The organism is Vibrio sp. 10N.286.49.B3 (assembly GCF_002873395.1).
GTDB lineage: Bacteria > Pseudomonadota > Gammaproteobacteria > Enterobacterales > Vibrionaceae > Vibrio.
Window position 1 is genome coordinate 156463 of sequence record NZ_MCUV01000035.1, and the last position, 57671, is coordinate 214133.

47 protein-coding genes (2 of these 47 only partly in view) are annotated in these 57671 nt (G+C 41.1%); 17 read left to right on the forward strand and 30 right to left on the reverse strand.

Annotated features, from left to right (window positions below; all coding sequences use genetic code 11):
• Nucleotides 1-493, forward strand: partial view of an aminoacyl-histidine dipeptidase gene (locus tag BCU68_RS12965; RefSeq protein ID WP_102565169.1) — the end only. Its footprint begins 977 nt before the window's first position; 493 of the gene's 1470 nt are visible here — the last part of the coding sequence; its start codon lies beyond the left edge, outside the window; its stop codon occupies nucleotides 491-493.
• A gap of 130 nt (nucleotides 494-623) precedes the next feature.
• On the opposite strand, the gene BCU68_RS12970 is transcribed toward BCU68_RS12965, so the two are convergent.
• The 5 genes from BCU68_RS12970 to BCU68_RS12990 all read right to left on the reverse strand — a co-directional run bounded on the left by BCU68_RS12970 (nucleotide 624) and on the right by BCU68_RS12990 (nucleotide 4788).
• Nucleotides 624-1163, reverse strand: a complete 540-nt coding sequence (locus BCU68_RS12970; protein WP_102565170.1) for a DUF3332 domain-containing protein — start codon at nucleotides 1161-1163, stop codon at nucleotides 624-626.
• 291 nt (nucleotides 1164-1454) lie between these two features.
• Nucleotides 1455-1760, reverse strand: a complete 306-nt coding sequence (locus BCU68_RS12975; protein WP_102565171.1) for a DUF3622 domain-containing protein — start codon at nucleotides 1758-1760, stop codon at nucleotides 1455-1457.
• Between the two features lie 200 nt (nucleotides 1761-1960).
• Nucleotides 1961-3349, reverse strand: a complete 1389-nt coding sequence (locus BCU68_RS12980; RefSeq protein WP_102565172.1) for a sodium-dependent transporter — start codon at nucleotides 3347-3349, stop codon at nucleotides 1961-1963.
• 146 nt (nucleotides 3350-3495) lie between these two features.
• Nucleotides 3496-4251, reverse strand: coding sequence for a YggN family protein (locus BCU68_RS12985; protein ID WP_102565173.1), 756 nt, complete (start codon nucleotides 4249-4251; stop codon nucleotides 3496-3498).
• Between the two features lie 54 nt (nucleotides 4252-4305).
• A complete protein-coding gene (locus BCU68_RS12990) occupies nucleotides 4306-4788 on the reverse strand; it encodes a GreA/GreB family elongation factor (RefSeq protein ID WP_102565174.1) in 483 nt (160 codons plus the stop codon).
• 110 nt (nucleotides 4789-4898) lie between these two features.
• Here BCU68_RS12990 and BCU68_RS12995 point away from each other — a divergent pair, with 110 nt between their 5' ends.
• On the forward strand, nucleotides 4899-6812 hold the full coding sequence (locus BCU68_RS12995) for a RecQ family ATP-dependent DNA helicase (RefSeq protein WP_102565175.1): 1914 nt from the start codon (nucleotides 4899-4901) through the stop codon (nucleotides 6810-6812).
• A gap of 59 nt (nucleotides 6813-6871) precedes the next feature.
• Here the strand turns inward: BCU68_RS12995 and dinB are convergent, their stop codons facing one another.
• The 10 genes from dinB to bolA form a co-directional block, all read right to left on the reverse strand.
• The gene (dinB, locus tag BCU68_RS13000) at nucleotides 6872-7930 is read right to left on the reverse strand and encodes a DNA polymerase IV (RefSeq protein WP_102565176.1); all 1059 of its coding nucleotides are present in this window, start codon (nucleotides 7928-7930) and stop codon (nucleotides 6872-6874) included.
• Between the two features lie 134 nt (nucleotides 7931-8064).
• Nucleotides 8065-8319, reverse strand: a complete 255-nt coding sequence (gene nqrM / locus BCU68_RS13005) for a (Na+)-NQR maturation NqrM (protein WP_102565177.1) — start codon at nucleotides 8317-8319, stop codon at nucleotides 8065-8067.
• 16 nt (nucleotides 8320-8335) lie between these two features.
• Complete coding sequence (locus BCU68_RS13010) at nucleotides 8336-9328, reverse strand: FAD:protein FMN transferase (RefSeq protein WP_241901376.1); 993 nt, start codon at nucleotides 9326-9328, stop codon at nucleotides 8336-8338.
• A 178-nt stretch (nucleotides 9329-9506) separates the two neighbouring features.
• Nucleotides 9507-10733, reverse strand: coding sequence for an NADH:ubiquinone reductase (Na(+)-transporting) subunit F (gene nqrF / locus BCU68_RS13015; RefSeq protein WP_102565179.1), 1227 nt, complete (start codon nucleotides 10731-10733; stop codon nucleotides 9507-9509).
• 29 nt (nucleotides 10734-10762) lie between these two features.
• Nucleotides 10763-11359, reverse strand: coding sequence for an NADH:ubiquinone reductase (Na(+)-transporting) subunit E (gene nqrE, locus BCU68_RS13020; protein WP_102565180.1), 597 nt, complete (start codon nucleotides 11357-11359; stop codon nucleotides 10763-10765).
• 7 nt (nucleotides 11360-11366) lie between these two features.
• A complete protein-coding gene (locus BCU68_RS13025) occupies nucleotides 11367-11996 on the reverse strand; it encodes an NADH:ubiquinone reductase (Na(+)-transporting) subunit D (protein ID WP_102565181.1) in 630 nt (209 codons plus the stop codon).
• Nucleotides 11996-12763, reverse strand: a complete 768-nt coding sequence (locus tag BCU68_RS13030) for a Na(+)-translocating NADH-quinone reductase subunit C (protein ID WP_102565182.1) — start codon at nucleotides 12761-12763, stop codon at nucleotides 11996-11998. The genes BCU68_RS13025 and BCU68_RS13030 overlap by 1 nt, the downstream gene beginning before the upstream one ends.
• Nucleotides 12753-13997: an NADH:ubiquinone reductase (Na(+)-transporting) subunit B gene (locus tag BCU68_RS17055; RefSeq protein ID WP_198591734.1), complete on the reverse strand. Its 1245-nt coding sequence runs from the start codon at nucleotides 13995-13997 to the stop codon at nucleotides 12753-12755. Before BCU68_RS17055 ends, BCU68_RS13030 begins: the two co-directional genes overlap by 11 nt.
• Before the next feature lie 3 nt (nucleotides 13998-14000).
• Nucleotides 14001-15341 carry a Na(+)-translocating NADH-quinone reductase subunit A gene (locus BCU68_RS17060; RefSeq protein ID WP_198591735.1) on the reverse strand — a complete coding sequence of 447 codons (1341 nt, stop codon included), beginning with the start codon at nucleotides 15339-15341 and terminating at the stop codon, nucleotides 14001-14003.
• A 403-nt stretch (nucleotides 15342-15744) separates the two neighbouring features.
• Nucleotides 15745-16053 carry a transcriptional regulator BolA gene (gene bolA, locus BCU68_RS13040; protein ID WP_102565183.1) on the reverse strand — a complete coding sequence of 103 codons (309 nt, stop codon included), beginning with the start codon at nucleotides 16051-16053 and terminating at the stop codon, nucleotides 15745-15747.
• Nucleotides 16054-16273: 220 nt separating this feature from the next.
• Here bolA and BCU68_RS13045 point away from each other — a divergent pair, with 220 nt between their 5' ends.
• From BCU68_RS13045 to BCU68_RS13060, 4 genes are all read left to right on the forward strand, one after another.
• A complete protein-coding gene (locus BCU68_RS13045; protein ID WP_102565184.1) occupies nucleotides 16274-17425 on the forward strand; it encodes a methyltransferase in 1152 nt (383 codons plus the stop codon).
• Nucleotides 17426-17492: 67 nt separating this feature from the next.
• The gene (locus BCU68_RS13050) at nucleotides 17493-18062 is read left to right on the forward strand and encodes a YajG family lipoprotein (protein WP_102565185.1); all 570 of its coding nucleotides are present in this window, start codon (nucleotides 17493-17495) and stop codon (nucleotides 18060-18062) included.
• Nucleotides 18062-18607, forward strand: coding sequence for a peptidylprolyl isomerase (locus BCU68_RS13055; protein ID WP_102565186.1), 546 nt, complete (start codon nucleotides 18062-18064; stop codon nucleotides 18605-18607). The genes BCU68_RS13050 and BCU68_RS13055 overlap by 1 nt, the downstream gene beginning before the upstream one ends.
• Before the next feature lie 64 nt (nucleotides 18608-18671).
• Nucleotides 18672-20036 (forward strand): MFS transporter, encoded by a 1365-nt coding sequence (locus BCU68_RS13060; protein WP_102565187.1) that lies wholly within the window; start codon nucleotides 18672-18674, stop codon nucleotides 20034-20036.
• A gap of 117 nt (nucleotides 20037-20153) precedes the next feature.
• Here the strand turns inward: BCU68_RS13060 and BCU68_RS13065 are convergent, their stop codons facing one another.
• Nucleotides 20154-20846, reverse strand: coding sequence for a ChrR family anti-sigma-E factor (locus BCU68_RS13065; RefSeq protein WP_102565188.1), 693 nt, complete (start codon nucleotides 20844-20846; stop codon nucleotides 20154-20156).
• Complete coding sequence (locus BCU68_RS13070; protein ID WP_102565189.1) at nucleotides 20843-21427, reverse strand: sigma-70 family RNA polymerase sigma factor; 585 nt, start codon at nucleotides 21425-21427, stop codon at nucleotides 20843-20845. The genes BCU68_RS13065 and BCU68_RS13070 overlap by 4 nt, the downstream gene beginning before the upstream one ends.
• 267 nt (nucleotides 21428-21694) lie before the next feature.
• Here BCU68_RS13070 and panE point away from each other — a divergent pair, with 267 nt between their 5' ends.
• On the forward strand, nucleotides 21695-22576 hold the full coding sequence (panE, locus tag BCU68_RS13075; protein ID WP_102565190.1) for a 2-dehydropantoate 2-reductase: 882 nt from the start codon (nucleotides 21695-21697) through the stop codon (nucleotides 22574-22576).
• A 1-nt stretch (nucleotide 22577) separates the two neighbouring features.
• Complete coding sequence (gene csdA / locus BCU68_RS13080) at nucleotides 22578-23798, forward strand: cysteine desulfurase CsdA (protein WP_102565191.1); 1221 nt, start codon at nucleotides 22578-22580, stop codon at nucleotides 23796-23798.
• Nucleotides 23799-23885: 87 nt separating this feature from the next.
• On the opposite strand, the gene csdE is transcribed toward csdA, so the two are convergent.
• The 4 genes from csdE to BCU68_RS13100 form a co-directional block, all read right to left on the reverse strand.
• Nucleotides 23886-24314, reverse strand: a complete 429-nt coding sequence (gene csdE, locus BCU68_RS13085) for a cysteine desulfurase sulfur acceptor subunit CsdE (protein WP_102565192.1) — start codon at nucleotides 24312-24314, stop codon at nucleotides 23886-23888.
• Nucleotides 24315-24333: 19 nt separating this feature from the next.
• Nucleotides 24334-25140: a tRNA cyclic N6-threonylcarbamoyladenosine(37) synthase TcdA gene (tcdA, locus tag BCU68_RS13090; RefSeq protein ID WP_102565324.1), complete on the reverse strand. Its 807-nt coding sequence runs from the start codon at nucleotides 25138-25140 to the stop codon at nucleotides 24334-24336.
• Between the two features lie 126 nt (nucleotides 25141-25266).
• Nucleotides 25267-26373 carry a murein transglycosylase A gene (mltA, locus tag BCU68_RS13095; RefSeq protein ID WP_157935199.1) on the reverse strand — a complete coding sequence of 369 codons (1107 nt, stop codon included), beginning with the start codon at nucleotides 26371-26373 and terminating at the stop codon, nucleotides 25267-25269.
• Between the two features lie 60 nt (nucleotides 26374-26433).
• A complete protein-coding gene (locus BCU68_RS13100; protein ID WP_102565194.1) occupies nucleotides 26434-26850 on the reverse strand; it encodes a DUF2850 domain-containing protein in 417 nt (138 codons plus the stop codon).
• Nucleotides 26851-26936: 86 nt separating this feature from the next.
• Between BCU68_RS13100 and argA the strand changes: the two genes are divergently transcribed.
• Nucleotides 26937-28289, forward strand: coding sequence for an amino-acid N-acetyltransferase (argA, locus tag BCU68_RS13105; protein WP_102565195.1), 1353 nt, complete (start codon nucleotides 26937-26939; stop codon nucleotides 28287-28289).
• Between the two features lie 73 nt (nucleotides 28290-28362).
• Here the strand turns inward: argA and recD are convergent, their stop codons facing one another.
• From recD to recC, 3 genes are all read right to left on the reverse strand, one after another.
• Nucleotides 28363-30495: an exodeoxyribonuclease V subunit alpha gene (recD, locus tag BCU68_RS13110; RefSeq protein ID WP_102565196.1), complete on the reverse strand. Its 2133-nt coding sequence runs from the start codon at nucleotides 30493-30495 to the stop codon at nucleotides 28363-28365.
• Nucleotides 30492-34121, reverse strand: a complete 3630-nt coding sequence (recB, locus tag BCU68_RS13115) for an exodeoxyribonuclease V subunit beta (RefSeq protein ID WP_241901375.1) — start codon at nucleotides 34119-34121, stop codon at nucleotides 30492-30494. Before recB ends, recD begins: the two co-directional genes overlap by 4 nt.
• 272 nt (nucleotides 34122-34393) lie before the next feature.
• Nucleotides 34394-37882 carry an exodeoxyribonuclease V subunit gamma gene (gene recC, locus BCU68_RS13120; protein ID WP_102565197.1) on the reverse strand — a complete coding sequence of 1163 codons (3489 nt, stop codon included), beginning with the start codon at nucleotides 37880-37882 and terminating at the stop codon, nucleotides 34394-34396.
• A 222-nt stretch (nucleotides 37883-38104) separates the two neighbouring features.
• Here recC and BCU68_RS13125 point away from each other — a divergent pair, with 222 nt between their 5' ends.
• Nucleotides 38105-38395, forward strand: a complete 291-nt coding sequence (locus BCU68_RS13125; RefSeq protein WP_102565198.1) for a YebG family protein — start codon at nucleotides 38105-38107, stop codon at nucleotides 38393-38395.
• Nucleotides 38396-38488: 93 nt separating this feature from the next.
• Here the strand turns inward: BCU68_RS13125 and BCU68_RS17215 are convergent, their stop codons facing one another.
• Nucleotides 38489-40690, reverse strand: a complete 2202-nt coding sequence (locus tag BCU68_RS17215) for an immunoglobulin-like domain-containing protein (RefSeq protein WP_102565199.1) — start codon at nucleotides 40688-40690, stop codon at nucleotides 38489-38491.
• 428 nt (nucleotides 40691-41118) lie between these two features.
• Here BCU68_RS17215 and dapD point away from each other — a divergent pair, with 428 nt between their 5' ends.
• A complete protein-coding gene (gene dapD, locus BCU68_RS13135; RefSeq protein ID WP_102565200.1) occupies nucleotides 41119-42150 on the forward strand; it encodes a 2,3,4,5-tetrahydropyridine-2,6-dicarboxylate N-succinyltransferase in 1032 nt (343 codons plus the stop codon).
• A gap of 114 nt (nucleotides 42151-42264) precedes the next feature.
• On the opposite strand, the gene BCU68_RS13140 is transcribed toward dapD, so the two are convergent.
• Nucleotides 42265-43449 (reverse strand): NnrS family protein, encoded by a 1185-nt coding sequence (locus BCU68_RS13140; RefSeq protein ID WP_102565201.1) that lies wholly within the window; start codon nucleotides 43447-43449, stop codon nucleotides 42265-42267.
• A gap of 475 nt (nucleotides 43450-43924) precedes the next feature.
• Here BCU68_RS13140 and BCU68_RS13145 point away from each other — a divergent pair, with 475 nt between their 5' ends.
• Both BCU68_RS13145 and BCU68_RS13150 read left to right on the forward strand, forming a co-directional pair.
• Nucleotides 43925-44929: a substrate-binding domain-containing protein gene (locus BCU68_RS13145; protein WP_102565202.1), complete on the forward strand. Its 1005-nt coding sequence runs from the start codon at nucleotides 43925-43927 to the stop codon at nucleotides 44927-44929.
• 121 nt (nucleotides 44930-45050) lie between these two features.
• A complete protein-coding gene (locus tag BCU68_RS13150) occupies nucleotides 45051-46397 on the forward strand; it encodes an MATE family efflux transporter (protein ID WP_102565203.1) in 1347 nt (448 codons plus the stop codon).
• Nucleotides 46398-46465: 68 nt separating this feature from the next.
• Here BCU68_RS13150 and BCU68_RS13155 read toward each other — a convergent pair whose 3' ends face one another.
• A complete protein-coding gene (locus BCU68_RS13155) occupies nucleotides 46466-47380 on the reverse strand; it encodes a LysR family transcriptional regulator (RefSeq protein ID WP_102565326.1) in 915 nt (304 codons plus the stop codon).
• A 152-nt stretch (nucleotides 47381-47532) separates the two neighbouring features.
• Here BCU68_RS13155 and chrA point away from each other — a divergent pair, with 152 nt between their 5' ends.
• The 3 genes from chrA (at nucleotide 47533) to BCU68_RS13170 (ending at nucleotide 50916) form a co-directional block, all read left to right on the forward strand.
• A complete protein-coding gene (gene chrA / locus BCU68_RS13160) occupies nucleotides 47533-48717 on the forward strand; it encodes a chromate efflux transporter (protein ID WP_102565204.1) in 1185 nt (394 codons plus the stop codon).
• A gap of 208 nt (nucleotides 48718-48925) precedes the next feature.
• Nucleotides 48926-50611, forward strand: a complete 1686-nt coding sequence (locus BCU68_RS13165; protein ID WP_102565205.1) for an AMP-binding protein — start codon at nucleotides 48926-48928, stop codon at nucleotides 50609-50611.
• 83 nt (nucleotides 50612-50694) lie between these two features.
• Nucleotides 50695-50916 carry a VF530 family protein gene (locus tag BCU68_RS13170; protein WP_102565206.1) on the forward strand — a complete coding sequence of 74 codons (222 nt, stop codon included), beginning with the start codon at nucleotides 50695-50697 and terminating at the stop codon, nucleotides 50914-50916.
• A gap of 68 nt (nucleotides 50917-50984) precedes the next feature.
• Here BCU68_RS13170 and fusA read toward each other — a convergent pair whose 3' ends face one another.
• Nucleotides 50985-53069: an elongation factor G gene (gene fusA / locus BCU68_RS13175; protein ID WP_102565207.1), complete on the reverse strand. Its 2085-nt coding sequence runs from the start codon at nucleotides 53067-53069 to the stop codon at nucleotides 50985-50987.
• Between the two features lie 264 nt (nucleotides 53070-53333).
• The gene (gene radA / locus BCU68_RS13180) at nucleotides 53334-54725 is read right to left on the reverse strand and encodes a DNA repair protein RadA (RefSeq protein ID WP_102565208.1); all 1392 of its coding nucleotides are present in this window, start codon (nucleotides 54723-54725) and stop codon (nucleotides 53334-53336) included.
• A 257-nt stretch (nucleotides 54726-54982) separates the two neighbouring features.
• On the opposite strand from radA, the gene BCU68_RS13185 reads away from it, so the two are divergent.
• Nucleotides 54983-57328 (forward strand): PilZ domain-containing protein, encoded by a 2346-nt coding sequence (locus tag BCU68_RS13185; RefSeq protein WP_102565209.1) that lies wholly within the window; start codon nucleotides 54983-54985, stop codon nucleotides 57326-57328.
• Between the two features lie 60 nt (nucleotides 57329-57388).
• On the opposite strand, the gene serB is transcribed toward BCU68_RS13185, so the two are convergent.
• Nucleotides 57389-57671, reverse strand: the 3' end of a protein-coding gene (gene serB, locus BCU68_RS13190; RefSeq protein WP_102565210.1) for a phosphoserine phosphatase. Its footprint extends 698 nt past the window's final position; only the last 283 of its 981 coding nucleotides appear in the window; the start codon falls outside the window, past its right edge — the gene reads right to left on this strand; the stop codon is at nucleotides 57389-57391.

Here is a 57671-nt window from a genome sequence, read left to right on the forward strand (position 1 = left end):
TGCTTTAAACGCATGTCCAAATGGCGTGATCCGCATGAGCGATGATATTGAAGGCGTGGTTGAAACCTCATTGAACGTTGGTGTCATCACAACAACAGAAGATACAGTAACGGTTCAATGCTTAATTCGTTCACTGATCGACTCAGGGCGCATTCAAGTGGAAGGGATGCTGAAATCTATCGCACAACTTTCAGGTGCAGAGATTAGCTTCTCTGGTGCTTACCCAGGTTGGAAGCCAGATGCTGACTCAGAAATCATGCATATTTTCCGCGATATGTACGAAGGTATTTATGGCAATAAACCAAACATTATGGTTATTCACGCAGGCTTAGAGTGTGGTTTATTTAAAGAACCTTACCCTAACATGGATATGCTTTCATTTGGTCCAACGATCAAGTTCCCGCACTCTCCAGATGAGAAAGTGAAAATTGATACTGTTGATCTTTTCTGGCAACAAATGATCGCAATTTTAGAAGCAATTCCAGCAAAATAAGAGAATAAAAATAAAGCCCTTAGAACTTAATGACAATGACTCATTAAAGTTAAAAGGGCTTTAGTTCCACTAATTCTATCGTAATACGAACAGACTTTAGCTTATTGTCGTGATTATCAGATTACCGATATTAAGCTCGTTGAGCTGAGAACTCTTTTAGTTGGCTCATCGTTGTTGTGGTTACAAGCTCACCATCAATGAAGTACTGAACGACCTCACCATCTTTAATACCCACCAATAATGCTTTTTCACCAGTGTTGTAAGTAATATCCATTTGGATAGTGTTCTCATCAACTTGCTGCATCACACCTGTTTCGATGTTTTTCATGTTAGTTAGCGGCGCAATTGGTGCTGTTTTTAAATTCTCATCTAACTTATGATTGATATCGATAAATGTCTCGGTATCAGTATCAAAGATATGAGAAGATCCATTAATTGGGTTCTTGCCACTCCAAAACTCAATCGAGTTAAAGATGATGTAGTCACCTGCCGTTGTTAATGCATAAACAGGTGCTAGTAAGAAGTTCAATCCACCACGAGCGTAACGGTTATCTACAGCCTTTACATTTAGCTCCATTAGCTTACCTGTAACTGCCATACTGCCAACACAACCAGAAAGAGAGATAACAACAGAAAGTAGTGCGACAATTTTAACCATGTTTTTTTTCATTATAGCCTCAAAGAATAATATAATTTTGCGGCGCGCAGTATAAAGGATAAGAGAAAATAATCTAACTTTGATTGATGTAAAATGGTAAGAATTTGCATACAAATAACACAGTCCCATTACTGACTATTATTTATATCTAAAAGTTATCAATCAGGCACTCTAAAGTAGTAATAGTACTTAAGGTTTTAATACAGAATGGCGGTAAAAGGGGCGATTGTCTGCTATATAGAGGGTAATAAAAAGCCCCTACTTTATAGTAGAGGCTCTAATCATTAACATGGTGAGCTGTAATTAAAACTCATCATCTTCAGATTGGATTGCAGCTTCTTTTGCTGCTGCTTTTTCTGCTGCCTTTTTCTGTTGCAACTCTTCGCGATCACGGCGCTGTTCGCCTTTACGCTCATTACGCTCAACTTGTGATGCAATGAATCCAGCTAGCTCTTTTTCAGCCCATTCCATCGCTAGTGCTTCTGTTTCAAAGCCCATTTCGCGTTTTGAAACAGTTACACGACGAGACGTTACTTGGCGAGTAATTTCAGCAGTCCAGCCAGTGCGCTTTTCTGTGATTCGAATATCAAATTTTTTGTTTTTAGACATGTTTTATTCCTAGGGATAATTAAGGGATCAGTCAACTTTCAACCCTAGCACTACTTAATATAATAAGTATAAGCTGAGTATGTTTAACACCATCCCTTGGTAAGCGCGGTATTAGACCACACTTAACAATAAATTGCTGCTAAATTTCACACTGAAAGTATATTTGTCAGCTTTACTGATCTCGATATCGATATTATGCCTTAACCAAAAGAAGCCCAAATCACAGCAATCACTAATAAAGGACAAACAACCTTAACGTACATTGTCCATACTTTACCAAACCAGCCTGACTGAAAATTAGCATCGCCTTGAGATAGCTCTTTCATTCTTGCATTGCGATTCCATACCCAACCACCAAATAGGCAGAAGAAAAGTGCAGCAATAGGCTGTAGGTACTGAGTCGCAATCATAGCAACTAAGCCAAATAGTGTACCGAAGTTAAATACGATAATGACACTACCTAAAGCAATAAGACCACCTAACACCCAAGTTGTTAACGTTCTTTGCGTATTAAATCGCTCACTCACGAGTGATACTGGACATTCCAACATTGAGATTGAAGAAGTCAACGCGGCAATAGTTAGCAATAAGAAGAAAATAATCGAGAAGATCAAGCCAAGAAAACCTAGGCTATCAAACATCATAGGTAATACCGTAAAGACAAGCGTATCCGAACTTAGTAATGAACCATCTTCAGCATAGATCGCCACCCCTTTTTGCATCGCTACAAACATCGCAGGCATTACAACTAAACCAGCAATAAAAGCAACAGCGGTATCAACTAAGGTCACATTCATCGCGATTTTAGGTAGGTTCTCTTTTTTACTTAAATAAGAACCATAAATCAGCATTGAACAACCACCAATCGTCAATGAGAAAAAAGCCTGTCCCATTGCTGCTAGAAATAGCTTACGGTCCCATACTTTCTCAAAATCAGGTACTAAGTAATGCTTCAGTCCCTCAACGGCACCAGTTTGCATCATGATATAAATAAAAAGTACGCCAAAGAGAATAAATAGTGCAGGCATTAGTCTTACTGACCATTTTTCAATACCTTGCTTAACTCCCCTTTGTACAATAAGGATCGTTAGCAAGTAAAAGCTTAACGTGCCTAATACATTTCGTTCAACACTAAACCCTTTTAACCACTGTGCTATGGTCTCTAAGCCAACCAATTCAGCAATAGCACCAAACATAAAGCAAATTAGCCAGCCACCAACAATGCTATAAAAAGCCAATACGGCAATAGGTACACTCAGTCCTAACCAACCAATCGCTGAACCCGCTTTTTTTCCAAGAGGGTTTGTCGTTAGTGAACGCATACTATCAACTGGGTTCGCTTGCCCTGCTCGACCTATCGCTAGCTCAACAATCAGCATTGGGAAGGCAACCACTAGAATCATGCCTAGATAGACTAATAGAAATGCGCCACCACCGTTACTCGCAACTTGAGTTGGAAAACCCCAAATATTGCCAAGACCAACTGCGGCACCTGCAGCGGCAAGAATGAAACCTAATCGCGAACTAAAATGTTCACGTGTACCTGATTGCTGTTGACCAGAAGAAGAGGTGGAAAATTGTTGTGTCATACCTATTGCCAAATATCATTAAACTAGTTTGCTAGTACATTATAGATAAAAAGCAATATATTCAACATATACAGCATAAAATGAGATCAAAAGACAAGAAACTAGTCCTTACATCTAAGAACTAGTGATAAAAGCCTGATAAATGACTAAATAGTAAATACCTGATAGTCTTTTAACTGAGGGATAGCTTGGTGTAACTGCTGCTCTTGCTCAGCGACCTTATCTAAAGAGTCACAATAATCTTTCGCATCCTGCTGAATTTGTTTTGATTGTTCTGCAGCCTTTTCTGTCACACTCTCTTTTAGCTTTGCCATATTATCGGCGAGTTCAGAAAAGTTAAAACTACCCTCTTCATTCATTTTCTCTGACATTGCATTAAAAGCACTAGAGAAAAACTCGCTATTAAATACCTGCTGCGCTTTTGCTAAATCATCTTGCCAATTATCAAAGAATGAACCAAAAGCATCTTTCTTCAAAACCAACTCATCATTCTGGTAATAGCGAGATTCAATATCAGTAAAAAACTCACCTAATGCGACTTTAACATTCTCAAACGATTGTGAATCATTAAAGCTATCAGCGACATCATCTATCACACTATTGGCTAATTCCATACCATCTTGCGCCAGCTCTTTTGCTTTAGGTACATAGGTGTTCATAGAGTATCGATAAGCTTCAATCGCCTGTTGCTGCAATTCATCAAGCTGAACCTGCTTACCATTGATGAAAAGCTGATTATTTTCATCAATTAAAACTTTTGCACCATTTTCTTGATAAATTTCAACTTGCTCACCATCAAGATGAACTTCGTTTTCAATATCAACCTGGCACTGTGTTGGCATGGCATAAGCATTAGCACTCGATAGTATTGTGGCTGCAATCAATAGTTTTTTTACTGTCATTGTTCAACTCATTATTGTTGGTAATACCAAGCAAGTTATTGACTATGCTTGGTATTAGTTAATACTAATCACTTCATAATATTTCTGATTAGTGCCAATCATTATTTCCACTTCATCACCGACACACTTACCGCGTAATGCCTGCCCTAGTGGTGACTGGAAGGTTAATATCGACACTCTATTTTGCATAAATTCAACAGCGATCCCACCGGAACTTGGTCCCATAAAAAACCAATGTTCAACATCATTATTATCAATCAACTCAACCAAAGCGCTCATTGCTATTGGCTCATCATTAGAAAAGTCGCGTAAAACGAGATCATTAAAATGACGGATATCTTGCTCACAGTCTAGTACACGCTGACCTTGACCATGAGCCAAGTATGCTGCTTCTAAAGCCAAAGTATCATACTTGTTGTCTGGAATGGTTTCGTCATCGGTTGCATCATCAATCGCCGTTTGCGTTGCCGCTAATGCAATACGGTGCTTTTCTGTTAATTTTTGCAAAATTATTTGACGTAAGTCGCTTTTATTCACACGAATATACTCCCTAATTGAAAGATAAAAGGAATTAAAATTAAGGTATTATACTCAATTCACTTTGATTATTATTACTATTCACTCAACACAATATTCTGGGGCAGAAGATGGTAGAGCAAACACTAAAGCAATATTTTGGGTTTGATTCCTTAAGACATGGACAGCACGAAGTCATTCACAACATTATTGATGGTCACTCTGCTGCTGCGATCTTCCCTACAGGGTCTGGAAAATCACTTTGCTACCAACTACCTGCATTGATGCTCCCTCACTTAACCTTAGTAATTTCGCCACTATTAGCGTTGATGAAGGATCAATTAGCCTTTTTACATGAAAAAGGAATTGCCGCTGCTTCCATTGACTCAAGCCAAGATCGCATCCAAACCCAGCAAGTGATGCAATCAGTTAGAAATGGGGACATAAAGATCCTGATGATCTCCGTTGAGCGCTTAAAAAACGAACGCTTTCGTCAATTCATTTCCCAGGTACCAATCTCATTACTCGTGGTTGATGAAGCTCACTGTATCTCTGAGTGGGGACATAATTTTCGACCCGACTATTTGAAGCTGCCACAATATAAACAAGCTCTAAATATCAAACAAGTGTTACTGCTAACGGCAACGGCGACACCTAATGTTATTAATGACATGCAGAAAAAATTTGGCATTGAAAAACAGCATATTACGGTGACTGGCTTTTATCGCCCTAATCTTGATCTGACAATAACGCCTCATGATGAAGAAGATAAAATCGATGGGCTGATCCATTTACTTAAAGATAATCCAGAGCTACCGACGATTGTTTACGTGACACTCCAGCATACTGCAGAACAAGTGGCTCAATTGCTGCAAGGGTTTAGTATCCCTGCAATGCCTTATCATGCCGGATTAAAAACAGAGCAAAAAGAGCAAATTCAGCATGATTTTATGTCTGGAAAAATCAATTGTATTGTCGCGACCATTGCTTTTGGTATGGGGGTAGATAAAGCCAATATTCGCCGTGTTATCCATTTTGATTTACCTAAATCGATTGAAAATTATTCACAAGAAATAGGGCGAGCAGGACGAGATGGCAATCCATCAACTTGTACACTATTAGCCAATGCAACGGGTATGAATGTTCTGGAAAACTTTGTTTATGGTGACACACCGGATAAGTCTTCTATCCAATATGTTGTTGAGCAAATTTATGCCCAAAATGAACGCTGGGAAATTATGCTCAATCGCCTATCTCGTGATTCTAATATTCGCCAATTGCCGCTCAAAACACTGCTGGTTTATTTAGAGCTTGAAGGAATTATTGAGCCATTATTTAGCTACTTTGCTGAATATCGATTTAAATGTATTCAAACTGAACAGCAAATTATGCAGCACTTTCAAGGTGAAAGACTCTCCTTTGTACAAGCTATCTTCCGCTGCTCTCATAAGGCGAAAACATGGTCAACATTAGACTTTGATATGCTGTGGTCTGAGCATCATGCCGATAGGCAACGCGTTATTGCTGCTATTGATTATTTTCATGAGCAAGGGTGGATTGAGCTTGAAAGCAAACAAGTGACGGATGTCTACAACATTAACCCAAACTTGGCGCCTAAAGATGAACTGACTGAGCACCTTTATCAACTCTTTAACCAAAAAGAACTCAGTGAGATGAAGCGATTAACCTCAATGCTGAACTTTTTTGAGAGCACCTCTTGTTTGAGCCATCAACTTGCAGACTACTTTGCTGATACTGCTGCACCAACAAGCTGCAACCACTGCTCGGTATGCCGTGGAAAACCGGCACAGCTACCGAAAAATAGTGGCTTTGATATTAATATGGATGAACTTAATCAATGGGTGAGAAGTTTTATTGCTGCTAGCCCAGAGCCTTTGAGTGACCAAGCCATTACACGCTTTTTATGTGGTATTACAACGCCTCTATCCACCAAGTTGAAAGCCGGTAAAATAACCGGATTTGGTCAGCTAGAAGTCTTCCCATTTGAGCAAGTAAAAAGCATGGTGAAAACCGTTCGCTCTTAATGATTGATGCATCCTATATCAACGATAACTAGGCAGAGTGAGCTTTCCAGGTGGATAAACTACCAATCAAAGCTCATTTGCTCTTTATCTTTTGCCTCACCATCGAGACCGACAGATAAACCAATAAGACGAATTCCGCGTCCCTTCTGTCTCAATAGTGCCTCTTGCATCAACTCATAGAAGAATGCCTCATCTAAAGCATGGATCTTGTGCTCTACTGTTGTCTGTTTGAAATCATCGAACCTTAACTTAACACCTTGCTTGATTATTTTATTCTCCGCCGATGCTTTTTGAATACGAGTGACCAGCGAAGGATATAAATGCTCAATGGCGCGATGACACTCTTGCTCAGTAAATATATCGACCTTAAAAGTGTTTTCGATACCGACGGACTTTCTAACCCGTGATGTTTCAACGTTACGCAGATCAATACCATGAGATTTTTCCCATAATGACTGACCAAATTTACCAAACTGCTTGAGTAGCAAACCTTGCTCGTAGGCTTTGATGTCTTTGCCTTTATACAAACCTAATTTATTAAGTTTTTCGAGTGTCACTTTCCCTACCCCTGGGATCTTGCCTAAGTCTAACTCCTCAACAAAGTGTTCTATTTGATCGGGAGTAATCACGCAGATACCATTGGGTTTATTGATATCAGAAGCGACTTTAGCGACAAACTTGATTGGGGCAACGCCAGCACTAGCTGTTAAGTTCAACTCCGTCTCAATCGCCTTTCTTATCTCTTGCGCAATCAAGGTAGCAGATCCATGACAGTGAATCGAGTCTGTCACATCTAAGTAAGCTTCATCTAAAGACAGTGGCTCTATAATATCGGTATAACGAGAAAATATAGCCCGTATTTGCTTAGACACGGCTTTGTATTTTTCCATATCCCCTGGAATAACGGTTAGATGTGGACATAATTTTAACGCCTGCCCTGTCGGCATCGCAGATCGAACGCCAAACTTCCTCGCTTCATAACTGCACGTTGAAAGTACACCACGACCATATTGTGACCCACCAATCGCTAGTGGGATCCCTCGCAAAGAAGGGTTATCTCGAGCCTCAACAGCTGCGTAGTAGCAATCAAGATCGACATGGATGATTTTTTTGACCATAAACAACCAGTAATTACTGTCAATGTATACAGTATAACTTTAATGGTTATCTCTACAAAAGAAAAAACAGTCATGATGAAAAATCAATGACTGTTTTTTGTGTTAATCATAATCGAACCGTTTCACGATTGATCTTACATAATGCGATCTTTATCCCAAGCAGCAACTTGCTCTTCGCGGGCAGCCAGCTTCGCAACTCTTGCTTCTTCACGCGCTTCTCGTTTTTTGCGTGCATCACAAGGCTCTGGGCAGTTACATACTTTATCAATACCAACGGCGCCTAATCCACCACAGCTACCTTTAACAACTTTACGCTGCACAATGTAACCAATCGACATTGCGCCAATAACGGCTAGAAATACCGCAAACGTTATTAAGAATGTATTCATAACATCATCTCTCTTATCAGTTTTTCTGATTTAAATAGGGCTTAAATGCTTCTGTTGATAACTCAATAAAGCCATCGTCTGTTTTTACAATCATCAGCGTTGGAATACTATTTTGCTCAGCGACTTGCATGCCAATATCATCACCTAATACCATTAAACCGGTCGCTAAACCGTCAGCGGTCATTGAAGACTTATCTAACACGGTCACTGAAACGACTTTATTATTAATTGGCTTACCTGTTTTTGGATCGATGATATGAGAGTAACGAATACCATCTTGCTCAAAATAGTTACGGTAATCACCCGAGGTCGCGATCGCCATATCACCAGGCTCAATGATCTCTTGCACTGAGCGAGAGTCGACTGTCGGCTTTTCAATCGCAATACGCCAAGGGATCTCATCACGGTTTTTACCTTTCAAGCGCATCTCTCCGCCAACTTCAACCATGAAATCTTGCAAGCCTAGTTCATTTAAATACTCAGCAATAACATCAACGCCCCAACCTTTGGCTATCGTAGAAAGATCAACATACACGTCTGATCGATCTTTCGTTAGTTCTAACCCCTTTAAGCTTAAGTGCTGAATACCAACTTTGGCTCTGCGAGCTTGTAACTCTTCATCGCTCGGAACTTTATCAGGTCGTCCTTCTGGTCCAAAGCCCCATAGGTTAACTAAAGGACCAACCGTTACATCCAGCGCCCCTAAAGTGAGACCGTTCAAACGCATCGCTTCTTTCACTACCGTTGCTGTTTGTGGAGACAAGGTAAAGCTGCTCGCCTCTTGATGCTGGTTAAAACGGCTAAGTTCAGAGTCTGTTCTGTACGTCGACATCTGATCGTTAACTTGCTCTAATAATCGGTCAATTTCCACCTGAACAACTTGGGGAGTAGGTAGAGCATCCATCGCAATATATTTTACGTTATAGCTCGTCCCCATCGTTGGTCCACTTAAATGTACCTGCTCACGAGTTGGTGAACATGCACAAAGCAGAACAGTAACGCACAACATAACACCGATTTTTACTTTTTCAGCAAGGTTAAGCATCACCTATAGACCCCTTAATTATAATGGCTAAATAACCTGTTGCTGGTCTCTCAACAAACTTAAAAGACGAGCAACGGGTAATCCTTAAAAACAAATGGCTGACTCAAAAGAGCCAGCCATTATTATGATAATGAATCAGTGGTTAACCACCAAAGTCATCAAGTAGAATATTCTCATCTTCTACACCAAGATCTTTTAGCATGCCAATAACAGCGGCATTCATCATTGGTGGACCACACATGTAGTATTCACAATCTTCAGGTGCATCATGATCTTTTAGATAGTTTTCATAAATCACATTGTGAATAAAGCCAGTGTAACCATCCCAGTTATCTTCTGGTGAAGGATCTGACAGTGCAACATGCCAAGTGAAGTTATCATTCTCAGCTTGAAGCTTATCGAAATCTTCAATATAGAACATTTCACGCTTAGAACGTGCACCATACCAGTAAGTCATTTTACGCTTAGATTTCAAACGTAACAACTGATCAAAGATATGAGAACGCATTGGAGCCATACCAGCACCACCACCGATAAATACCATCTCGTTATCAGTCTCTTTGGCAAAGAACTCACCAAATGGACCAGAAATAGTACAAGTGTCGCCTTCTTTTAATGACCAGATGTACGATGACATTACGCCTGGAGGCGCATCTGGAGCATTTGGCGGCGGAGTTGCGATACGCACGTTAAGCTTGATAAGACCTTCTTCTTCTGGGTATGACGCCATAGAATAAGCACGAATCGAGTGTTCTTTAACGATTGATTCATAGCGGAATAAATTAAACTTATCCCAATCACCACGATACTCTTCAGGGACATCAAAATCAGCGTACTTAATATGATGTGGTTCTGCTTCAATCTGAATGTAGCCACCCGCTCTAAATGGTACTTCTTCGCCATCAGGGATTTTAAGTACTAATTCTTTGATGAAAGTCGCTTCGTTATCATTCGAAAGAACTTCACATTCCCACTTCTTCACACCAAAGATTTCTTCTGGTAGTTCAATTTCCATGTCGGTTTTCACTGCGACCTGACAAGCAAGACGCTCGCCTTCACGCGCTTCACCTTTGGTAATGTGATCAAGCTCAGTTGGTAGAATGTCGCCACCACCCGATTTCACTTTCACACGACACTGACCACAAGAGCCACCGCCACCACATGCAGAAGAAACAAAAATACCACTACCTGCCATTGCGCTCAGTAGTTTGTCACCTGGAGAAGTTGTAAATGCCTTCTCTGGGTCACCGTTAATTGATATAACAACGTCACCTGATGGTACTAGTTTTGATTTAGCAAATAAGATCACTAAAACCAACGCTAGTAGGATAATGGTAAACATCGCTACACCAAGAATAATGCTTTGCATTTGCTATTCCTTATTATTGGGTGCTTACCCTACAGTTGAACACCAGAGAAAGACATAAAGCCTAACGCCATTAAACCAACCGTGATAAAGGTAATACCTAAACCACGTAGACCTGGGGGTACATCTGAGTACTTCATCTTCTCGCGAATACCAGCAAGCGCAACAATCGCAAGCAGCCAACCGATACCAGAACCAAAGCCGTAAACAACTGACTCTGCAAAGTTGTAATCACGCTGAACCATGAACGATACACCACCAAAGATGGCACAGTTAACGGTAATCAATGGTAAGAAGATGCCAAGTGCGTTGTACAAAGGTGGAAAGAAGCGGTCTAAAACCATTTCTAGAATTTGTACAAGTGCTGCAATAACACCAATGAAAGTAATGAAGTTTAAGAAACTAAGATCAACACCACTAACTAATGCACTATCTTTTAAAATGTATGTGTAAAGCAGGTTGTTGACCGGCACGGCAATTGTCAATACCACAACAACTGCAACACCTAAACCAAACGATGTCTTTACTTTCTTTGATACTGCTAAGAAAGTACACATACCCAAGAAAAACGAAAGTGCTAAGTTTTCGATGAAGATCGATTTAACAAGCAAACTAATATAATGTTCCATGACGACTCTACTCCTTCGCTTCTACTTGTTCAGGCTTGAACACACGAATCACCCAAATCATAAAACCGATTAGGAAGAACGCTGAAGGTGCAAGTAACATCATACCGTTAGGCTGATACCAACCACCATCGCTCACTAGAGGGAAAACCTCCATACCGAATAGTTTGCCAGAACCAAAAAGTTCACGGAAAAAACCAACAGTGATCAATACGAAGCCATAGCCAAGACCATTACCAATACCATCAATCAGCGATGGAATAGGCGATGATTTCATTGCGAAAGCTTCTGCACGACCCATAACGATACAGTTAGTGATTATCAAACCAACAAAAACAGAAAGCTGTTTAGAAATATCGTAAAGGTACGCTTTTAGTACTTGGTCAACAACGATAACCAGTGAAGCAATGATCGCCATTTGAACAATAATACGTACACTGTTTGGAATGTGGTTACGAATAACTGAAACAAAAAAGTTAGACAATGCGGTTACAAAAATAACCGCAAGCGTCATAACAAAAGCTGTTTCGAGCTTTGTTGTAACCGCAAGAGCAGAACACACACCAAGAACTTGTAGCGCGATTGGGTTATTGTCCAATACAGGCGCTAAAACACTCTTTTTCACTTCTTTTGCGTCCATTAGTTCAATTCTCCATCACGCACTTTAGCAAGGAAAGGACCAAAGCCCATATCACCTAGCCAAAAGTCAAAAGTGCCTTGAACACCATTAGCAGTCAAAGTTGCACCAGAAAGACCATCAACACCATGCTCTGAACCTTGTGGAGCGCCGCCTTTAACAATTTTAATGGCTGGCTTATGGCTTTCATCGAACAGTTTCTTACCAACAAATTGACCACGCCAGTTAGGGTTTTCAATTTCACCACCAAGCCCTGGTGTTTCACCTTGCTCGTAGTAAGTAATGCCCGACACAGTATTACCATCGGTTTCAACTGCCACAAAAGCATACATCATTGACCAAAGACCCGTACCATGCACAGGAATGATCACTTTTGATGTGTCATTGCCATCTTTAACTAGGTATACAACACCTGTGTTAGCACGGCGTATGATCTTAGCTTTGTCTTGTTCAGATGTCAGTCTGATTGATGTTTTTGGATCTTTCGCTGCTTGACGTTGATCGTACGTCGCCGCATCACCATCGACAAATTCACCCGTTGAAAAATCCACTAAGCGAGGTTCAATATATTGAGCAAAAATTTCAGGTATTTTACCTTCTGCTTCAATACCTGCGACTTCAACAATCTTACTTTGCTTATCTAGAACTGCGTTTGCTTTTTGCTTATCACGCAAGCCTACAGCCGCTGTTGATACTATGATTGAGCACACTAAGCTCAATGCGATAACAACAAACAGCGTTTTTTTAATGCTATCGTTATTACTTGCCATAGCGCGCTAGTCTCCGTTTGATGTTCTTCTCTACCACAACGTGGTCGAACAGAGGTGCAAATAGGTTTGCGAATAAAATCGCAAGCATCATACCTTCTGGATATGCTGGGTTCACAACACGAATTAAGATACACATTGCACCGATTAAGATGCCGTAAGCCCACTTACCTTTATCCGTAAATGATGCTGACACTGGATCAGTCGCCATAAAGAACATACCAAATGCAAAACCACCAAGAACAAGGTGCCAGTGCCAAGGCATGCTAAACATTGCATTCGTATCTGAACCGATAAGATTGAACAGGGTAGAAACGGCAATCATACCGATCATCACACCAGAAATGATACGCCATGAAGCAACGCCCATGTAGACGATCATTGCTGCACCAATCATAAGAGCAAGCGTTGATACTTCACCAATTGAACCTGGAATATTACCAATAAAGGCATCCATCCAAGTGATGGCTTCACCTGTCACAACATGAGTAAGTTGACCTAAGCCACCTTGGCTCCACTGGCTTAACGCCGTTGCACCAGAAAATCCATCAACCGCAGTCCAAACCACATCACCAGAAATCTGTGCAGGGTATGCAAAGAATAGGAATGCGCGACCGGCAAGTGCTGGGTTTAAGAAGTTACGACCCGTACCACCAAAGATCTCTTTAGCAACAACAACACCGAAGGTAATACCTAAAGCGGCTTGCCATAATGGAAGCGTTGGTGGAACAATCAATGCGAAAAGAATAGAAGTAACAAAGAAACCTTCATTCACTTCATGTTTTCGCACCATACAGAACAGTACTTCCCAGAAACCACCGACAATAAAGACTGTCGCGTAGATAGGTAAGAAATACGTCGCACCAAGCAGCATTTTACTTGCCCAACCGGCTTCAGGGGACATGGTCCCACCAAGCATTTCAGTTAGCCAATAATGCCAATTCCCAGCAACGACATTAGCAAGTTCAGCACCAGAGTAGAGGTGATTAAGTGCTGTGATTGCTTGTCCACCAGCGTTATACATACCCCAAAACATTGCTGGGAATACCGCTAGCCAAACCATAATCATGATACGTTTTAAATCAACACTATCACGAACATGTGAGCCACCTTTCGTCACTGTACCTGGCGTGTATAAAAGTGTTGCTGTTGCTTCATACAATGCAAACCATCTTTCATGTTTGCCACCTGGTTCAAAATGATGCTCAATGCCCTCAATAAAACTTTTAAGGCCCATGGATTACCCTTCCTTCTCTATTTTATCTAGGCAGTCACGAAGTAATTCGCCATATTCGTACTTACCTGGACATACATAGGTGCACAATGCTAAATCTTCTTCATCAAGTTCAAGTGCTCCTAAACGCTGAGCGTTATCAGTATCGCCTGCACATAAATCACGAAGAAGTAGCGTCGGTTCCATATCAAGTGGCATTACTTTTTCATAATTACCAATTGGAACCATGGCACGATCACTACCATTCAGTGTTGTTGTCATATTAAAGATTTGACCTTTAAATAAATGACCAAGGAATGTACGTGTAACAGAGAACTTATTCTTACCTGGCATAGCCCAACCAAACAGCTCTTTTTCTCGCCCTTCACGTAGAACAGAAACTTGCTGATGATAGCGACCAAGGTAAGCGTGTGGACCTGTAGCGTGAGTACCTAACAATACGGAACCAGAAATGACACGAACTTCGCCTGGCATCAACTCAGCGTTAGTTAATTCATCAAGACTTGCACCCAGTTGAGTTCGCACCAAACGAGGGTTATTGACAACAGGACCCGCAAGAGAAATAACACGATCGGTATTAATTTCACCAGTAAGGAACAGCTGACCAAAAGCAATCACATCTTGATAATTAATGCTCCACGCAACACTGTCTGCAGCCACTGGATACAAGTGATGCATATGTGTACCAGCAAGACCGGCGGGGTGTGGACCGTTGAAAACATGCTCTTCTACATTTGCTTGCTTAGAGCGAGGTAAACTCGTTCCTTTTTTACAAACAAAGACTTTTCCTTCTGTTAAAACAGAAAGTAAATCTAAGCCCGCTACAAACGCTTTAGCTTGTTCATTAATAATCACATCAGGATCAGCCGCTAATGGATTGGTATCCATTGCAGTTACAAAGATTGCCTGAGTTGAAGACTCAATCGCTGGAACCTTGCTAAACGGACGAGTACGCAAAGCGGTCCATGAACCTGATTCAACCAACTGAGTTTTGACCACATCGCGGCTCAAACTCGCTAATTGTTCAGCTTCAAAGCTATCGAATGTGATTTGCTCATTACCTGATACTTCAATCACAACAGATTGAAGCACACGCTTAGCACCACGGTTAACTTCGATAACTTTACCACTTGCCGGTGAAGTAAATTTAACGCCAACATTCTTTTTGTCTTCAAAAAGAACTTGACCTTTCTTCACTTCATCACCAACGCGAGTATACATCGTAGGACGCATACCAACGTACTCTTCGCCAAGCAAGGCGACTTTAGTGATGGACTTACCATCATTAATCACCTGGGTAGGAGTTCCTGCGATAGGAAGGTCCAAACCCTTCTTTATTGTAATCATACGCACTTGCACTACTTTATCAGGAAAAAGAATCGTTTAAATTGCACAAAATACAAACACCGATAGGTGTTTGATTTCAGCCATAAAGAAGCACTGAAACGCAACATATTTTTAACGAGCGAATCGCATCGCCTCAATGCAATTTATCAAGAGTGTAGTTTAACACTTTTTTAGAAAAGTATGCCACGATGTACCTCTTGAATTGCAATTAAACCCTTAAATAACTGGTATATATAGGATAAATAACAAAAAAGTCATATGTTAAATAACTGAGCGGAACGTCAATACAACTTTAGGAGTATTTTTCCTGTTAATATATTTAAATAACTTTAAAATTTCAGTTCACATCTGCTAATTGTTAGCACTCTGTTGCAGAGAGTCAAGGTGCACCTTAACCGTTCTGCTACTGCCCTCCCCCCATACAAGGCGGACTGTCAGCTACCGTATTTTGCTTATCCTGCCACTCTAAACAAGTATAGACATGAATAGAAAGTGCATGGATATGGTTCTTCAATTCGTGCGCTAGCGCCAAATTCACTTGGCGATGACGAGCGATTAAACGTGTCGCTTCAAAGCTATCACTGACAATCACAACCTTAAAGTGACTTTCAGACCCTTCAGGTACATTGTGCATATAGCTTTCATTGATAACGTTCAAATACGTTGGAGAAAATGCTTTATTGAGCTTGTCTTCAATCGTCGTCTGGAGCATTTGTTATCCTTGTTTTGTCTTCTTAAGAGTTATCTAAATAGAGTAAACTATATTCTCATAGTACCCCTAACTCTGCTCGTGACACTGTTATCTGCATCACCCTTCATGATCATACTATTTGTTTCTTTTGCAATTTAAGCCAAGCAACAGGTTTTAGTATCTTGTTTTCGTGTCTTTTGCGACAATACTTAACGTTATTTATTTATAAAGTGCTGAAACTATGAAGACTGAACTGACACTCCATGATCGAACCCTCTCTTTACACCGCTTCCCTAAACGCTCAAATGAGTTATTACAAGCATGGGACGCAGGTGATGAGTACCTAATTAACCATGTAGAAGAGTTAGGACTTGAGGATGGAAAACATATTTTAATCCTCAATGATAACTTTGGTGCACTATCATGTTGGATGTCAGAGAAGCACGATGTAACCATGATGAGTGACTCATTTATTTCTCATCGTGGTGCTTTGAAAAACCTACAACGTAATCAGTCAAATCGCGTTACGTTTTTAAACACGATGGATGCGATTCCTCATGGTATTGATTTGGTTTTATTTCAATTACCTAAGAGTAATCGCCACCTAGTATGGCAATTAAGTCAGTTACGTAAATCTCTACCAGAAAACTGCCGTATTATTGGGGTAAATAAGGTTAAAGACATCCATACTTCAACCCTAAACCTGTTTGAAAAATACCTTGGTACGACAACAACATCACTGGCTTATAAAAAGCACCGTTTGGTTTTTTCTAGTCCTAATTGCCAACCTATTCACGATGTAGAGCCAGTCACTGAATGGGATGTTGATGGTGAAAATATCCACCTAAAAAACCTGCCTAACGTTTACTCTGGTGAAGGGTTAGATCAAGGCGCTCGTTATTTACTAGAGCACATCCCACAAGACCCTGAGCTACGTCATATTATTGATTTAGGTTGTGGTAATGGTGTGTTATCCGTAAAAGCGGGTCAACTTAACCCTCAAGCGCGTATTACCTGTGTCGATGAAAGCTTTATGGCACTAGAGTCAGCAAAGCAGAACGTTTTAGATAATTTAGGCTCTGAGCGTAACGTGCAATTTATTGCCAACAACTGTCTGGATGGATTTAAAAAAAATAGCGCTTACTTAATTTTATGTAACCCACCATTTCATCAACAGCAAGCGATTACTGACCATATCGCTTGGCAGATGTTTTGTGATGCTAAGCATGCACTGAGCAATGGCGGTAAACTTATTGTTATTGGTAACCGTCACTTAGGTTACGATATAAAATTAGCGCGTTTATTTGGTGAAGCCAATGTAGAAACATTAGAGCTAAATCAAAAGTTTGAAATTCTTCAAGCGACTCGTGAACCAGCAAATTTTAATAAGTAACATCACCATCGACCTTGAGAGTCAATTAATGGCTCTCATTTTCAATTTGATTTAAAGGAAATAAACAATGAAAAAACTGGTTATAGCGGTTTCTATTGCTTTACTAAGTGCTTGTGCTGCGCCTCAAAAAGAACAAATTAGTTTAATGCCACAAGCAACATTAAGCCAAAGTGATATTGTTCGAGGCACTAACTTTACTTTAACCAGTAAGGATATTCGCGCTGCACAATATGTTGCTCTGCTTGATAATGGTCGCGAAAATATCCAGCCTATTCACGCCAAAGAAAACATGCGCATTGCACTTGAAAGCATCCTGACAAAACAGTTTAACTCTCAAGGTTTTAATATCACATTAGACAGCAACAATAGTATTAATCTTGAAATCCAAGAGGCACTCGTCAATGTGCAGCATAGCGTTATGGAAAATGAAATCGATGGTAAAGTAACTCTAGAGATCACCGCTGAAAATCCTCAAGGCAAGTTGACAAAAACATACCATGGTGTTGCCAAGCGTACCGGTATGATGAGTGCTTCAAATGATGATATACAGCTAGTATTGAACGATGTACTCACTCTTGTGTTAGCTGAAATTGCTAACGATACTGAATTACAAAACTACATGAAGGAACGCTTTTAATGTCTCGCCTATTCGTTTTATTTAGCTTATTTTTTAGTGTTACAACTTGGGCTGCACCAAGTGTGAATGTTGAAACAACACTCGGTTCATTTACTATTGAACTGAATCAAGAGCAGGCTCCGATTACTGTCGCTAACTTCTTAAAATACGTTGAAGATGGCACGTATGTTGGTAGTCAATTTCACCGTGTCATCCCAAATTTCATGGCACAGGGTGGCGGATTTGATGCGGATCTTAACCGCTTAAAAACTTACGCTCCCATTAAAAATGAAGCGTACAACGGCTTAAAAAACAATCAAGCTACTGTTGCTATGGCTCGTACAAATAACCCTGACTCAGCAACCAATCAATTCTTTATTAACTTTAATAATAATAACTTCTTAGATGCTGATCAGCGCCCACCTGGTTACGCTGTGTTTGGTAAAGTCACGCAAGGGTTTGAAGTGGTTCAAAGTATGGCGACTAAACCAACAGGTAGAAAAAATGGCATGGCTGATGTGCCTGTTGAACCCATTATTATTACTAAAGTGACACTAATTAAGTAATCTTTCTACCTCCTCCTATTGTTGTGATAGGAGGATTTCCTATTGAGTAACACAAGGACTGGTTATGTCTTCACAGGCCCCATTAACTTGGCTAGAAACATTTCGTAGCTATGCTGATAAACGTCTACTTTGGGTGTTTATGCTTGGCTGCTCTAGTGGTTTTCCATGGGTTTTAATTGGTTCTAACATGTCAGGCTGGTTATCCGATGCTGGGTTAACTCGGGCTGCCATTGGTTATTTTGGTTCGGTATTTGTTGTTTTTGCCATCAACTTTCTCTGGGCTCCACTGATTGATCGCGTAAAACTTCCCTTACTGCATGCTTCGCTTGGTCAACGCCGTAGTTGGATATTGCTTTGTCAGGCGATGATCCTGGTTTGTACATTACTGATCGCTGGTACAAATCCTGCTAATGATTTGATGTTAACCTCGCTATTAGCGCTTGGTATTGCTATTTCAGCCGCTACGCATGATATTGCCATCGATGCATTCCGTATCGATACATTTCCAAAGTCGGAAGCGCATAAGCTCCCACAAGCCTCCGCAATGGCTGTGATTGGTTGGTGGACAGGATATTCATTACCTGGCTATCTAGCCTTTGTAAATGCAGATTCAATTGGCTGGAATGGTGTTTATTATGGCATGGCTATCATTATGGTCATTCTCATGTTTTTTACTCTACTCGTTGGTGAACCTCAAACGCACCGCGAGCAGTTGCAAGCAGAAGCTGAAGCGCGCCACGGTAAGGTCGTCGGCTCAAAAGTCATGGCTTGGATCAGTGTGACAGTACTTGAACCTTTTTATGACTTTTTTAAGCGCAATGGCGTTCAAGTTGCCATTACCCTGCTATTGTTCGTCTTTTTGTTCAAAATTGGTGAAGCATTCTTAGGTCGAATGTCGATTCCTTTCTACAAAGATGTCGGATTTAGTAATGAACAAATTGGTTATTATTCAAAGCTTATTGGCTGGAGTGCAACGGTCCTATTCACATTAGTCGGCAGTGCCTTTAATGTTCGATTTGGTATTGTGAAAGGCTTGATGATCGGCGGAATTGCAATGTCGGCAAGTAACATTATGTTTGCTTGGATCGCTAAAGTTGGCCCTAACGAGCACCTATTTTTAGCCACTATTATTGTTGATAACTTTACTACCGCATTTTCAACCGTCGCCTTTGTTTCTTTCTTAACCATATTAACTGGGCAAGCTTTTTCTGCTACACAATATGCATTATTAGCTTCACTCGGTAATCTTGGTCGAACTACGCTAGCATCATTTAGTGGCGAACTCGTTGACTACTTAGATAACTGGTCGCAGTTTTTCTTAATTACCGCACTAATGGTTATTCCTAGCCTACTTATGCTGTATTCATTGCGCCATTATTTTAATGCTATTTTAGATAAAGCTCGTAAAAGCGCTCAGGAAGATAAGTAAACATCTCCGTGAAAATAGCGGATGCCTGCGACTTATATACAGTTTAAATACGCTTTAAGTCGCTTCAATTCGCTCTATATAACTGAACATCTTACATGACAGAAGCATGGATGCCTGTTACGGATACATACCGCGACCAAACAAGTTAAATACTCGAGCAACACCTTGAGTAAACATCATAGGTTGAGTCAATATGGTCAAACAAAGGCAGTCTTCTCCTTCTTTGGTGTACGGTGAGTGCTTAATTGAGCCATCAGTTTGGATAAAATCGCCTACCTCATATTGAGCAAAGTCATCACTAAAGCGGCCATGCAAAACTAACGTCGACTCAAGCCCTTTATGCGTATGCTGAGGGACTTTAACACCTTCATTCATATATAATAAGTTAACGCGCTGATCCTCCCCTAGCGCCACTTCAGCACTAAAGACTTTGCCACCGTAACTTGTCCAACTCCCAATCAAATGTGCGATTGAATGTAATGGTTTGGGCAATGCAAACTGTTTATCATTTACATAAACAAAAGCCTCTGAAGCCGTTTTTTCAACTTTAAGCTCATCTAGCGTTTTCATTTCAAGCTCTAGAATATGATCTAAAGCACTTTCATCCATCATATTGTTCTGGGCAAAAAGCGTACTATCCTCAACCGTGGCTTGCTCTAACAACTCGGCTTGATGAATTTCATGCTCTGTCACTATGGCGTGACAATGAGAACAAGCATTGATATGCACCGCAATAGCAATACCATCAACCGCTTCGATCTCCCCATTGGCATAATTAATTAATAAATCGTGTTGTGGATGATGCATTATCTCTGCTCCATATTAATTAAATCTTTTAACTTTTCGACACCTAGCCGCAAGCGAGATTTAACCGTTCCAAGTGGAATGCTATAGATCTCCGCTACTTGATGCTGAGGTAAATCATCAACATATATTGCTTTCACAACCAGCTTTTGCTTTTCTGGCAATGCATCTAAATAACTTAACACTTGCGCTTTTAGCAGGTCATTCTCGGCATTATCTGATTCCACAAATTCCGCTGGATAATTACCCTCTGGCCAAATATCTTCAGCATGGAGGTGCAACTCTTGACCACGCTGCTTACGCAAAGTATCAAAACATAGATTTCGTGCTATGGTATAAATCCATGTCGACAATGCACTTTTACTGCCATCGAAGAGCGGCGCTTTTTGCCACACTATCGCTAATGTCTCTTGTACCATCTCTAATGCAACTTGCTCATTGCCCATATACTTAAACGTAAAAGGCTTTAAACGTGGCGAAAAGTAATGAAAGATCAATGCAAATGCTCGCTTATCTTTCTGTTTTACTTTTTCCATGCAATCAGACCACTCTTGCTTACTAAAGGTCTGCGAACTATCAGATGTCATTGCTGCGCCTTTTATTCACTATCACGACTTAGTTTTAAGCTTAGTCAAACATTTGATGTTTAAGTAAAACAAACCGACTGCGAGAAGTAATATGTGAAGAAAAAGTCAATAACAGAAATATTCAGCTTAAAAAAGCGCACCGAAAGCCAATCTACTCTACCCATATACGCACTATCATTATGAAAGATCATCATCGGATGTTTTTTTTATTGCTTTCCATTTTGCTAGCGGTATCCTTCTGCCCATCATTTTTTATTAGGTTGCAATGTGAATATTACGGTTCTTGGTCTTGGTGCCATTGGCTCATTATGGGCATATCATTTAAATCAGGCTGGGCATAATGTTCATGCCTGGACGCGTCATAACCAAACCACTACCTCATTGCAATATGATCAACAGCCAAGCATCCAGTTTGCTAGCAATGACGTTAACCAACTTGCTCATTGCGATCTATTGCTTGTCACCGTTAAAGCCTGGCAAGTAGAACAAGCACTCACCCCGTTACTGCCTCACCTACACCCAGATTGTATTCTTGTTTTAATGCACAACGGTATGGGGGCGATTGATGACATAAAAGCGCAGATAAATCACCACCCACTGGTCTTAGCCACGACAACTCAAGCCGCTTTTAAGCCATCAGCGAATCAAGTTTTGCATACTGGTCACGGACAAACACAATTAGGTGGCGCTAATCTCGCTGGATCGCAGTGCCAATTTCTACAAGATGTGTTTAACCATGCTTTAGCGACAACGAAGTGGAATAACAGCATTGAGACTGCCCTGTGGCAAAAGTTAGCGATTAACTGTGCTATCAACCCATTAACGGCTTTACTACAATGTAATAATGGTCATCTTGCACAAGAGCAATATCAGAAGCAGCTACAAAGTATTACAGAAGAAGTGGCACAGGTGATGCAGGCTGAAGGGATAAATTGTACCGCCTCTCAACTAAAAGAGACCATTGATAGCGTTATTGCAGCGACAACAAAAAATTACTCATCGATGCAACAAGATGTCCACCATCAACGTCAAACTGAAATTGATTTTATTACTGGCTACCTACTCAAAAAAGCCATACAGCATAATATTCAAACACCTGAAAATGCACATTTATTTTCTTTGATTAAACAAAAAGAACCAAGGTCATAGCATGCTTGATAACTTTAATATTGATGCTATTCGAGCTCAATTTCCTGCTTTACAACAAAGCATTAATGATGAACCTTTAATCTACTTAGACAGTGCAGCGACAAGTCAAAAGCCACAAGCCGTTATCGATGCCATCAGTCAGTATTATTCAACTCAAAATGCCAATGTTCATCGCGGCAGTCACAGCCTGACTGCTCGTGCAACCAATCAATTTGAAGCTGCTCGAACAACAGTAGCAGAATTTATTGGTGCGAATTCGCCGAAAGAGATTATCTGGACTCGTGGAGCGACTGAAGCTCTCAATTTAATTGCTCAAACCTATGCGCGCAGTCACTTACAGCCTGGTGATGAGATATTAGTTAGTGAAATGGAGCACCACGCCAATATTGTTCCATGGCAAATAGTCGCAGAGCAAACAGGCGCTAAGGTTGTAAAAATTCCGATGACGGCAACCTGCCAATTTGATAATGATGCCTTTAAAGCGCTGTTGTCAGAAAAAACAAAAATTGTCGCTATTGCCCATATTACCAATGTCACTGGAACTCGACAGCCGATCGAAGATATTATTAAACTATCACATGCTGTTGATGCCATTGTAGTGGTTGATGGTGCGCAGGGTATCGTGCATGAGACGGTGGATGTTTGTGAATTAGGTGCTGATTTTTATGTTTTCTCAGGTCATAAGCTTTATGCCCCAGCAGGCATTGGAGTGCTATATGGTAAGTTAGCACTGCTAGAAGCGATGCCCCCGTGGCATGGCGGAGGCAAGATGGTTAAAAATGTCTCTTTCTCTGGTACGACTTACTCTGAATTGCCAGGGAAATTTGAAGCTGGAACCCCTAATGTCGCTGGTGCGATCGCCTTAGCGACTGCGATCACTTGGCTTGAGCAGTACCCAAAGCAGCAAGTTGAACAACATATACATCACTTACAACAGTCAGCGTATCAAGCGTTATCAGCGATTGAGGATATTCGCATCCTTGGTTACCAAGCTAAGGCGAGCGTGATTACTTTTGTTATTGATGAGGTTCACCACCAAGATATTGCAACGCTACTCGACCAGCAAGCCATTGCCGTTCGTGCTGGACATCACTGTGCACACCCGTTGATGGATGCATTAGGAGTAAAAGGGACAGTACGTGTGTCATTTGCGCTTTATAACACGGTTGAAGAAGTGAATATGTTGATCAGTGCGATTAAAAAAGCGGTGGATATACTGTAGGGAAACCGTGCTGAATCACGCCTACTTAATCACTTAGTTAAATAACTAAGTGATTAAGTCGCTAAGTTGAAAATTTGACAGTAAAAGCTACTGAGTGATGGTTTGTATTTGTTCAACAATCGCTTTTAAGCCATTACCACGCGAAGCACTTAAATGATCAATAAGACCAATGCTTGCAAAATACTGATCAATATCAAATGACTGGATTTGCTGTGCCGTTTTACCATCAAACGCAGCTAATACTAACGCTATCAAGCCTCGTACAATGCGCGCATCTGAATCAATAAAAAAGTACCAACGATCATCAACTTTATCACTCACTAGCCAGACTAAGCTTTCACAACCTGATACCGTCACTTGATCACTTTTTAAGTCATCTGGCATTTTAGGCAGTTGCTTACCCCATTGAATAACTTGACGATAGCGGTCTTCCCACCCCGAAAAACCACTCATTATAGAGACAATGTTGTCAGGCGTAATATCGGAGCCAAATGGTGAAGCTAAAAAAGGTGTCATAAGAGAAGTTCCCGTCAATCTATCGGTATTTTTGAATCAGTTTTTCAACAATTCGCGATACAGCAACAAAGCCAAAAGTCGCCGTCACCACCGTTGCTGCGCCAAAACCACTGGCACAATCCATACGCTTTGGACCATCAGCCGTCGCCTTCACGCCGCATACCGAACCATCAGCTTGTGGGTACTTCAGTTGCTCCGTTGAAAAAACACAATCGATACCAAATTTACGCGCTGGATTTTTCGTAAAGTTATGATGACGTCGCAATGTATCTTTGATTTTTTTCGCCAATGGATCTTGAATCGTCTTGGTCAAATCAGCCACGGTAATCTGTGTTGGATCGGTTTGCCCACCAGCACCACCAATCGTGATCACTTTAATTTTATTGCTACGACAGTACGCTAATAACGAAGCCTTAGCTTTAACGCTATCAATCGCATCAAGCACATAATCGTACTCTTTGGTAAGATATTCGCCTTGATTATCTGGTCCAATAAAATCATCGATCAAGTTAATTTTACATTCTGGATTAATCAGCTTCACTCGCTCAGCCATGACTTCAATTTTACTTTGACCAACGGTGCCTGACATTGCATGGATCTGACGATTAATATTGGTGACACAAACATCATCCATATCAATTAAGGTTAACTCACCAACACCAGTACGAGCCAGCGCTTCAACAGCCCATGAACCAACGCCACCAATCCCGATCACACACACATGTGCCGCTCGTAAAATTTCAACTTCACTACGCCCATAAAGACGACGTGTACCGCCAAAGCGTTGTTCGTAGTTTTCTGAAGCTGGTTCGGTCAATTCTCGCATGCTAAAACCCATACAATTCAATAGAAAAAAGAAGAGTGCGTTTTATACGCACTCTTGATGGAAAAGTCTAGATATAAGCCTTTTACTGCACTTGATTATATCAATTCAGCCGCTTGTCTCATGGCATTACTTCTTTTCTGGTATTGACCATGGAGCCTGTGTTGGAGAGTCTTGTAAACCTAACTTCCATACGCGACCAAAGTGCTTATAGTGACCGGCCTCTGTTCCAGCCCTTGAACCCATACCATGGTATAGATCAAAATGATTTTGCTTAACCGCACCACCAGTATCGAGTACCAATAATAAACGCAGTTGGTGAACACCACTCCATGAACCATCAGGATTAAGTAATGGTACTTCCGCGAGAATCGGGGTACCCATTGGCGCAAGAGATCGATCTCCAGCCACCGATGCCATTGGCAATAGTGGAATGCCAGCCGAACCAGTTACTGGCGCTGCATCTTTAGGAGCAAAGAAAACGTAGGATGGGTTTTGCTCAAGTAACTCACGCACAACACTCGGTTCATTCGCCATCACCCATTCTTTAATCGCTTTGAGTGACATATCTTCACGAGCCACCTCACCACGTTCTATCAACACGCGACCAATACTGACATAAGGTCGGTTATTTTTTCCCGCATACGCAAAATATTCTAAAGAATCATCGTCACCGAAATGAACAAAACCACTGCCTTGAACTTCCATGATAAAAGGGTCGATCCAGTTCGCGGCATAACCTAGCTCTAGACCTTCACCTTCCAATGCTCCCGCATAAATTTCACTACGAGTAGGACAATGTGTATCGCAATTTGGCATGCCATAAACAGGGAAAGTAAACTCGGCATCGGGCTCATGGCGCAACTCGATTACAGGTGAAAAGTAGCCAGTAAATAATACGTTTCCTTTGCCATCTCCCCCGCCATATTGAGCAGATTGAATACCAAAATCACTCAATTCACTCGGATCGCCACTAGTTAACGCCCAAGCCTCTAACTGCTGGTAAAGCGATTGATAGATTTTAGCCATAGAAGGGGATCGCTTTAATACTTCTGCCGCTTGCTCAGAAAAATTTTGGTAATCACGAGGGGTTTGAGAGTCTATCATTTCAACTTCATTTAATATCGTTGAAAATGTATCGTTCGAATACTGCTGAGCACGATCCGTTGGCTGCACACAACCAAATAGCACTACCATAGAAAGCAGTGGAGTGAGTTTTTTTATCACGTAGGTCATCCTTAAAATAGATTACTAAGAATCATGGCACTCTCATGCCAAAATCTCAATGTCTATACCTTAACGAAGCGGAGTTTTCACATGATCTTTACGCATAAAAGTTGGATTATAATAAGACCCTAACTCTAACGTTAATTCTGAGTAGTCCGTACCCGTTACTTTTAAAACGTAATCTTGATCCCCCACACGGTAGCGGATCGATTTACCATCAAAATCAAATTGAGTGGTGATAGTTGCCCCTCTGCGTGATATCCCCTCCTCATTGATATGTAATTCATCTTTATTATAACTCGCTACTTTTTGCTCAATCCAAACGCCATAAATTAAACTATTAGGAGTATGGGTACTGGTATAGCGCGTATATAAATTCGCATACACAGCAATGACAACCACAGAGCCAATCAATGCAAAAAATAATAATAGGTGCTCGAGCGATTTACGCGACTTGGGAATAATCTCTGATTCTATCTGTTCCATGATATCTCAGTAAAAGTAAAAAAAATCTTGCTCAAAAAAGAATAAAAAGTCAATATTTAAGCATAAAACACAAGGATGTCATTAAAGTGAAAATACGCAGTACTGCATTAGTTAAAGGATTTCGCCAATCCACACCTTACGTCAACGCTCACCGTGGAAAAACCATCGTTATCATGCTTGGTGGTGAAGCTGTCGCTGATAAAAATTTCAGCAACATTGTCAGTGATATCGCTCTTTTACACAGCTTAGGTGTGAAGATAGTTCTCATTCATGGTGCTAGACCGCAAATCAATCATATTTTATCGACACAGAATAAAGAAACACCATACCACAAAAATATCCGCATCACAGATGAAGACGCTTTAGGCTTAGCCATGCAAGCAGCTGGGCAATTACAACTTAGCATTACTGCCCGTCTATCCATGAGTTTAAATAATACTCCCATGGCTGGCACTCAATTAAACGTAGTTAGTGGCAATTTTGTGATAGCTCAACCACTTGGGGTCGATGATGGCATAGATTATTGCCATACAGGTCGCGTTCGTCGCATCGATATTGATGGTATTAACCGCACACTAGACCAAGGTTCAATCGTGCTACTTGGTCCGATTGCCAGCTCGGTTACCGGCGAGTCGTTTAATTTGCTCTCCGAAGAAGTCGCAACTCAAGTTTCTATTCGCCTGCACGCTGATAAATTGATCGGGTTTTGTGCTCAGCAAGGGGTCATTTGTGAAACGGGTAATGCTATCGCTGAACTATTTCCTCAAGATGCTGAAGCCATTTTGCGCGATCTCGAAGCGGAAAGCGTCAATAAGAGTCCAGATTTTAGCTCTGGCACATTACGTTTCTTAAAAGCCGCGTTATCAGCCTGTCGAGCGGGTGTACCGCGTTGTCACCTGATCAGCTATAAAGATGATGGGGCTTTGATTCAAGAGCTATTCTCTGTCGATGGTATCGGTACACAAATTGTCATGGCGAGTGCTGAGCAAGTCCGTGAAGCGCGCATTGATGATATTGGTGGTTTATTGGATTTAATTCACCCTTTAGAAGAAGAAGGGATTTTAGTTCGCCGTTCACGAGAGCAACTTGAGCAAGAGATCCACCGTTTTACTATCATAGAAAAAGATGGGCTCATCATTGGCTGTGCGGCTTTATACCCTTATCAAGATGATGGAATGGCTGAAATGGCTTGTATGGCTATCCATAATGATTATCGAGATGGAAACCGCGGATTAATGTTGCTCAAGTTCATGAAAAAGCAATCAAAGGCTCAGGGCATAAAACGGATATTTGTATTAACAACACATAGCTTGCATTGGTTTCGTGAACAGGGTTTTTATGAAGTCACGGTTGATGCGCTGCCAATGGCAAAACAAGGCTTATATAACTACCAACGCAATTCTAAAATTCTTGCTCTTAATATCAGTTCTAGCAAATAACGATACCTTGGCTGAAGGTGCAGGTTGTCATCGGTATGGACACCAATGACAACCTTAGTCCAAGTAAAGATGCTTAACTTAAGCGCTCAATCAACCCACTTTCACGTTGAGTTTTCACCTTAACTCCGCGCTTTAGTACACCTAAATCACACAGCAGCATTAAGGTCTTTTTCGCTCGAGTAATGCCGGTATAAATTAACTCTCGACTTAAAATCGGGCTAAACTCAGGCGGTAATACCATAATGGTAAAATTAAACTCACTACCTTGAGATTTATGAATCGTCATCGCATAAGCGGTTTCATGCTCCGGAACTCGACTAGGTAAAACGGCTTTAACACTGCCATCGGGTAATTCAAAATACACTTTGAGTTTGTCACTTTCCGGATCGCGCATACAAATGCCAATATCACCATTATATAAACCCAGTGCATGATCATTTTGCGTCACCATGACAGGGCGACCAGAATACCAAAGCTCATCATTTATCGCGCTAATGAAACCTTTTGCTGTCAGTGCTCGCTCAACTCGCATATTAAGCCCTGCAACGCCAAAGTCCCCTTCTCGGATACCACATAGCAATCGGCATTGACTAAATGCACTTAACACCGCCTTGACCTTCTCTTCTTGCGTTTCTGACTCGCCGGTTGCTGCTGACAATCCATCCGTTTTGATACGCTTTAAATAGTATCCGTATTGCTCGACTAGCGTATGTAAGATGCGATTGTAACTGTCACTTGAAACATCCAAACGCTCGATATCGCTAAAAGGCTGAGCAAGGACCCTTTCCACCACATTGGTATTGCCAGAGTTTATCGCCTTGGCAAGTTGCCCAATGCCAGAGCGAGCATCAAAACGGTAACTTTTTTGTAAAACGCATAAGCTATCTGCCATCATCATAACTTCACGGCTTGATGATAGGGCACCAAGTTGCATCAAGTGATCGAATTGCGTCATTGTTGCCAATTGCGAGGCTTGCTCATGACTAAAACCAAACTGATTAAAAGAACAAATATCGCCTAGTACCGCGCCTGCCTCAACCGACGCTAACTGATCTTTGTCACCGAGCAAGATTAAACGGGCATGATCAGGTAATGCATCAACCAATTTAAACATCATAGGTAGATCCACCATAGAGGCTTCATCAACCACTAAGATATCAACATGCAAGCGGTTACCACTATGATGACGAAATTCAGCTCGCTGTGGAATCGCACCAAGCAAGCGATGCAGCGTGCTCGATTCTGTCGGAATTAATGCTTTCACTTCCGGCGATAACGCGAGTTCATCAATTGCGCCACCAATCGATTCTGTCAAGCGAGCGGCTGCCTTTCCTGTCGGTGCCACTAACTTGATCGTTGGGGTCTCACCACTATCTTGCGCCTGCTCAACCAAAGCGGATAGCAGTTTTGTCACTGTCGTGGTTTTACCCGTTCCAGGACCACCAGAAATAACCGCAAAGCGACGAGTCAGCGCCACCGCGGCTGCTACTTTTTGCCAATTAAGGCATGCTGATAAAGGAATAAGCTCATCTAACTCATTAAGATCAGTGACCTTTCGCACCTTTATTAGCAATTGGTCTACCGTAGACCAATCAATAGCTTGGCGGTTCACAATGTCTAAATGATCGCAAACAAGCTGCTGACGGTACTCTGCAGTCCATGCTGCGCTCTCTTTATCTGCGATTAAAGCTTTAAACAAAAATGAGTACTGACGCTTAAATAAATGCGCCAAAGCATTGGATAAAACCTGAGTCTGTTTTCGGTCTAAAATCACCGGTTGGCTTAAACGCTTGAGTTTATCGGCTAAGTTTACTTCATAGTGCCAATAACGATGTAGGTATAAACGCTGACTATCAAACATCATCGGCACAGCTTCCCCTTGGCTACCGATAAGGTTTGATTGAGCAATAATACTCTGCCAATTCACTGCCATAACTTGTTGATTGAGCGTGACAGCCGCTTCACCAAACACACCGAGACGTGCAACAAGATCAGGCATAGAAGTAAAGTTAATACAGATATTCCCTTTACCTAATTCGTGACTTAATACACCAGCAAGAAAGCCAATTTCATCTGAGTATGCCAAGGCTTGGCTAGCATTAAAACGAGCAAATTGATAATCCAGCTGACGAATTGCGCCTTTTTTACTGAGCAACTCTAACTGCGCCATTAGACTTTTTTGCTCTGTTATCTTTTCTGCCATCATAGCCCTAACTCCATTTGACCTGCATCTGTAGTGCGATTTTCAGGCTTAATACCATCGATTAATTTATCTAACTCCTCTAACAGCTCTACGCTTGGTTTAGCTGAAAAGATACCGTTATCTGATTGACCATCAATGCCACGCAAAAAGAGATAATAAACCCCACCAAAGTGCGTATTGTAGTCATAATTGGCGAGGCGACTGCGCAAGAAGCGATGTAAGGCTAACGCATAGATTTGATATTGCAGATCGTAACGGTGATCTGCCATCGCTGCTTTTAAGTTGTCTTGATGATAAGCTGACGGATCATCACCTAAATGGTTCGACTTCCAATCGAGAACATAATATTTTCCTTTATGCTCAAAGACTAAATCAATAAAACCTTTTAGCATGCCTTGAACATTGTAAAACCCTAAGTCACCCGCTTTAGCCGATAATGGATCATGATATTGGATCACTCGATTTAAAGAGGGGGCGGTTAATAGTTTAATTGGCAGTAAAAACTCCATTTCCACCAGCAATTGTTGCTGTGTTTTTTGATTCAGGTGCAGAGACTTACCATCTAATGCGGTGGTTAATACTCGCGTAACTAAATCTTGCAGTACCGGCAGCCATTCAAGTTCATATTGCTCACTTTCTAGTAACTGAGTAATCACGTGTGTATTACGCTCACTATCACTCGGTTCAGTAAAGGCAATTTCTTCAAATAAGGTGTGCAAAAATGTACCCGGTCTTGCCCCGCGAGGGAATGTGAAGATAGAACGCTCTGGCTCGATTAATTCATCGTCATTCGCTTCATCAGCAGAATCGATATCAAAGCCAGCAATTTCATCAACCGCATCATGAGAAGCACCATGACTTCCTTGCTTAACTAAACCTGAATAACTGGTGATACGCCATGAGCGATCAATTTTGGCTTGCAGTTGATTGGCATACAAAGGCTCTGAATCTTCTTGTTCCAATTGATAAACATCATCGTGTACGTTAACAGGTTCAAGACGCTCAATTTCTGATACCGCCTTAATCAACTCATCCACTTTTTGACTCAAACCGGCAATAGCTAACTCTTCACCCTGTTGGATCAAATAGCCCATGGCACTGAGGTGAACCCCTGTTGGTTCCTTGCTCGAACGCCCTTTTCTTATTGGTGCTATACCAACAAAACAGCCATATACAGCACGAGTCAAGGCAACATAAATTAAGCGTAAATCTTCGGCTAGACGTTCCGTATCCGCTTGTTTTAGTGCTTTTTCATTACCGCTAATATCAAGAACGGTTTGATCGCTTTTGGCATCGTAATACTTGGCTTCCGTTGCCTCTTTATAGCTGTTGACGAAAGGTAAAAAGACCACGTCATACTCTAGACCTTTCGACTTATGAATAGTGACAATTTGCACTAAGTTACGTTCAGACTCTAAGCGTTGAATATGATCATCACTGGCACCATTCCCCTCTTTCGCATCTGATATCGCCTCCGATAGCCAGCGCACGAGCCCGTAGTCACTATCAATTTCCTGACTCGCCTGCTGCAGTAACTCACCAATATGTAGCAGATCGGTTAAGTAGCGCTCGCCTTGTTCTTCTTCCAATAAACGCTCGGCAATATGCCTTTTGCTCATTACGCTACGTAGCATCGGTAAGACCCCACGTAATTGCCATAATGTGCGGTACTCTTTGAACTCATTAATGGCACTTTCCCATGCCAATTCATCGTTGTTCAGTTCATCTAAGCGCCCGGCATCCAATGCAAACAACTCCGATGCAAGGCTTGCTCGTAAGTGGCGATCATTTTCTGGAGTCAGTACCGCTTGAACTAAACGTTGAATATCTTGAGCGATAGAACTGGTAAAAACACTGTCGCGGTTAGACAGGTAAACACTGGCGATCCCCTGCTTAGCCAGACAGTCTTTAATCAATCGTCCTTCAGTACCGGTACGTACTAAAACGGCAATATTCCCTGCCTTAATCGCTTGCTTCTTTTTACCATCTTCTAAGTGAGCTTTATCTTCATCCGATGCCATCAAAATAGTTTGAATCTGACCTGCGGTTGATTGCGCCATGATGGTCTGATATTCACCCTTTGTGCACGGTTTTTCTGGCAGTGGAGGCAACCAGTAAGTGAGCGCCTTTTGCTTTTGACCATCGATAGACCAAAAGCGTTGTTCTGCATTTGGACTCGCGTTAACCGGTAGAAAGGGAATGTCATCGTTATAAATAAACGGACTAGTCGCATGTTGAAACACACCGTTTACCGCCTTGACCATATCAGCCGTTGAGCGCCAGTTAGTGCCTAAGGTGTAATGCGCTTCCACTTGGTTACGTGCTTTGATATAGGTAAAAATATCAGCACCACGAAAACCATAGATAGCCTGCTTAGGGTCGCCAATCATAAATAAGCCACAGTGTGGATTATCTAAATAAATACGACTGAAAATACTGTATTGAAGTGGATCGGTATCTTGGAATTCATCGATCATAGCCACTGGATAAAGAGTACGAATACGCTCAACCAATAGCGACTGCTCATCGGTATCAATCGCAGCAGAAAGTTGCGTTAGTAGATCATCAAAAGAGAGCCACTGTTTCTTTTGCTTAGCCGCAGCAAGCAGGATACGACACTGCTCAATAGCATGGGCTAACAGGGGTGTTTTCATCTCAATAGGTTGAGCGAGCATCTCATCAATGGCAACAAAAACCTCATGGGTTGGTGCCTCGCCTTTCGGTGTTTTCTCTGACAGGGTTTGTTGAGCAAATTTCTCCAGTTTATCTGGCGTTCGATAATCAAGGGTTTCACTGCTTGCCCATGCCGTTACCTCGTCTAACCATGCCGGTAACGATTTTTTTGAGTAACTGCGTTTATTCACATCAGAGCCAGCAATAATCGGCAAAAAATCATCGCTGTGCTGCAACCATAAACTCTTAAAATCTTTTATTTGCTTCAAGTTATCCTGATGAAGATCGTCCATATCCCCTGCCATAGGCGATACCGTCAACGTCAAAGGCACTCCCGTTAAATAGCGCGACACATCATTAAGTAAGCTTTGCGGAGAGCTCCAAATATTACGTACTTCAGTGGCTAAGTTTAGCGATAAAGGATAGAACTGACGACGCCAGTAATCGGCGACCACTTGTGCTTTTAATTGGCTTTCATCGGTAACAAACTCATTATCAAAGCGACTACCCGATTCAAAGGCATTTTGCGTTAACATGCGCTGACAAAAACCATGAATGGTGAAGATAGCCGCTTCATCCATCTGCCTTTCAGCTTGTAATAAAATCGCGGCAGCTTGAACATGATCAGCTACCGCATCAAGTAAAGGCTTAATAACAGGGTCATTACTTTCACCACGAGAAAACGCTAAACGCGCGGCATGGATACGAGCACGAATACGCTCGCGCAATTCAGCCGTTGCAGCTTCAGTAAAAGTAACAACGAGAATTTGATCAACCGTCAATGGTGCTTGATGCTTGCTGTTTGCGTCGCCATGCCCGAGCAGCAAGCGTAAATAAAGCCCTGCGATAGTAAAGGTTTTTCCTGTCCCTGCTGAAGCTTCAATCAGTCGAGTACCATGCAATGGAAAATCCATCGTGATTAGCGGTATTGGCGTTGGAACCGGTTGAGTGGTCATAAATTGCTGCCTTTATTATTAAGCCTAGCCCTGTGATCAAACACAGAGTTTTCTAGAATATATATATTTAAATTATATATTTATATATATGTGAGACTTCTCTCACGGAACATTTAATCATCTAGTCTTACTATTCTTGTCATGCATTCATGCAACGAATAACAATACTAGTCTAACGACGAACAACAATGGTCCCTCTGACCATGTGGCCGTACAGCGAACGCCCTACACTATAATGATTTACTGGCGGCCACTTATTTCTCTCGTTTATATTAACGATCTTCACTATCTAACGACTGCAAGCGCGGTGCTTGCATGATCAGAGTTGATAACTGACGTGCCTGTGCTGCCAATTCTTCATTCCACTGCGGCCAAATACGCGCGATATAGCTATTGCTGCCTTCACCTGCAAATTGATAACCATCATTAAAGGTTGCTTCCATTTTCTTCAGTGCTTTTTCTTCATCATCGACCCATTTGCCACGACTAAAGCCAGCTTCTACTCCCGCTAAAGCTGTTTTAGGAAAATAAGCGAGTGGCTGACTCATTCCTTGATAAAACAAAGTCGCTAAATCTGATAGTTGCTGTTTGGCTAGATCCACATCCTCAATGACGGGATAAATAATATGCTGAACGCCTTCTTTCTTATCATAACCAACCATATGGGTGATTTTCCCCTGCCCCATAACTGCCAAACATAGATGGTCAATCCAAGCAGCAAGGTAATCTTGTGAGCGCAACTTACCACTACGATAACGCACAAGCCCTGATTGATAGTGGTGGGTTAACCAGCCGGTGAGTACAATTGGCTTACCTTCGCCCAGAGCATCAATCGTGATATTGACCTCAACATCTTCCAGCTCTGAGCTACAAATAAAGACTAACTTTTCGACAAGTTGCTCGGCTTGAGTACGGTTGGTGGCAAACTCTATTTCACCAAATGCTCCAACGGGTAATTTACCTTGTGCTCTTTGCTGCTGAATAAACGTTTCTACCACTTGTTGTGATGAATTCTGGCTATCTACAGCGGAGGCTAGCAACTTATCAAGTAACTGATTACGCAGCGTATACCCCTCAAGACCATTCAATGCAAAAGGTTCATCATTTTCTGCGCTAGATAGAAGAGGATCAAAATCGACTTTTAAACGGCGGTTAAAGAAATACTGCACCGGTAAGCGCCAGAAACGTTGCAGCTCCACTAGATCCAATGACAGCGGATAAGTCACATCCAACAGATAATCACTTAATTGATGGTAAAAATTAGGGCTACATTGACCTAAGCGATTGACGGCTGGTAACCACTCTTTGGCGTAGCTGCTCTTCCCTGCATCAGGTTGTGTTGAAAATGCACTCGCACTAAAAGGCACCATCGGGTGATGCTGCACTAATGCCTCAATCACACGATCGCCAGATGCATCAACGGGAAGCAACTCATCACCAGCAAGGCGATAATTTTGATGGCAATACTCTAATAGCTCAGCAACTAACACCGATGGACCTCGCTCGGTATTATCTTGAATCGAGCGACCGACATAACTGATGTATAAACTTTGCTGCGCCGATAAAAGCGCTTCTAAAAATAGGTATCTATCATCATCGCGGCGTGAACGATCGCCAGGCTTAGTGCGCCCGTTCATTAGGTCAAACCCTTCTGGCGGCATGGAACGCGGATAAACACCATCATTCATCCCAAGCAAACAAACGGTTTTAAAGGGAATCGAACGCATTGGCATCAAGGTACAGAAGTTCACTTGCCCGGCTAAGAATCGCTGGCTAATTCGTGTCCCTGATAATCGATTTTGTAAATACTGACGAACAATACTTGGTGATAAATCTTGTTTAAATCCAGCATCAATTAACTGCTCTTTTAACTGCGTTAACCCATCACGAATAGACTTCAGAACTAATTCGCCATCAAGATCAACACTAAAGAAGTCATCAAGCACACCTTGCAACACTTCACGCCACTCATCAATTGACTGAGTTCGGTTCAGAGCTTGGCGGTAATAATCAATTCGCTCAATAAAGTGCGCTAACTTACCCGCTAATTCAGCCCCCATACCTTGCACTTCATTATACGGCGCAATAGTAGAATCTTGATTTGAAAATAGCCCCGCACTATCAGGCATAGCATAACCAAGTAGCATACGCTGGATACCAAATAGCCAAGTATTTTGCTCGGTGGCAGGCAGATCGAACTCTGTGGCTGTACTTGCGTTCACACCCCAACGAACTCCAGACTCCTCGACCCACTGTTTAACTTGTTCAAACTGACGATCATCAAGCTCAAACTTTGCCATCATCGCTGGCGTTTCAAGCAGTTCCAATAATTCAGTCGCTAGACAACGTAAGTTCGGCAAATTCACTAACTGCATAAACGCGGCTAAAATTGGACTTTCTTGATCGGCACTACGGTCAGAAATCGAGTAAGGAATGTAGCGCTCACCAGGAGCATTACCAAAGACGGCTTGAATCGCTGGACTATAAGCATTGATATCCGCCACCATGACAATGACATCACGAGGTTTTAAACTAGGATCAGCATCAAACATCGCCAGTAAGCGATCGTGTAAAACCTCCACCTCCCGCATCGGACTGTGGCAAGCGTGCAATGATAAAGAACCATCTGCAGGTGTGATCACTGGCTTATGTTCACTCGTTGCTAATACACTATCATCTTGATGTTCTTCTAAATTTAAGATATCAGCTTGTAATTGATGCAATAAATTATCAGTGGAAATATCAACAAAGGCTTCTATTTCATGACTTTCTAATTGTGAAAGCAAAAATAGATTATCACGCCCTAACTTACCCATTGATGCTAATAAACTATTGCCGACAACATCAGTATGAAGTTCACTCTCTTGCTCAGGCATTGCCTGTAAGTGCTCAACTAAATTGCCTTTCAGCTGCTCAGTTTCACCTTGTAGTTCGGAGTGCCCTTCTTGCCAAACCAAATGCTGACGATGCTTAGCAGCCAAACGGGCTAAATAACGTTTATCACGCACCTCTCCCCAGTAATAACGACAAGGGTTAGTGAACATAAGGTGGACATCAATATGATCGCCCATCGATTTCAGTGCATCCATGTAGCGAGGCGGCAGTGAGGTAATACCAAACACAAATAAACGCTCGGGTAAGTGCTCAAAATGCCCTTCAATAAAATGCCCTATCGTCTCAATAAAGTGCTCATATAAGTTGGCACGATGATAAGGGGACTGATCTTGTGCAACGGTGTAGTCATAGAGTGCTTGCCATAAAATCGGCTGCCAGCTGTGCTCGCCCTCAAGTTCACTGACCACTTCACCCGCTTCCCAACTTGCAATCCACTCAGGGCGGTAAACGAGATAACCATCGAATATATCGGCAATTTTTTCAGATAGCTGATAAAGCTTAGTATCATCAGTATCGTTATCGAGGTACTGCTGTAGCGGTGAAAAATCATCCAGCTTAAGCAAGGAAGGCAAGATGTGCATAATTTTCCAAGTCATCGACTCTTTGTTAAATGCACTGCGCTTAGGGACGTCCGGTAAAACATGCGTAAACATATCCCAAATAAACGTCGCTGGCAGAGGAAAGTCGATGTTTGCCGCAACCCCTAACTCCTTCGCAAGCTCCATTTTTAGCCATTGCGACATACCAGGGCTTTGTACCAAGATCTGCTCTTTTTCAAATGGGTTATCCAGTGGATTTAAACGAATTAACTCCACCAGCAGTGACTTTAGAATATCTATTTGATTGGAATGGTAGACAGTAAACACAATGCACTCACACAGTTTAATCGTATTGTTAGCTAATTAGGTTAGCATAAGGATTCTAAGAAAATCTTGTTTTATAACGAAATATCAATAAATAACACATTGAACTTTATAGCTTAAAGAGTAACCACCTACCTCTCAACTTTTCTCTCTCGTCTAGACTTAAGCTAGCAAAAACTGTATAAAAAGCCAGTAAATATTAATTTGATAACTTGAGGATAAACCATGGCTGTAATCGTAAAGTACGTGGTCGAGCGCAACGGAGAAGAAAAGATGACTTTTACCTCTAAAGCTGAAGCTGACGCTTATGACAAAATGTTAGATATGGCAGATGAGCTGTTTACCCTGCTAGGCGGTAGCGAGCTGTTTGAAGAAGAAAGTAAGCAAGAAGAACTAGCAATGTACCTTGCTAAAAATAAAGAAAAAGTTCTTTATGCTTTAGGTGCTAAGCGCAAGCCAACACCAAAAAAAGCAAAAATTGAAGCTGTCGAAGATAACCAAGAAGATGCCGCTTAATTAGATAGCGCTGTTCGATGTCGCTGATATTAAAAAAGGAGAGCCATCTATTACTTAGAGCTCTCCTTTTTAGTTTTTAAGCTATGCCATCAATTAAAATCGATTCCATGCATCTTGCCATACCGCGCCTTCACCTGGTGCGTAGTGCGCTGCAGAGTTCACATTGCACCAACCACCTTCAGGTAACGCTTTACACTGATAAGTATTGCCATCTTGACCTAGCACCACGGTTTCACCCGCAACATAGTGACCAATTCCAGCTGGGTATTGGTAATCATACTCGCCATTATCATTCGGAGCTTTCACTGTAACACGCTGACTTAAGATAACTTCTTGTATGCCACCTTTTTCTGTAGCCACCACTTCTACAGTATGATTACCCACCTCATAGCTATAAACCGATAACTGCGCTTGATCGATATTTGATGCGTTATTCAGAACAACGGTATCACTATCTAAAATCTGACCATTATCATTGATAAGGTGTAAATTAACGCTGTATTCAGATTCTGCACTCACGGTTACAGTAATCGCCGCTTCGCCACCAATTAATGTATATTCAGATTGTAAGCCCTCAACTTGTACACCTTTTTCTGGCTCAGTTGGCGGCGTTCCACCACCAGAGCAATCACTTGAGTCGCCCTTTGCCCATACACCCCACTCGCCTGTTGAGCCGGGTTCATCACCTTGTGTCCACCAACCCGCTTTCCAATCAAAGCCATTGAAAGCAACAACATCGCCACCAACATAAACCGTTTGAGCATTCCACTCATCATCACATACTTCACCATTAACAACGGATACAGTACGTTGAGTAGACACTGTTTGATTTGCAGAATCAGTTACTTGATAAGACAGTTCGTATTGACCTAATCGATCAGTGTCGACCTCTCCAATCACCACTATTTGGCTAGTGAGGTCGCCATCTTCAGGATCGGTTGCCGTGACTCCGGCTAAAGGATCAAATCGTTCACCCTGCTGCACTTTGGTGTTTTCTACGCCTTTGAAGAAAGGTTTTTGACTATAAACTTCAACCGCTCGTAATTCGCTTGTCGTTTGGTCACTGGCGTCTGTTACTGTGTAAGTTAAAGCGTATAAGCCAATTTGATTGGTATCAGCATAACCATCAACCACAATTGAGTAGGTTAGATCATTCCCTTCATAATCACGTGCTGTTACCCCCTCTAGCGCATCAAACTGGCTACGATGTAATACTCGAGCATCATTAATACCACTTAAGGTAGGCTTATCGCCTTCAACAGGTGGGCGATCTTGATCATGAATAAAATCGCCGTAATCTTTAATAAACTGACTATTGTATGAGTTTCCTGCTGAATCTTGACCAATATCCCAGTTAACCGACCAAGTCATCACACCACGTAACGGTTGACCTTGCGCTTCAAGTGCTTCAAATGCACTGTATAGATCTTGCGGTTCTTGTACGAAGCCACTTGCTGCTGCATCATTATTGGCTGGAATACCAAATACGAGCTTATCATGTGGAATTTTTAAGTAGCCATTAGTTCCATTAATCAAAGAGTCTGACATGTGATAAATAAACTCTTCTTTTAGCTCATCACTGCTCGCCGAGATCCAACCGATACCATCAATCCATACTCCATCGCCACCTTGGTTATAAAATTGAGGGTTAATCCAATCGTAATAACCCTCTAAACCGCTAATGTAAGGTTCGTATGCACCACCTGGCTTCAAATAAGGAAACTCCGGTGCCATGGTAATCAAGAAGTTTTTGCCCTCTTGACGGTAATGATCTTTGACCAATTTAAGCGCGGCAGGAATCACGGTTTGGTTATCTGCTGCAGTGATCGCCGCCTGCTCTAAATCGATATCAAGACCATCAAAACCATATAAATCGGTTAAGCGAATCACTTCATCAGCAAACGCTTGTTCATCACCTGATTTCATCTCGACGTGAGCATCTGCGCCACCAAGTGCCAATAATACCGAACGACCTTGTGCATTCAGTTCTGCAATTTCATTGATAAACTGTGTTTCTGATAACCCCACTTCAGGATCGAGATAAAACGTAGGAATGCGCCCATCAGCTGTGTTATAAACTTTCATAAAGGAGACATCGACAACATTATATTTTGGATTAATGTCCGATAGCTTCATGCAAGGCGCAATACCACCTTGATAACCTGCACCACCACACCAGTTATGCCAATAACCAACAACAACGCCACCGTCTTGATTAATCATCGGTTTTGCTTGAACTGAAAAAGCACACCCCATCGCAATGAGTAGGCTTAGATAGGTTTTTTTATTGTGCATGTGTCACCCTTTGAAATTTACAACAAGCTAATGAAGCTATATTAATCAAATGGTTCCATTGTTTTTTATATTCTTGTTCCGAGTTGCAGCAGAATCACAAACTTTTACAAAATGACATTTTATTGATACTCCACTGACATTTACAGAATGATATAAGGTTACAAGGCTATATCGTTATGCAACTCCTTCCATTGAAGCAAGTGTTGATAAAGCAATGTATTAAGAAATAACAAGGCATTAGGAAAATCTCTTTATCGATAAATATCGCTAAAAAGACAAAGGGTATCGTCTTAGAGACTTTTAGCACTTTGACGCTTTCATATCCCTTTGCCTCTCTTTATGATAAAAACATAGTCAGATTTAATATCGGCTCATTAGGCAGAATTAATGAGTCGATGCATAATAATTTAAAGATATGGAGATACACTATGACTCACTTCGCATTTGCTTTTGGTACAGCAACAAAAAACCGTGATGGTAAAATTATTGAAGCTTTCTTCCCTAACCCGCTACTAAACCCAAGTGAAGCTTTAATTGCTGACATTGCAAAAATCACAGGATATAGCGAAGGGAATCAAACCATTGAAGTATCTGCTTCACAAAGTGCTGAGCTAGCAGGTATCTTTTCTAATCATGATCAACAACGTAATGCTGATTTTGCTCAACAAGCAGCAAACTCACAGCAACCACTGGTTATTGTTGTTCTTGCTTCTGATGAACAGCCGCAATCTGTTGCTGAAGGCTTCCTAAAATTACAACTTATCTCATCTCGCCTTATCCAACCACATGGTACGGTTCTTGATGGTATCTTTGGTCTACTGCACAATATTGCTTGGACAAATAAAGGTCCTATCGATCTACCAGAATTAGCAGATCGTCAAATTGAAGCGCGCCTAGCGGGTGAAACCATTACGGTTGATTGTGTCGATAAATTCCCGAAAATGGTTGATTACATTGTTCCAACCGGTGTTCGTATTGCTGATACTTCTCGTGTGCGTCTTGGTGCTCATGTCGGCGAAGGCACTACAGTCATGCATGAAGGTTTCATCAACTTTAACGCAGGTACTACAGGTGTAAGCATGGTTGAAGGTCGTATTTCAGCGGGTGTTGTCGTTGGTAATGGCTCTGATATCGGTGGTGGTGCTTCGATTATGGGCACACTATCTGGCGGCGGTAAAATGGTGATCTCTATTGGTGAGAATAGCTTACTAGGTGCAAATGCTGGTCTTGGTTTCCCAATGGGCGATCGTTGTACGATTGAGTCAGGTTTGTATGTTACTGCTGGTACAAAAGTTCGTATGTTGGATAATGCTGGTCAAGAAGTTGAAATCATTAAAGCTCGCGATCTTGCTGGTGTATCGGATCTGCTTTTCCGTCGTAACTCAATCACAGGTCAAATTGAGTGTCTAGCAAACAAATCAGCAGTTGAACTAAACAGCATGCTACACAGCAATAACTAATTTACTTTCTCTTATACTCACCTATTTAAGGTCGATATAAGCGATATAAAAAGAGGCAATAGCTTAAATCATTCACGATACGAGCTATTGCCTTTTTATTTCATCGAGACTAAATTAGCCAGGGTGACCATCAACTCTTGGTGTCACTAACATTCTGCCAAACTTCCACACATACAAACCAAAAGCCAATACCCATAAAGCCGCACTGATATTTAATAAATTGATCATTTGTGCTGGGAAAAAGCTCACACCAACACTACGTAGCAGAGCCGCAATGAAGATAGCAGCAAAGGCTAACCACATACTTGGACCTTTATAGATTGCTCGACCCGTATGACCCATAGTGACTCGTGCGATCATTGCTAGGATCAGACCACCGAGTGCGCCAATAGCAAAAAGATGGATCATGCTATGACTGGCAAATGGGTTCGCTAATAATCCACGTAATAATAAACTAAGTGGGATACATAAATACGCTAAGTGCAGTGACCAGACTAACGGCTCACTTAAGGTTAAATATGGCTTCCAACGCATAAATCGAATAAATTGCACCACTCCGGCAAAGAGCATAATTGGCTGACCTATTTGATTAAATACTAATGGAAAAAAGCTTAAAATAAATAGCATCAGCAGAGGTAAAGTTGCCAACCATTCCAACCAAAGAAGTGGTTGTGCTTTTTCAAAATTAAACCTTTTCGCAGTGAAAAATGGAATGACTCTTCCGCCCATAATTGAGAGTAATAAAGTAAACCACCACAACATAGCTTGCCATACCGCAGACGATGAGAAAGGTGGTAATCCTTTAATTGTTGCATAACTGGCAAAGTTAGCTGCAATCGCCAATACAAACAGGGGAATAAAAAATAAGTTCTTCCAGCCTTTTGAATAAAACACTCGAAAGCCAATTTCATAGGCAGCTAGGGCTAAAAATAGCGCTTCTACACTAGAAATGAGCCACAGTGGTGTCGGCGTCCAAAATAAGATCCTCGGTAATAACCATAAGAGGACTAACAAGGCTAAACGATAATGCTTAGTGCCATTAACCCCTGTCCAAGTTTGCACTGCGGTCAAAACAAATCCGACGACAATCGCCATCGAGAATCCAAATAGCATTTCATGCACATGCCACCACAGAGCGGGAACTGACAAAGCATCCGGCTGACCTTTTTGGAACATAACCACCCAAATAACAACGGCAATAATGGCGTATAAGCTACCTAACAAGAAGAAAGGTCGAAAACCTAGACGAAGATAAGCCGGTATCTGCTCCTCTACACTTTTATCGGTAATATTTAACAAAGTTAGTCCTTATTTATATTCACGTGCTGTACATCACTATAGTTGCCAAAAGGGCATAAAGTATCATGTTCAACAAAAAATCAGTTATCGCATGTTATTTACTAGAGCAAAATACAAGCCAGAATATAATGCACTTAAAATCAATAACTTAAATTAAATAACAAACAAAAGATGTCATTAAGACAACAGATCGCACTTATCAAAATGACAACAGGTTATCTCTTTGACAATCTGACATTTACTTATTTAATAATTATCATTCCTTTTTGAGCACTACAAATATGAAATCTATAAATAAAACAGGGCTAATAAGATTATTTGATCATATCAAACTATAATAAGTGTAACGTTTACAGTAATATTACTGACATTAATACAGAGAGTTATCGACATAGTTTTGTCAAAGCATTAAACAGCTATGCGTTATTAACATTATTAATTCCTATTCATTACGTTCAAGGAAAGAGGCTAAAATATGGCTACTATCAAAGATGTCGCACGTGAGGCAGGAGTCTCTGTCGCTACGGTATCTCGAGTCATCAATAAATCACCGAAAGCCAGCGCAGCCTCAATAAAAATTGTCACTAAAGTCATGACTGAGTTAGGTTATCGACCTAATGCAAATGCTCGCGCACTCGTTAGCCAAAGCACGAATACCATAGGTGTTCTTGTTGGTGACGTCTCCGATCCTTTCTTTGGAACGCTAGTCAAAGCTGTCGATAACATTGCGCGTAAGAATGGCAAACATATCTTAGTTGGTAATGGCTATCACGATGCAAAAGAAGAAAAACATGCTCTGGAGCTATTGATTAATAACCGTTGTGAATCTCTGGTTATACATTCAAAAGCACTGTCTGATGAAGAATTAATTAACTATGCAAAAGAGGTAAAAGGACTGGTTCTTATCAACCGTCTTATTCCTGAAATAGCGCATCGATGCATCTCTTTAGATAACCGTAAAGGAGCTTTTCTTGCCACTGAATTATTAATTCGTGAAGGTCACCACCATATTGCATGTATTGCCTCTTCGCATCAAATTGAAGATGTTAGTGAACGTATTGATGGCTACCATGATGCATTGAAACACTATGGTATGACGCCACATGAAAACTTAATTGAGTTTGGTGAACCAAATAGCGAAGGGGGGGAAAGTGCAATGACCAACCTACTGGCTCGCTCGCAACCTATCACAGGTATCGTTGCGTATAATGATTATATGGCTGTCGGTGCGCTATCGATTTTAGAAGATAATGACTTTAGTGTCCCGCAACAAATATCTATGGTTGGTTTTGATGATGGTTTGATCGCTCGCTATGTCTCTCCAAAACTCACTACGATTCGCTATCCTATCCAACTGATGGCAGAAAAAGCTGCGATTTTGGCACTTTCCCTATCTAAAGGTGAGAAAAATGAATCTGAAAATCTTATTTTTTCACCGACGATAGTCAAGCGAGGTTCGGTTGACAAGTGCTCGAAATAATAAAGACTTGGTTTATAACAAAAAGTGCATATAATGACCAACCTTGATCGAGATCTCATTATTTATGGAAAAATTTGACGCCTCTTAAGATTAACTTCCTATTGAGATATTGCTGATTACTATGCCTAACTCCAACTCGAGCCTTAATAAGCGTATGAATATCGTGGCACTAACGTGGCCGATATTTATTGAAATACTCCTTCGTACCGCTTTAAATACCAGTGATGTATTTATGCTAAGCGGCTACTCTGATGCAGCCGTTTCTGCCGTTGGTGTTATTTCTCAGCTTTCCTTCTTTCTGATCATCATGTCAACCATGGTGAGTAGCGGTACTGGCATTTTAATTTCGCAGTATAATGGTGCCGAGCGCTACCGTGAAGCCTCTCATGTCGGTATTGCCAGTACCTTTTTAGCACTAGGCATCGGCTTACTATTAAGCTTGCTTGCCATTATTGCTGCCAACTATTTCCTACCGTTATATGGCTTAGAGCCTGAAGTTGAGGCATTTGGTTACTCGTACCTGTTCATTAGTGGGGCGTTTACTTTTAACCTAACGCTGGGGATTGTTTTCTCAACAATATTACGCAGCCATGGCTATTCTCGTTCGCCAATGGTAATCAATTTAATTGCGGGTGTTATTAATTTATTTGGTAACTACTGTGCTTTATATCAACCTTTCGGACTTCCTGTTTATGGTGTCCCAGGCGTTGCGATTGCCACTGTATTTAGCCAAATTGTGGCAACCTTACTGCTATGGATAACGCTTCGTAGCCATAATGTTGAATTACCTTTTAAACAGTTTCGTCAAATTCCCCGTTTAATATACAAAAAAATAATGCAAATTGGCGTGATGAATGCTGGTGAGGTTTTATTTTATAACTTGGCGCAAATAGCGATCACTTTCTTTGTGGTCAAAATGGGCACAGCTTCTCTCGCTGCCTTTACTTATGCTCAGAATATTGCTCGACTCTCTTTTGCCTTTGCGTTATCTCTAGGTCAAGCAAGTCAAATTCAGACCGCTTACTATATTGGTAAAGGCTGGAGTGAACAGATTTTACGTAAGGTACAATGGTATTTTGTGATCGGATTTATCGCCTCAACTTCACTAACATGCCTTATCTACTTTTTCCGTTTTCCTATTATTAACTTATTTACTCAAGAACCAGAGATTGTCTCTTTAGTTGCACTGCTCATCACAGGTTCAATACTATTAGAAGCGGGTCGTGTCTTTAATCTTATCTTTATTTCTGCTCTTAAAGCGACAGGTGATATTAAATTCCCTATCCAAATAGGTATCCTTAGCATGTGGGGAATTGGTGTTACTTTTAGTTATTTATGGGGAATCCATTGGGGCTATGGACTGATCGGGGTTTGGCTTGCTATCGCTGCCGATGAGTGGCTACGAGGATTGATCATGGCGAGACGCTGGCGTAAAAAAGAGTGGGTAAGGTTTAACCTCACTATTTAACCTATCAAGCCCCATCCATTCGCTTACCAATAGACTCAAGCTGCTATTGGTAAGCCTATAGCCATACCTTAATTAGACAAACAGTTCTGTATGACCCCTGACAACCACTGCTGTTTATCTTGAGTCGTTTGATTGGTTTGCCAAACTAATGAAATATCAAAGTCTGCTACTGGTAGCGGTGGCACAATCATCTCTAAGTTATCATTCATCATCTCTGCTTCCGCCATGCGTTTAGGGACGATAGCGATCAATGGTCTTTCATTTAACAAGCGCCTAATCGTTAAGAAACTGCGCGAAGCCACTGTTACTGTCCGCTTTAAACCTAAGTCAGCAAGCTGTTGATCGACATGGGTGGATAGATCACCATCAGGACTAATTAACGCTTGCTCGATATTGCAAAAGTCACTGACCGTAAAAGGATCGCTCAGTGTTAGCACCTTTGGATCAAATAGGCAGACATGCTCTTCGGTATAGAGCTTTAAACTTGAATACTGCGACTGTAATTGAGGGATACTACCAATAACGACATCGAGCTTTTCTTCTGCAAACATAGAGACATAATTATGTCGATTAACGTTGATAAAACTGATTTGCACCTTGGGCGCAGAACGTCGAATAGCGTCATAAATAATTGGAGCAAAAATCAATTCAGCATAATCTGTCAGCCCAATACGACAAACACCACTGTAGGTTTTTGGCTCAAAGACTTCACTCGATAACAAATCTCTTTCAATATGCTCAAGAATTAGCATGACACTCGGAGCTAAGTGGTGAGCTCGCTCTGTGGCTTGCATTTGATGCCCTTTTCGCTCAAACAAAGGATCATTAAACCACACACGCAAACGAGAAAGGCTGTGACTCATTGCCGATTGGCTAACATGATTTTTTTCTGCTGCAGCACTGACACTATTGAGTTCATATAAAGATCGAAATGAAACCAATAAGTTTAAATCTATATTTTTCCAGTTCATCATAGCGCTTATATTCATTGTGTTATCAAATAGTGAATAGAGAAAGTGACGACAACCCCACTACATCCCATATTATTCATAGTATAAATCAAAACTATCAATTTGAGTCATGAGACTATTTTTTTTACTCTCCTACCATCACTTCACTCAATAACGAAATATCAATGTTCTCTATTTTTAAAACCTTTTTACTACTTGGCTTTGTGAGCTTTGGTGGCCCTGCTGCTCATTTAGGCTACTTCCGACAGTCTTTTGTCGAAAAATATAAGTGGTTAAGTGATGAAGAGTACGCGCAGATTGTCGCTTTAAGTCAGTTTCTACCAGGTCCTGGTTCGAGCCAAGTCGGATTTGCTATCGGATATAAAAAAGGCGGCTGTTTGGGAGGGGTCATGGCTTTCCTCGGCTTTACCCTGCCTTCTGTGCTGCTGATGGTTATGCTGGCAATATTGAGTCATCAGTTCATAGACTCCACTCTTTTTACTAGTATTATTCACGGACTAAAGCTGCTGGCTGTTGTGGTAGTCGTCGATGCTTGTTGGGGGATGTATAAGAATTTTTGCCAAGATAAAATTACGATAGGTTTATGTGCATTAACGGCAATAGCCCTACTCATTATACCCAGTGTTACCAGCCAAATAGCCGTGCTTATATTTGCCGCTATCATTGGGTATTACTTTCTAAATACCCCCTCTGATCAACAAGCTCAACGACTAGATAACCAGAATATTGCGAGTAAGAACATTGTCTCTTGGCCACCGCTGATTATCTTTCTCATCGGTCTATTAGCCTTACCATTACTAAGCTCACAACACACTTTTATTAACCTCTTCTCTCACTTTTTCCAGGCGGGGAGCTTTGTTTTTGGTGGTGGCCATGTCGTATTACCACTATTACAGAATAATATTGGTACGCAATTATCTCCAGATAGCTTTTTAGCTGGCTATGCATTTGCACAAGCAGTACCTGGTCCAATGTTTACTTTGGCAACCTATATTGGTTATGAATTACTACCTAATAGCCCAATAACGGGAGCTCTGATTGCCACCATTGCTATTTTTACACCCGGTTTTTTATTGATGCTTGCAGTACTTAAAAACTGGCAGAAAATCGCTGCTATTCCTGCGATATCAGCATCACTACGCGGAGTAAACGCAGCAGTTGTTGGTCTACTGCTCGCTGCGCTGTATTCACCCATTTATAGCCATGCAGTGGTCAGTGCATCCGATATGGCATTGGTTATTTGTGGCTTCTATCTTCTTAAGCAAATAAAGTTACCTATTGTTTATTTAGTCCTCTTTTTTGCTCTTAGCGCCGTAATTATTGATGTTAGCTTATTAAAAATAATTTAATTTCAGATAATTAAGCCAAATTCGCAACTATGCTTTCGCTCCTACTCGGTGCTTATTACTATTAAATAAGCACCTTTTCTTCGTTTAAAAGATAAGAATTTAAAGAAAAGTAGTCCGACCACTTCAACAAAATAGAAATTACCTGCTAAAGTTTACAAATAATTAACAATAACACCCCTATATAAAAAAATAAAAGGTATTTCTAACGATGAACCAGCCTAATCCTAGCCTAGAGAAAACGTGCTCAATCGCACCTCCCAATGAACTCATTCTTCGTTGGGCAGAAGAAAAACCTAATAGTGTCTATTTAAAGCAAATTATTAATCGTGAGTTTGTTGAGTATACCTTTGCTGATGTTGCAGATATGGCTCTAAAGCTGGTTTCTGCTCTGCGTGATTTAGGCATCAAGCCAGGAGATAAAGTCGGGCTTATTTCAAAGAACTGTGCTGAATGGTTTATTTGTGATCTTGCAATGATGCTTGGTGATTATATTAGCGTGCCTATCTTCCCAACTGCAGGGGCTGATACCATTGAATACTGTCTAACTCACAGTGAATGTAAGGCATTAATTGCAGGTAAACTCGATAATAAAGTATTTACCGAACAAGTCATCGCATCTCAGCACGATCTCATTACTATTGCACTGCCTTATGACTCTGCTCCTAAATGCCAACATGACTTCACTGCTCTCATTAAATCTGCAACACCGAGTACTGAGCGCCCTGTACACTATGACGAGAAATTAATGTCACTTGTCTACACTTCGGGTACTTCAGGTCCTCCTAAGGGAGCAATGCTAACCTATGGCGCTTTTTCATGGTCAGTATCACAACTGACCGAACATATTGGTATTGAAGAAAGTGACCGCTTATTTTCTTACTTACCTTTAGCGCATATTACTGAGCGAGTGTATATCTTTGGCTCATCAATTACAGGTGGAGTAGAAACCGCTTTTCCTGAGTCCTTAGATACCTTTATTGAAGATGTTAAAATGCAGCGCCCAACGCTGTTTATTTCAGTGCCACGACTATGGACACTCTTCCAACAGCGCATTCAAGATAAGTTGCCACAGAAAAGGCTTAATATATTACTTAAAATCCCTTTCATTAATACGCTGATTAAAAAGAAACTAGCTGATAACCTTGGTCTTGATCAGGCTCGTGTTGTGGGTTGTGGCTCGGCACCTGTCCCTCCTTCTCTACTTCAATGGTACGAAAGTATTGGTATCCATATTACAGAAGCGTGGGGAATGACAGAAACCTTTGCTTACAGCACGATCAACCACCCTTTTAGAGCAGATAAAATTGGTAGCGTGGGGAATGCTGGACCAGGGATTGAATTAAAAATCTCTTCAGAAGATCAAGAGATCATGGTGCGCAGTAAAGGCTTATTTAGTGGCTACTATCTTAATGATGAAGCAACGAAAGAGACTTTTGACTCAGAGGGTTGGCTACATACTGGTGATATTGGCTCTATTGATGAAGATGGCTACCTAATGATTCAGGGGCGCAAAAAAGATACCTTTAAGACCGCTAAAGGGAAATTTGTTGCTCCAGTTCCGATTGAGAAAAAATTATTTGAATATAGCCGAGTGGAAATGATGTGCTTAATTGGCCTTGGTTTGCCTGGACCTATTTTACTTGTTGTCCCACATGAGTTTACTAATTTTGATCGTAAGCGCTATGAGCGCACCACCAAAAAAATTATTGCTCGCGTCAACAATCAACTTGGTTCACATGAAAAAATCAAAGGGGTGCTGATGATAAAAGAACCCTGGAGTATTGATAATGGTGTACTTACACCGACCTTAAAAATCAAGCGCCATATCCTAGAGCAGAAGTACCATGAAATAGGGCATAACTGGCCTAAAGATAGCCTTATTGTTTGGGAATAGCGCTAAAGGGAAAAATCAAGGTCACTACGCTTGTCTGTATGCCTTATACTAAGGCATACATTAAATAGGCGGAATATTCAGTCATGACACAAGAAAACAATCCTCTACATGGTATTACATTGCAGCAACTTTTAACTAAGTTAGTCGATCACTATGGATGGGAAACGTTAAGCGGTATGGTCAATATTAATTGTTTTAAAAAAGACCCGAGCATTAAATCAAGTTTAAAGTTTTTGCGTAAAACAGACTGGGCAAGAACAAAGGTCGAGAACATTTATATTGACCTAATTCACCAGAATAAATAGACATAAAAAAACCCCGATAGTCAGACTATCGGGGTTTTTTACTAAATATTAAATCAAGAAGTTGCTAATTACTTAGCTGCTTTCTCTTCTTTAACTTTAGCGATTACTGCTTCAGCAACGTTCGCTGGACAAGCTGAGTAGTGTGCGAATTCCATAGAGAATTGGCCACGACCAGAAGTCATTGTACGTAGTGAACCGATGTAACCGAACATCTCTGAAAGAGGAACGTCAGCTTTGATACGTACGCCAGTAACGCCAGCTTGTTGATCTTTGATCATGCCACGACGACGGTTAAGGTCACCGATAACATCACCAACGTGATCTTCTGGAGTGAACACGTCAACAGCCATGATTGGCTCAAGAAGTTGTGCACCAGCTTTAGGCATAGATTGACGGAATGCGCCTTTCGCTGCGATTTCAAATGCGATTGCAGATGAATCGACTGCGTGGAAACCACCATCAAACAGTTCAACTTCAACGTCTAGAGTTGGGAAGCCAGCAAGAACACCGTTTTCCATCATAGAACCGAAGCCTTTTTCAACTGCAGGCCAGAATTCTTTTGGTACGTTACCACCAACAACTACTGATTTGAACGTGAAACCAGAGTTTGGCTCACCTGGTTTGATACGGTAATCGATCTTACCGAATTGACCAGAACCACCAGATTGTTTCTTATGCGTGTAGCTATCTTCAATTGCTTGAGTAATAGTTTCACGGTAAGCAACTTGTGGTTGACCAACAATTAGGTCTACGCCGTATGTACGCTTAAGGATATCTACCTTAATGTCTAGGTGAAGTTCACCCATACCTTTAAGGATAGTTTCGCCTGAATCTTCATCAGTCTCAACTTGGAAAGATGGATCTTCTGCAACCATCTTACCGATAGCGATACCCATTTTCTCAGAACCGCCTTTATCTTTTGGCGTTACAGCAATTGAGATTACTGGAGTTGGGAATACCATTGGCTCAAGAGTTACTTGATCTTTTGGATCACAAAGAGTGTGACCAGTCTGTACGTTCTTCATACCAACGATAGCGATGATATCACCAGCTTGAGCTGAAGTAAGTTCGTTACGGTCATCTGCTTGCATCTCAACCATACGGCCAACACGCTCAGTTTTACCTGTAAACGAGTTAAGGATAGTGTCACCCTTGTTTAGTTTACCAGAGTAAATACGTACGAATGTTAGTGCACCAAAACGGTCATCCATGATTTTGAATGCTAGCGCTTTAAATGTTTCGTCAGCAGAAACGATAGCGTGAGCGCCTGTTTCTTCGCCTTCTTCATCCATTAGAGGTTGTGGATCAACTTCTGTTGGTGAAGGTAGGTAATCAACAACTGCATCAAGAACTAATTGCATGCCTTTGTTTTTGAATGCTGAACCACAGTATGCTGGGAAGAATGCCATTGTGCGAGTACCCTTACGGATACATGCTTTAATTTGGTCAATAGTTGGTTCTTCGCCATCCATGTATGCCATCATTAGATCGTCATCTTGCTCTACAGCAGATTCGATTAGCATTTCACGGTATTCTTCTACTTGATCAACCATGTCCGCAGGAACATCAGTGATTTCGTAGTTCTCAGGAAGACCAGTGTCATCCCAAACGAATGCTTTACGAGTTAGAAGGTCAACAACACCAACGAATTCGTCTTCGATACCGATAGGTAGAACCATAACTAGTGGGTTAGCACCTAGTACGTCTTCAGTTTGCTTAACAACGCGGTAGAAGTCAGCACCCATACGGTCTAGTTTGTTAACGAAGATGATACGTGCAACTTCAGATTCGTTCGCGTAGCGCCAGTTAGTTTCTGACTGAGGCTCAACACCACCACTACCACAGAATACACCGATACCGCCATCAAGTACTTTAAGAGAACGGTAAACTTCAACAGTGAAGTCAACGTGTCCAGGAGTATCGATAACGTTAAAACGGTAATCTTTCCAGAAACAACTTACAGCTGCTGACTGGATAGTAATACCGCGCTCAGCTTCCTGTTCCATGAAGTCAGTAGTCGATTCACCATCATGAACTTCACCAGTCTTATGGATTTGGCCAGTTAGTTTTAAGATACGCTCAGTTGTGGTAGTTTTACCCGCATCAACGTGCGCGAAAATACCAATATTTCTGTATTTAGATAAATCAGTCATCGTTTTACTCTATTAATAAGGTATAAATTGCGCGCAGAGTATATCACAATCTGTCACGACTGATACCTTTGTATGTGTGTGGATGTAAAAAAGATATCTTAACGCATTTCAATGCACGATAAATATAGTCTAGAAAAAAAAACCTATCCAGTGTGTCAGCCTCAATCGATACCAATATTGATCGCACAACCTTTACTCAATTATGCTTATATCGATTAAAAAATAGAATAAGTGCCTTACTTTCATGCATGCAATGCGATAAAATTAGTTAATAAGTTCAATTAGTTCGTGAACCGTTTTTACTGGTGTCACTTTAGCACCCAACCCTTCCATTGACTTATGATAATTACGAAATGGAATAAAAATCTCGGTAAAACCATGTTGAGCGGCCTCTTTTACACGAGGAACACCACTATCAATAGGTCGAACATCACCATTTAAGCTAAGTTCACCCATAATACAGGTTGTGCGCGGAACCACAAACTCATTCAAACTACTCAATAATGCAGCAACTAGCGCTAAATCGATACAGGTTTCTGATTCATCAATTTTTAACCCGCCAACAATATTAAAAAAAGTATCATGGTATATTTTGGTTTTCGTATGCTTACGTAAAATACCCGTCAGCATCTTAATTCGATTCATATTTAACCCCACACAAACTCGCTGTGGATACTCCGTTTCCGTTTCCGTGGTTAAACATTGAATTTCTAAGAGTAAGTTTCGGTTACCTTTGCGAATACAAGTAATCGCAGAACCTGGTGATTCTGTGGTTGATCCCGATAAGAATATTTCACTCGGGTTATCGACACTGAGCATTCCTCGCTCACTCATCCTAAAGATTCCGACAGTATCCACATCGCCAAAGCGGTTTTTATTTGCACGCAATGTTCTAACCTGACCATCATTCGTATCAATATGAAGCAGAGAATCGACGATATGAACTAAGGTTTGTGGCCCCGCAATCTCATTGTTTTTATTAACATGAGCAATGATAAACATGGTGACATTATTTTTTTTACAGTATTGGGTGAGAGCTTGCGCTGCACTTTTTACTTGTGATGGTGAGCCTGGACTACCATTTGCTGTTTCTGTTACCACCGCTTGTATCGAGTCAATGACGGCAAATTTGATGTTGTTTTTATCTAATTCATCAATAATCGATTCAACACTTGTTTCTGACAGCAGGAATAAGTTCTCCTCATTGTAAGATAACTTTAGCCTATCAACTCGGTTCTTAAACTGCGACAGTGACTCCTCAGCGGTACAGTACAAAGAAGCAACATCGTGAGATAAACGTGCAACCAGATCGGATAGTAAAGTGGTTTTACCCGCTCCAGGATCGCCTGAAATAATATTAACCGAGCCAGCCGTTAAGCCACCACTCAGTACGCGATCTAATTCACCGATATGAGTCAGTTTCTTTTCTGCTTCAACCGCTTTAACTTCGCTGAGTTTTTTTGCCCCACCGCCCACTTCTCCAGCATAACCAGAAATCGAAGAACGCGCCGAAGCCTTAGCAGATGAAGCATTACTGGTATGCAAACGAACTTCTGCTAAAGTATTCCATGCACCGCATCGACACTGCCCCTGCCAACGTGGGTAGTCCATGCCACAATCATTACATACATATGCTAACTTTGGTGCTTTAGCCATTCATTGACTTCCTACTCTATAATTGACTTCAAATAATATATTGGTGCGATCATAATCAATTACCTTAAGAACATAATCACAACAATAGACTATAAATGTCTCTATACTTAAATATCTCATTACATAGACTTAAACTATGAATTACGGTAAAATCTTAGCCGATCCACACGTCATAAAATGCTGATTTATCGCGCCTCCTGCACTGTATTACAGCAACCAACCTGACATACATTAACCATTTACTCTAACAGAAAAATATGCAGCCATCTGAAATTCTCTCATTAGCTGAACGCCTCATTCCTGTCTACAATGCGAAAGATTTTGAGTACGTTTTATCTCAATTAACAACAGGAGAATCTCCTTCAGTTAAACTGTTAGTTAAAATGGAATTAAAGCGCATCATGGCACCTTGTTCAAAAAGTATCGACCTTCGTGGCCGAGTACAAGGTGAATGCCGTGAGTATGAATTAAATGATAAGATTCATTGGCTTGATGATGTGGCCTTCAATGCTTACCACAAAAGTATCAAACGCTATGGTAGCTATACTGAAGGGGTTTGGGAAACCTTAATAAATACCCGTAATAATTTTCGTGTAATGCATCAAAATGAAGTTAAAACAAAGCAGATTAAACTGACCAACCCAAACAGCCCTTATGAAGCTGAAGTGATCACACTTGGCTATGAATTTAAACGTCAAGAAAATCGCTTAAAAGTCGTTTCTCAAGTCAATATAACCTTACCTAGAAACCAAAAAATCCATGGTCTAAGTATCGATCTATCTTGCTCTGGTGCAAAATTCAAAGTACCCCGTGCATTTAAATATAATTTAGGTGATGTCATAGAGGTCAACTTTGTCGCACTCGCTAAAAAGTCGAACATCGAAGGTATCAACAACACCTTTGAATATCGCATTGTTGGGATTGAAGAAGCCAGTGATAATGACTCAATAAAGTATTTACGAGCTTTAAGGCTTACTGACACTCAAGTTATCGCTCAGGCTATTGAAGAAGCACTAACGACTAACATAAAAAAAACACGCCACGATAATCAAGATAAGATTTTACAAACACGCAGCCGCAGCTATGAACATATTTATCTCAAACACACTTGTAACCTACCCCTTTTCTTTAGTGGTAATGAGTTTAAGTTCGCGCTATTAACCGACAATAATCAATCTATTTGGCAATATTGGCACGATGAACGTAATCAGCAAAGTTTAGGCTCACTATTTACTCCACAGCGAATAAACAATCTAACGCGACAAGGGATGAAAGAAGGCAGTAGTGTCATTTATTCTTTTACTCATGAGCACCAAGATAAAACCTTATTTTACTCGATGATGCTACCTGAGGCCTCACGAGAACAGCGCCAACTTTTCTGGCATATTGGTGCAAAGCGCTCAAGTTGGCGAGCTTTCCGCTTATCCATTTTTGAGTTAAGCCCAAAAGAAACGGAATCTCTCGCTAAGCACTCTGTCGATTTAGCTAATAATGCTGACAATCTTACGCATTGTGGCATTTTACAAGAGATCAGCACTGAACAATCAGCACAAGATTATTTACTGACTGAGAAACCTCGTATTGCGAGCAGTGAACTTAATAAATTTCGCCATACAAGGCAGATCATAGGTCAACCACAAGGGCTTTATTTCGACGCACAAACTCGACGTAAAGAACCCCGTTATCAATTTAGCTCTCCTTTAGTTATTACGACATCAAAGTCGCAACAGAGTACAGGAACGACCATTGATCTATCTAAGCGTGGACTCTACTTATCGCTTGATAATCCATTAACACTAAAAAATGGTGATGTGGTTGATATTAATTTCAAAGAGCTGCAAAACTACAATAATAAGCTACCTCTGCATAATGTACCTTATGAAGTCATCAGAATTAGCCCTGATGGTAAACAGGTACAATTGGTGATTGAATATAGCTCTGAAGTGCAAAAAATCACGGCTTTCTTCCAAGCACTTATTGAGCATAATCAAGAAAAGTTACTTGAAAAAGAAGAGCAACTGCCCAATTACGAACTACTTGAAATCTTACATCACTTACTTTTAGCGAGAGTGACCAGTGCACCGATTTTTATCGATAAATTTGAAAATAGCATAAGAACCAAAGCAATTGGGATAAACCCACCACTACGCAAACACCTAATGTTGCTATCCAAGCTAGGGCATGAACAAAGGCTATCTTTAGAGCCGATCTTTAAAGGTCGTTCAAATACCTTGCTTGCTGCTCCAATGAAGAGAATTGAAGGTGCAGAGCCACAGCATCATGAAATCTATCTCGCTGCAGTAAAAAATGGCGACACAATAAAATCAATACATACTTATCTCAGTAGTGATTTTAAACAGGTTAGTGACCGGATTCGTTTTATTAAAAAAGCGAAACAACTGGGAGAGATCCACGTTTTACGGATATCAACAGCTCCAATATTCAACCCTCTCACCTCTTTGCTGCAAGCTGATATAAATGAGTTAACGCAAATCAGTATGTATCAGGCAGGAAAGTTAGAAAATGAAATTTTGGCCATGATTGGATACAGTGAAATTGATAATATCACTGAAGAAGTCTTAATTCGTCTTGAACTAACTTAACTTAGTTATATAGTAGAATCGTGAGCCTAAGATGCAACCTTAGGCTCATTCATACCATGATTACGGTTTTGGCTGCCAACTAACTTTTTTCTGCTGAGCAAGTACGCCGGATAAGATACAAAGAACCCCACCTAAACCAGAAAAACGTACGGCGGCTTGTGCTGCATGCTCCACTGCTGGTTTTGCATGATAAGCGATTCCCAAACCAGCTGTTGTCATCATAACGAGATCATTAGCCCCATCACCAACCGCGAGTGTGTTATGAACTTCAATCTCGTACTTATCAGCCAGCTCAACTAAAATATCAGCCTTGGTTTGTGCAGAAACAACATCACCAATAAGC

What these genes read in the sequence shown, in the direction of transcription:
- BCU68_RS13185 (WP_102565209.1), top strand. Translation starts at nt 54,983, where the DNA reads ATGCAGCCATCTGAAATTCTCTCATTAGCTGAACGCCTCATTCCTGTC.
- BCU68_RS13060 (WP_102565187.1), top strand. Translation starts at nt 18,672, where the DNA reads ATGTCTTCACAGGCCCCATTAACTTGGCTAGAAACATTTCGTAGCTAT.
- nqrF (WP_102565179.1), bottom strand. Translation starts at nt 10,733, where the DNA reads ATGCAAAGCATTATTCTTGGTGTAGCGATGTTTACCATTATCCTACTA.
- BCU68_RS13070 (WP_102565189.1), bottom strand. Translation starts at nt 21,427, where the DNA reads ATGACATCTGATAGTTCGCAGACCTTTAGTAAGCAAGAGTGGTCTGAT.
- recD (WP_102565196.1), bottom strand. Translation starts at nt 30,495, where the DNA reads ATGATGGCAGAAAAGATAACAGAGCAAAAAAGTCTAATGGCGCAGTTA.
- BCU68_RS12995 (WP_102565175.1), top strand. Translation starts at nt 4,899, where the DNA reads ATGGTAGAGCAAACACTAAAGCAATATTTTGGGTTTGATTCCTTAAGA.
- BCU68_RS13010 (WP_241901376.1), bottom strand. Translation starts at nt 9,328, where the DNA reads ATGTTGTGCGTTACTGTTCTGCTTTGTGCATGTTCACCAACTCGTGAG.
- BCU68_RS13045 (WP_102565184.1), top strand. Translation starts at nt 16,274, where the DNA reads ATGAAGACTGAACTGACACTCCATGATCGAACCCTCTCTTTACACCGC.
- BCU68_RS12970 (WP_102565170.1), bottom strand. Translation starts at nt 1,163, where the DNA reads ATGAAAAAAAACATGGTTAAAATTGTCGCACTACTTTCTGTTGTTATC.
- nqrM (WP_102565177.1), bottom strand. Translation starts at nt 8,319, where the DNA reads ATGAATACATTCTTAATAACGTTTGCGGTATTTCTAGCCGTTATTGGC.
- BCU68_RS13150 (WP_102565203.1), top strand. Translation starts at nt 45,051, where the DNA reads ATGCCTAACTCCAACTCGAGCCTTAATAAGCGTATGAATATCGTGGCA.
- chrA (WP_102565204.1), top strand. Translation starts at nt 47,533, where the DNA reads ATGTTCTCTATTTTTAAAACCTTTTTACTACTTGGCTTTGTGAGCTTT.
- bolA (WP_102565183.1), bottom strand. Translation starts at nt 16,053, where the DNA reads ATGCTCCAGACGACGATTGAAGACAAGCTCAATAAAGCATTTTCTCCA.
- BCU68_RS13145 (WP_102565202.1), top strand. Translation starts at nt 43,925, where the DNA reads ATGGCTACTATCAAAGATGTCGCACGTGAGGCAGGAGTCTCTGTCGCT.
- BCU68_RS13030 (WP_102565182.1), bottom strand. Translation starts at nt 12,763, where the DNA reads ATGGCAAGTAATAACGATAGCATTAAAAAAACGCTGTTTGTTGTTATC.
- BCU68_RS13125 (WP_102565198.1), top strand. Translation starts at nt 38,105, where the DNA reads ATGGCTGTAATCGTAAAGTACGTGGTCGAGCGCAACGGAGAAGAAAAG.
- nqrE (WP_102565180.1), bottom strand. Translation starts at nt 11,359, where the DNA reads ATGGAACATTATATTAGTTTGCTTGTTAAATCGATCTTCATCGAAAAC.
- fusA (WP_102565207.1), bottom strand. Translation starts at nt 53,069, where the DNA reads ATGACTGATTTATCTAAATACAGAAATATTGGTATTTTCGCGCACGTT.
- BCU68_RS13050 (WP_102565185.1), top strand. Translation starts at nt 17,493, where the DNA reads ATGAAAAAACTGGTTATAGCGGTTTCTATTGCTTTACTAAGTGCTTGT.
- BCU68_RS13165 (WP_102565205.1), top strand. Translation starts at nt 48,926, where the DNA reads ATGAACCAGCCTAATCCTAGCCTAGAGAAAACGTGCTCAATCGCACCT.
- BCU68_RS17055 (WP_198591734.1), bottom strand. Translation starts at nt 13,997, where the DNA reads ATGGGCCTTAAAAGTTTTATTGAGGGCATTGAGCATCATTTTGAACCA.
- recB (WP_241901375.1), bottom strand. Translation starts at nt 34,121, where the DNA reads ATGACCACTCAACCGGTTCCAACGCCAATACCGCTAATCACGATGGAT.
- BCU68_RS13055 (WP_102565186.1), top strand. Translation starts at nt 18,062, where the DNA reads ATGTCTCGCCTATTCGTTTTATTTAGCTTATTTTTTAGTGTTACAACT.
- BCU68_RS17060 (WP_198591735.1), bottom strand. Translation starts at nt 15,341, where the DNA reads ATGATTACAATAAAGAAGGGTTTGGACCTTCCTATCGCAGGAACTCCT.
- BCU68_RS12975 (WP_102565171.1), bottom strand. Translation starts at nt 1,760, where the DNA reads ATGTCTAAAAACAAAAAATTTGATATTCGAATCACAGAAAAGCGCACT.
- radA (WP_102565208.1), bottom strand. Translation starts at nt 54,725, where the DNA reads ATGGCTAAAGCACCAAAGTTAGCATATGTATGTAATGATTGTGGCATG.
- csdE (WP_102565192.1), bottom strand. Translation starts at nt 24,314, where the DNA reads ATGACACCTTTTTTAGCTTCACCATTTGGCTCCGATATTACGCCTGAC.
- csdA (WP_102565191.1), top strand. Translation starts at nt 22,578, where the DNA reads ATGCTTGATAACTTTAATATTGATGCTATTCGAGCTCAATTTCCTGCT.
- BCU68_RS13100 (WP_102565194.1), bottom strand. Translation starts at nt 26,850, where the DNA reads ATGGAACAGATAGAATCAGAGATTATTCCCAAGTCGCGTAAATCGCTC.
- BCU68_RS12980 (WP_102565172.1), bottom strand. Translation starts at nt 3,349, where the DNA reads ATGACACAACAATTTTCCACCTCTTCTTCTGGTCAACAGCAATCAGGT.
- BCU68_RS12985 (WP_102565173.1), bottom strand. Translation starts at nt 4,251, where the DNA reads ATGACAGTAAAAAAACTATTGATTGCAGCCACAATACTATCGAGTGCT.
- BCU68_RS17215 (WP_102565199.1), bottom strand. Translation starts at nt 40,690, where the DNA reads ATGCACAATAAAAAAACCTATCTAAGCCTACTCATTGCGATGGGGTGT.
- BCU68_RS13170 (WP_102565206.1), top strand. Translation starts at nt 50,695, where the DNA reads ATGACACAAGAAAACAATCCTCTACATGGTATTACATTGCAGCAACTT.
- tcdA (WP_102565324.1), bottom strand. Translation starts at nt 25,140, where the DNA reads ATGCGAGAATTGACCGAACCAGCTTCAGAAAACTACGAACAACGCTTT.
- mltA (WP_157935199.1), bottom strand. Translation starts at nt 26,373, where the DNA reads ATGACCTACGTGATAAAAAAACTCACTCCACTGCTTTCTATGGTAGTG.
- dinB (WP_102565176.1), bottom strand. Translation starts at nt 7,930, where the DNA reads ATGGTCAAAAAAATCATCCATGTCGATCTTGATTGCTACTACGCAGCT.
- dapD (WP_102565200.1), top strand. Translation starts at nt 41,119, where the DNA reads ATGACTCACTTCGCATTTGCTTTTGGTACAGCAACAAAAAACCGTGAT.
- BCU68_RS13025 (WP_102565181.1), bottom strand. Translation starts at nt 11,996, where the DNA reads ATGGACGCAAAAGAAGTGAAAAAGAGTGTTTTAGCGCCTGTATTGGAC.